The sequence below is a fragment of the Nitrospira tepida genome (assembly GCF_947241125.1).
Classification (GTDB): domain Bacteria; phylum Nitrospirota; class Nitrospiria; order Nitrospirales; family Nitrospiraceae; genus Nitrospira_G; species Nitrospira_G tepida.
This window is the reverse complement of the sequence record NZ_OX365700.1, coordinates 1-57671: the sequence shown is the minus strand read 5'-3', so window position 1 is coordinate 57671 and position 57671 is coordinate 1. Positions and strand designations below refer to the sequence as shown.

The 57671-nt window shown below is 61.4% G+C and carries 47 protein-coding genes and 1 pseudogene (1 of these 48 running past the window's edge); 11 read left to right on the top strand and 37 right to left on the bottom strand.

The genetic code is table 11. The features are described 5' to 3' along the window. The 5 genes from QWI75_RS00245 to QWI75_RS00225 form a co-directional block, all read right to left on the bottom strand. On the bottom strand, positions 1–837 hold the 5' portion of the coding sequence (locus tag QWI75_RS00245; RefSeq protein WP_289266670.1) for an MBL fold metallo-hydrolase. Its footprint begins 99 nt before the window's first position; 837 of the gene's 936 nt are visible here — the first part of the coding sequence; it begins with the start codon at positions 835–837; its stop codon lies beyond the left edge, outside the window. 169 nt (positions 838–1006) lie between these two features. Next, positions 1007–4243 carry a multidrug efflux RND transporter permease subunit gene (locus QWI75_RS00240; protein ID WP_289266669.1) on the bottom strand — a complete coding sequence of 1079 codons (3237 nt, stop codon included), beginning with the start codon at positions 4241–4243 and terminating at the stop codon, positions 1007–1009. Between the two features lie 8 nt (positions 4244–4251). Further along, the gene (locus QWI75_RS00235) at positions 4252–5451 is read right to left on the bottom strand and encodes an efflux RND transporter periplasmic adaptor subunit (RefSeq protein ID WP_289266668.1); all 1200 of its coding nucleotides are present in this window, start codon (positions 5449–5451) and stop codon (positions 4252–4254) included. Positions 5452–5468: 17 nt separating this feature from the next. Beyond that, positions 5469–5699 (bottom strand): hypothetical protein, encoded by a 231-nt coding sequence (locus QWI75_RS00230; RefSeq protein ID WP_289266667.1) that lies wholly within the window; start codon positions 5697–5699, stop codon positions 5469–5471. Between the two features lie 112 nt (positions 5700–5811). Beyond that, positions 5812–6066, bottom strand: coding sequence for a hypothetical protein (locus tag QWI75_RS00225; protein WP_289266666.1), 255 nt, complete (start codon positions 6064–6066; stop codon positions 5812–5814). 707 nt (positions 6067–6773) lie between these two features. Between QWI75_RS00225 and QWI75_RS00220 the strand changes: the two genes are divergently transcribed. Further along, positions 6774–7163 (top strand): hypothetical protein, encoded by a 390-nt coding sequence (locus QWI75_RS00220; RefSeq protein WP_289266665.1) that lies wholly within the window; start codon positions 6774–6776, stop codon positions 7161–7163. Here the strand turns inward: QWI75_RS00220 and QWI75_RS00215 are convergent. The 5 genes from QWI75_RS00215 to QWI75_RS00195 form a co-directional block, all read right to left on the bottom strand. Continuing rightward, on the bottom strand, positions 7160–7537 hold the full coding sequence (locus QWI75_RS00215) for a cation:proton antiporter domain-containing protein (protein WP_289266664.1): 378 nt from the start codon (positions 7535–7537) through the stop codon (positions 7160–7162). The genes QWI75_RS00220 and QWI75_RS00215 overlap by 4 nt on opposite strands. Positions 7538–7582: 45 nt before the next feature. Continuing rightward, positions 7583–7969, bottom strand: coding sequence for a rhodanese-like domain-containing protein (locus tag QWI75_RS00210; RefSeq protein ID WP_289266663.1), 387 nt, complete (start codon positions 7967–7969; stop codon positions 7583–7585). Positions 7970–8004: 35 nt separating this feature from the next. Further along, positions 8005–8715, bottom strand: coding sequence for an HAD family hydrolase (locus tag QWI75_RS00205; RefSeq protein WP_289266662.1), 711 nt, complete (start codon positions 8713–8715; stop codon positions 8005–8007). 73 nt (positions 8716–8788) lie between these two features. Continuing rightward, entirely contained in the window at positions 8789–9214 is a 426-nt protein-coding gene (locus tag QWI75_RS00200) for an OsmC family protein (protein WP_289266661.1), read from the bottom strand. An 11-nt stretch (positions 9215–9225) separates the two neighbouring features. Further along, positions 9226–10245 carry an alcohol dehydrogenase gene (locus tag QWI75_RS00195; RefSeq protein WP_289266660.1) on the bottom strand — a complete coding sequence of 340 codons (1020 nt, stop codon included), beginning with the start codon at positions 10243–10245 and terminating at the stop codon, positions 9226–9228. 916 nt (positions 10246–11161) lie between these two features. Here QWI75_RS00195 and QWI75_RS00190 point away from each other — a divergent pair. The 7 genes and pseudogenes from QWI75_RS00190 (at position 11162) to QWI75_RS00155 (ending at position 28075) form a co-directional block, all read left to right on the top strand. Beyond that, a complete protein-coding gene (locus QWI75_RS00190) occupies positions 11162–11500 on the top strand; it encodes a hypothetical protein (RefSeq protein ID WP_289266659.1) in 339 nt (112 codons plus the stop codon). Positions 11501–11525: 25 nt separating this feature from the next. Further along, positions 11526–13696 (top strand): annotated as a pseudogene (locus QWI75_RS22545) (type I secretion system permease/ATPase). Beyond that, positions 13693–15099 (top strand): HlyD family type I secretion periplasmic adaptor subunit, encoded by a 1407-nt coding sequence (locus QWI75_RS00175; protein ID WP_289266656.1) that lies wholly within the window; start codon positions 13693–13695, stop codon positions 15097–15099. Before QWI75_RS22545 ends, QWI75_RS00175 begins: the two are co-directional and overlap by 4 nt. Positions 15100–15196: 97 nt before the next feature. After that, a complete protein-coding gene (locus tag QWI75_RS00170; RefSeq protein ID WP_289266655.1) occupies positions 15197–16261 on the top strand; it encodes an SGNH/GDSL hydrolase family protein in 1065 nt (354 codons plus the stop codon). A gap of 132 nt (positions 16262–16393) precedes the next feature. Next, on the top strand, positions 16394–17269 hold the full coding sequence (locus tag QWI75_RS00165; RefSeq protein WP_289266654.1) for a hypothetical protein: 876 nt from the start codon (positions 16394–16396) through the stop codon (positions 17267–17269). Then, positions 17266–27024 (top strand): calcium-binding protein, encoded by a 9759-nt coding sequence (locus QWI75_RS00160; protein ID WP_306417577.1) that lies wholly within the window; start codon positions 17266–17268, stop codon positions 27022–27024. The genes QWI75_RS00165 and QWI75_RS00160 overlap by 4 nt, the downstream gene beginning before the upstream one ends. A gap of 16 nt (positions 27025–27040) precedes the next feature. Further along, positions 27041–28075: a M23 family metallopeptidase gene (locus QWI75_RS00155; RefSeq protein WP_289266653.1), complete on the top strand. Its 1035-nt coding sequence runs from the start codon at positions 27041–27043 to the stop codon at positions 28073–28075. Between the two features lie 163 nt (positions 28076–28238). Here QWI75_RS00155 and QWI75_RS00150 read toward each other — a convergent pair whose 3' ends face one another. From QWI75_RS00150 to QWI75_RS00055, 20 genes are all read right to left on the bottom strand, one after another. After that, positions 28239–28880 (bottom strand): NAD(P)-dependent oxidoreductase, encoded by a 642-nt coding sequence (locus QWI75_RS00150; protein WP_289266652.1) that lies wholly within the window; start codon positions 28878–28880, stop codon positions 28239–28241. Positions 28881–28953: 73 nt separating this feature from the next. Beyond that, on the bottom strand, positions 28954–29538 hold the full coding sequence (locus tag QWI75_RS00145) for a sugar O-acetyltransferase (RefSeq protein ID WP_289266651.1): 585 nt from the start codon (positions 29536–29538) through the stop codon (positions 28954–28956). Between the two features lie 58 nt (positions 29539–29596). Next, on the bottom strand, positions 29597–31633 hold the full coding sequence (locus QWI75_RS00140; protein WP_289266650.1) for an FAD-dependent oxidoreductase: 2037 nt from the start codon (positions 31631–31633) through the stop codon (positions 29597–29599). A gap of 12 nt (positions 31634–31645) precedes the next feature. Further along, on the bottom strand, positions 31646–33715 hold the full coding sequence (tkt, locus tag QWI75_RS00135) for a transketolase (RefSeq protein ID WP_370693604.1): 2070 nt from the start codon (positions 33713–33715) through the stop codon (positions 31646–31648). An 81-nt stretch (positions 33716–33796) separates the two neighbouring features. Further along, positions 33797–34585 (bottom strand): ROK family protein, encoded by a 789-nt coding sequence (locus QWI75_RS00130; RefSeq protein ID WP_289266648.1) that lies wholly within the window; start codon positions 34583–34585, stop codon positions 33797–33799. 115 nt (positions 34586–34700) lie between these two features. Then, positions 34701–35258, bottom strand: coding sequence for a c-type cytochrome (locus QWI75_RS00125; protein ID WP_289266647.1), 558 nt, complete (start codon positions 35256–35258; stop codon positions 34701–34703). Beyond that, the gene (gene soxC / locus QWI75_RS00120; protein WP_289266646.1) at positions 35251–36594 is read right to left on the bottom strand and encodes a sulfite dehydrogenase; all 1344 of its coding nucleotides are present in this window, start codon (positions 36592–36594) and stop codon (positions 35251–35253) included. Before soxC ends, QWI75_RS00125 begins: the two co-directional genes overlap by 8 nt. A 9-nt stretch (positions 36595–36603) precedes the next feature. Next, on the bottom strand, positions 36604–36990 hold the full coding sequence (locus tag QWI75_RS00115) for a DoxX family protein (RefSeq protein ID WP_289266645.1): 387 nt from the start codon (positions 36988–36990) through the stop codon (positions 36604–36606). A 117-nt stretch (positions 36991–37107) separates the two neighbouring features. After that, entirely contained in the window at positions 37108–37404 is a 297-nt protein-coding gene (locus QWI75_RS00110; RefSeq protein ID WP_289266644.1) for an antibiotic biosynthesis monooxygenase family protein, read from the bottom strand. 185 nt (positions 37405–37589) lie between these two features. Next, positions 37590–37928 carry a hypothetical protein gene (locus QWI75_RS00105; RefSeq protein ID WP_289266643.1) on the bottom strand — a complete coding sequence of 113 codons (339 nt, stop codon included), beginning with the start codon at positions 37926–37928 and terminating at the stop codon, positions 37590–37592. 350 nt (positions 37929–38278) lie between these two features. Beyond that, a complete protein-coding gene (locus QWI75_RS00100) occupies positions 38279–38725 on the bottom strand; it encodes a VOC family protein (RefSeq protein WP_289266642.1) in 447 nt (148 codons plus the stop codon). Between the two features lie 170 nt (positions 38726–38895). Further along, entirely contained in the window at positions 38896–39330 is a 435-nt protein-coding gene (locus QWI75_RS00095; RefSeq protein WP_289266641.1) for a hypothetical protein, read from the bottom strand. 15 nt (positions 39331–39345) lie between these two features. Further along, on the bottom strand, positions 39346–40053 hold the full coding sequence (locus tag QWI75_RS00090) for an SDR family oxidoreductase (protein ID WP_289266640.1): 708 nt from the start codon (positions 40051–40053) through the stop codon (positions 39346–39348). A 44-nt stretch (positions 40054–40097) separates the two neighbouring features. Continuing rightward, complete coding sequence (locus QWI75_RS00085) at positions 40098–40469, bottom strand: ester cyclase (protein ID WP_289266639.1); 372 nt, start codon at positions 40467–40469, stop codon at positions 40098–40100. Further along, on the bottom strand, positions 40466–40906 hold the full coding sequence (locus QWI75_RS00080; protein WP_289266638.1) for a VOC family protein: 441 nt from the start codon (positions 40904–40906) through the stop codon (positions 40466–40468). The genes QWI75_RS00085 and QWI75_RS00080 overlap by 4 nt, the downstream gene beginning before the upstream one ends. Before the next feature lie 23 nt (positions 40907–40929). Next, on the bottom strand, positions 40930–41592 hold the full coding sequence (locus tag QWI75_RS00075; RefSeq protein WP_289266637.1) for a DsbA family oxidoreductase: 663 nt from the start codon (positions 41590–41592) through the stop codon (positions 40930–40932). Positions 41593–41627: 35 nt separating this feature from the next. Beyond that, positions 41628–42509: a pirin family protein gene (locus tag QWI75_RS00070; protein WP_289266636.1), complete on the bottom strand. Its 882-nt coding sequence runs from the start codon at positions 42507–42509 to the stop codon at positions 41628–41630. Continuing rightward, positions 42506–42919, bottom strand: coding sequence for a thioredoxin (gene trxA / locus QWI75_RS00065; protein WP_289271623.1), 414 nt, complete (start codon positions 42917–42919; stop codon positions 42506–42508). The genes QWI75_RS00070 and trxA overlap by 4 nt, the downstream gene beginning before the upstream one ends. Further along, positions 42909–43655 (bottom strand): pirin family protein, encoded by a 747-nt coding sequence (locus tag QWI75_RS00060; RefSeq protein ID WP_289266635.1) that lies wholly within the window; start codon positions 43653–43655, stop codon positions 42909–42911. The genes trxA and QWI75_RS00060 overlap by 11 nt, the downstream gene beginning before the upstream one ends. 238 nt (positions 43656–43893) lie before the next feature. After that, a complete protein-coding gene (locus tag QWI75_RS00055) occupies positions 43894–44949 on the bottom strand; it encodes a S1C family serine protease (protein WP_289266634.1) in 1056 nt (351 codons plus the stop codon). A 713-nt stretch (positions 44950–45662) separates the two neighbouring features. Between QWI75_RS00055 and QWI75_RS00050 the strand changes: the two genes are divergently transcribed. Together QWI75_RS00050 and QWI75_RS00045 are read left to right on the top strand one after the other, a co-directional pair. Next, positions 45663–46082: an ester cyclase gene (locus tag QWI75_RS00050; protein WP_289266633.1), complete on the top strand. Its 420-nt coding sequence runs from the start codon at positions 45663–45665 to the stop codon at positions 46080–46082. Between the two features lie 463 nt (positions 46083–46545). After that, on the top strand, positions 46546–47067 hold the full coding sequence (locus QWI75_RS00045; RefSeq protein WP_289266632.1) for a hypothetical protein: 522 nt from the start codon (positions 46546–46548) through the stop codon (positions 47065–47067). Here the strand turns inward: QWI75_RS00045 and QWI75_RS00040 are convergent. Beyond that, positions 47049–48212: a DNA-methyltransferase gene (locus QWI75_RS00040; RefSeq protein ID WP_289266631.1), complete on the bottom strand. Its 1164-nt coding sequence runs from the start codon at positions 48210–48212 to the stop codon at positions 47049–47051. The genes QWI75_RS00045 and QWI75_RS00040 overlap by 19 nt on opposite strands. Before the next feature lie 93 nt (positions 48213–48305). Further along, positions 48306–48791, bottom strand: coding sequence for an SsrA-binding protein SmpB (gene smpB, locus QWI75_RS00035; protein WP_289266630.1), 486 nt, complete (start codon positions 48789–48791; stop codon positions 48306–48308). An 83-nt stretch (positions 48792–48874) separates the two neighbouring features. Here smpB and QWI75_RS00030 point away from each other — a divergent pair, with 83 nt between their 5' ends. Continuing rightward, entirely contained in the window at positions 48875–49372 is a 498-nt protein-coding gene (locus tag QWI75_RS00030; RefSeq protein WP_289266629.1) for a DciA family protein, read from the top strand. Here the strand turns inward: QWI75_RS00030 and QWI75_RS00025 are convergent. The 5 genes from QWI75_RS00025 to dnaA all read right to left on the bottom strand — a co-directional run bounded on the left by QWI75_RS00025 (position 49311) and on the right by dnaA (position 57671). Beyond that, on the bottom strand, positions 49311–49961 hold the full coding sequence (locus QWI75_RS00025; protein ID WP_289266628.1) for a hypothetical protein: 651 nt from the start codon (positions 49959–49961) through the stop codon (positions 49311–49313). The genes QWI75_RS00030 and QWI75_RS00025 overlap by 62 nt on opposite strands. Positions 49962–50005: 44 nt before the next feature. Beyond that, positions 50006–52480 (bottom strand): DNA gyrase subunit A, encoded by a 2475-nt coding sequence (gene gyrA, locus QWI75_RS00020; RefSeq protein WP_289266627.1) that lies wholly within the window; start codon positions 52478–52480, stop codon positions 50006–50008. Between the two features lie 101 nt (positions 52481–52581). Then, the gene (gyrB, locus tag QWI75_RS00015) at positions 52582–55059 is read right to left on the bottom strand and encodes a DNA topoisomerase (ATP-hydrolyzing) subunit B (protein ID WP_289266626.1); all 2478 of its coding nucleotides are present in this window, start codon (positions 55057–55059) and stop codon (positions 52582–52584) included. A 120-nt stretch (positions 55060–55179) separates the two neighbouring features. Further along, on the bottom strand, positions 55180–56304 hold the full coding sequence (gene dnaN / locus QWI75_RS00010) for a DNA polymerase III subunit beta (RefSeq protein WP_289266625.1): 1125 nt from the start codon (positions 56302–56304) through the stop codon (positions 55180–55182). Positions 56305–56324: 20 nt separating this feature from the next. Beyond that, positions 56325–57671 carry a chromosomal replication initiator protein DnaA gene (gene dnaA / locus QWI75_RS00005; protein WP_289266624.1) on the bottom strand — a complete coding sequence of 449 codons (1347 nt, stop codon included), beginning with the start codon at positions 57669–57671 and terminating at the stop codon, positions 56325–56327.

The following is a 57671-nucleotide window of genomic DNA, read 5'->3' as shown; positions in this document are numbered from 1 at the left end:
AAGACGGACGGTCTTCTTCGCCTCCTCCAGGCTCGCGCCCTTCTGCACCTGCTCCTGCACGGCGGCGCGAAGATCTTCCAGATAGCCGCGAAAGAGGCGCGCATGCTCCTTCTTGCCGACCTTGCCATGGCCCGGCACGAGCGTCTCGAAGTCCAGTTGCTCGACTTTCTTCAGCGACTCGATCCAGTCATCGGGATAACCGTCCGGCAGAGCCCGGTAGGCGACGGTTTCAATCGGAATAAAGTCCACCGCGAAGAGCAGTTTGTTCTGGGGAAGCAGCACCACCAGGCTGTTGTCCGAGTGGTTCCGGCCGGTGTAGATCAGCTCGACCCGCTTGCCGCCGAGATCGATGAACAGCCGATCGGTAAAGGTGAGATCCGGGACCGGAATCTTCGCATCCGCTTCTTCCAGAATTTTCGGTCTGGCCGCGGCATGGCTGACGAAGACGGCCGTGTCGGCGAAGACGCTCCCCCCGGTGATGTGGTCGTTGTGATCGTGGCTATAAACCACATACCGCACCGGCTGGTCGGTGAGCTTCTTGATTTCGCCCTTCAGCCAGGTCGCGGCCTCCAGGCTGATCGGATCGGTGACGATCACGCCTTTGGGCGTGGTAATGAAGATGGACTGGTGGAAGCGGTGCCGAAACAGATAGACGTCATCGGCCAGCTTCGTGATCTCATCGTCGGGACGGGACGATTGAGCCGCCGCTTCAGATGATTGGCCCGAGAGCCATCCGGCCAGGAGCAGCAGGAGTCCCCACAGGGCAAGATGGCCCCGCGGTCTTGTTTCGGTTTTGATCGCGCAAGAACGGCTCACTGTGCGGTCTCCGCTTGCCATGTCCCTCCTCCTGTCCAATCGCCGTGATCATTTCCTATGGCTCGCATTGCGTCCCCCTCTCACACGGCCTGTTGCCGAGCACCCATTGCATTCGCAAAGCGCAATGGGTCCCGGAGCAACGGGCACCCCGGAGAGGAGACGGTGAGGGGAGACAGCTCACCACCCAGGGTCACCCGCGGAGCGGAACATTTTCTGTCGCATGTATCGGTCGGCTTTCCGCACTCCGCAAGCGGGACTCGCCGTCTCCCTGCGGCTGCGCGGGCGGCGAGGGGGATGCCGAGGGTCCTCCCGGTCGCGCAGCGCTGCGCGGGGTGAGTTTCCGAACGAGCACGAACAGCAACGGCACAAAGACAACGGCCAGAAACGTGGCCGCGATCATGCCGCCCATCACCCCGGTTCCGATCGAATGCCGGCTGGCTGCGCCCGCCCCGCTTGCGATCACCAGCGGAACCACGCCGAGAATGAAGGCCATCGAGGTCATCACGATCGGACGGAACCGCAGCCGTGCCGCTTCCATCGCCGCGTCGCGCAGCGGCATGCCATGCTCATAACGCTGGTTGGCGAACTCCACGATCAGGATCGCGTTCTTGGCCGAGAGGCCGATTAGCGTCACCAAGCCGATCTGAAAGTAAATGTCGTTCGACATGCCCGAGAGCCACACCGCCGACAGGGCGCCGAACACCCCGAACGGGACGGCCAGGATCACCGCGAACGGCACGGTCCAACTTTCATATTGCGCGGCCAGCACGAGAAACACCATGAGGAGCCCGAACCCGAAGGCCAGCACCGATTCGGCGCCGGCCTTGCGCTCCTGGTAGGAGATGCCGCTCCAATCAAGGTCGAACCCTTGCGGAATCAGGACGTCCTGCGCGGCCCGCTCCAAGGCGTCCAAGGCTTGGCCGGAACTGTAGCCCGGCGCCGCAGCGCCCAGCACGAGCGCGGTATTGAAGCCGTTGAAGTGCGTCACCGGGTCGGGGCCGCTGTTGTAAGTCGTCGTCACCACCGTGTCGAGCGGGATCATGCTCGGTCCTTGCCCGTTCAGCGCGCGCACGTAAATCTTGCTGATGTCGGCGGGAGTGGTCCGGTATTGCGGTTCCGCCTCGGTCTGCACGCGGTAGACGCGGCCGAACTTCACGAAATCGTTGATGTAGAAGTTGCCGAAAAAGGCCTGGAGCGTGTCGAAGACTTCCGAAATCGGCACGCCCAGCGCCTTGGCCCGCTCGCGGTTGATCTTGGCCTGCACCCGTGGCGCGCTGACCCGGAAGCTCGAACTGATGGCGCCGATCGCCGGATCCTGCCTGGCCTTCGCGACAAACTGCTCGGCCGCCGCGGCAAACTTCTTGAAGTCCCCGCCGCTCGGGTCCTGCACCTGCGCCGAAAACCCGCCTGTGGCGCCCAATCCTCTGATGGACGGGGCGTTAAAGGCCAGGATCAGCGCCTCCGGAATCTTGGCAAATTCCCGGAACGCCCCGGCGATCAGGGTCTTAATATGGTGCTCCTTGCCCGTTCGCTCATCCCAATGTTTGAGGGGCGTGAACATGGTCGCGGTATTGGTGCCTCGCGTGTTGAAGACGAAGTTCTGTCCCGACAGGCCTTGCGTGCCGTAGACCGCCGGCAAGCCGAGGTAGTACGCCTCGATCTTGTCGAGGACCGCATCAGTCCGCTTCTTCGAGGCGCCGTCCGGCAACTGCACGATCGTAATGAAGTACCCTTGATCCTCTTCCGGCAGGAAGGCCATCGGGATGGTCCTGAACAGGAGGACGGCGAGCGCGATCACCGTGGCGAACAGGGCCAGCGAGAGCAGGCTGTGCCGCAGCGTCAGGCCCACGACCGTGCCATAGCGAACCTGGACCCAATCGAACAGCCGGTTGAAGAGTCCGAAGAAGCCCTTCGGTTGGCTATGACCCGGCTTCAGCACCAGAGCGCAGAGGGCGGGGCTGAGCGTCAAGGCCACGAAGCCCGAGATCATGACGGAGAGCGCGATCGTGATCGCGAATTGCTTGTACAGTTGGCCGGTGATGCCGCCCAGGAATCCCACCGGCACGAAGACCGCGCAGAGCACCAGCACGATCGCGATCACCGGTCCGGTCACCTCACCCATGGCTTTCTTCGCCGCCTCCTTCGGCGAGAGCCCGTTCGCCATGTGGCGTTCCACGTTCTCGACGACCACGATGGCGTCATCGACGACGATCCCGATGGCCAGGACCAGGCCGAAGAGCGTCAGCGTGTTGATCGAAAACCCGAGCGCCGCCATGCCGGCAAAGGTGCCGATCAAGGACACCGGGACCGCCGCGGCGGGAATCACGGTCGCGCGCCAGCTCTGAAGGAAGAGGTAGACGACCAGCAGCACCAGGATCATGGCATCCCGTAACGTGGCCACGACCTCTCGGATGGAGACCTCCACAAAGCGCGTCGTGTCGTAGGGGATGTCGTAGGTCACGCCGGGCGGAAAGACCTTGGCGAGCCGGTCCATTTCTTCCCGAATCCGCTTCACCGTATCGAGGGCATTGGCGCCGGGCGAGAGAAACGTGAGGAGCAGGGCGGTCGGCTTTCGTTTGTAGCGGCCTTCGAGCACATAGGACTGCGCGCCCAGCTCGATCCGCGCCACGTCCTTGAGCCGGACGATCGAGCCGTTCGGCAGCGCGCGGACAATCATCTCCTCGAACTCGCCGACCTCCGACATCCGGCCGTCCGTGATGAGCGGGAGGGTCAGCTCGGTGCCGCCCGGGATGGGCTCCCGCCCGACCGTCCCGGACGGGAAATCCCGGTTCTGCTCCCGCACCACCGTGATGATGTCCGTCGGCGTCAAGTTCAATTGCGCCATGCGCACGGGGTTGAGGATCAGCCGCATGCTGTAGTTCTGCTGGCCATAGACCAGCGCATCGCCGACGCCGGGCAATCGCTTGATGTTGTCGATGATGCGCAGGATGGCGAAATTGGCCAGGGTGAAGGCGTCCTGTTGCGGGTCGGCGGATTGCAGGACCATGACCGCCAGCAGGTCGGGAGACATCTTCTTGACGGAGATCCCCTGGCGGATCACTTCCGGCGGCAATTGCGGCTCGGCCAGCTTCTGGCGATTTTGCGTCTGGACCTGGGCGATATCGACGTTGGTGCCGATCTCGAAGGTCAGCCGGATCGTCACGTGCCCGTCGTTCGTGCTCGTCGAATCGAAGTACAGGAGGTTGTCGATGCCTGGCAGTTGCAGCTCGATCGGCCGCGCCACGGACTCGGCCGCCACCTCGGCGCTGGCGCCGGGGTAATCGGCTTCGATCTGGACCATCGGGGGCGTGATCGGCGGGAATTGGGAGACGGGCAGGACCTGCATCGCCACCAGTCCCACCACGACGATGACGATCGACAGGACCGACGAGAAGATCGGCCGGTCGATGAAGAAGGTCGGACTCATGGCGCGTCCTATTGAGAACCGTGGGGACCGGGCGGTAGCGGTGCTGTCCCTTCCGCCGGGGCCTTCGGCGCCGTCGTCGTTTGCACGGGCTTGACCTGAGCGCCCGGGATCACCTTCTGGAATCCATCCACCACGACCCGCTCGCCCTCGCGCAACCCATCTTCAATGAGCCATTCCTTGTCCCGCCAGACGGAGGCCTTGACGTCGCGGAGCTCCACCTTGTCTCCCTCGCCGACCACATAGACCACCGGCCCCTTGGCGCCCTGTTGCACGGCCCGTTGCGGAACCAGGATGGCATTGGGCTTGGAGACCCCGTGGAACTTCACCGTCACGAATTGCCCGGGCATCAGCACGCGATCGGGGTTGGGGAAGACGACCCGCGCCTGCCGCGATCCCGTTTCCGCGCGCAGGCCAACATCGGCAAAATCCAGAATGCCCTGGTGCGGGTAGACCGTGCCGTCCACGAACGTGATCACGCCCGTCAGTTGGTAGATCCCCGGATGCTGGATGCGCTTGGCGATGATGTCGCGCCGGCGCTTGAGCAGGAAACTCTCGGGCGCGCTGACGATGACGTACATGGGGTCCATCTGATGAATCACGGTCAGCAGGTCCGTCTGGGCCGTGACCAGCCGGCCTTCGTAATAGCGGGTCCGTTCGATCAAGCCGTCGATGGGTGCGACGATCAGCGTATTGTCGAGGTCGAACTTGGCCTTCACCACGTCGCCCCTCGCCGCTTCGAGCGCCGCCTTGGCCGCCAGTTCTTCGGCCACCGCGTCGTCAAGATCTTTTTGACTCACGGCCTGCTCGGCCAAAAGCGGCTTGACGCGGGCCAGGTTTTGACGGGCCTGCACCAGCCTGGCTTGAGATTGGGACACCCGCGCCTTCGCACTGAGATAGGCGGCTTGAAAGGGGACCGGATCGATGCGATAGAGCGGATCGCCTTTACGGACATCGCGCCCTTCGGTGAAGAAGCGCTCCTTCATGATCCCCGTCACCTGCGAACGGATCTCGACGATCCGGGAGGCCTCCGCCTGCCCGATGAACTCCGGTTCATCCGGAACCGTTTGGTACGAAACCGGGAGGACCTGCACTTCAGGAACGGGGCGGGGAGCAGATGAGGCTGGCTCTTGCTTGCACCCGAGGAAGCCGGCGATCAGGAACGACAGGGCAAACCATATCGTGAGACTCGTAGCGGCCTTGCTGATCATACGTGATTATCCTGTGATCATTCGCGCGACAAGAAAGCCGATTCGACATTCCATCTCTTCGCTGTTCGTTCGATGCTTTGCCGCACGGCTAAATGCCGACGATGCACCGGGTCGATGGTCTCGACGGACACCCGCGGATGTCGCTTCAATTCGTCCTCCACCAGCGCGGCCGCCATGCCCGTATAGTTGCCGGGACGCACACTGCCCTTGAGGATCACCAGACGAATCCTGTCGGATGAGCGTTCCATCGGTCCCCGATCTTAGCCCTTCGTTGTTCCAATGATCAACGGACGCTTGCTCGCAGCGAAGGGCCGTCTCGCCTGAAACCCTCTGGAATTTGGTTCCATCATTGACGGTCCGTCAAGGCCTCTCCTCGACCCGTTGCTCGCCCAAGCCGAGGCGGAGCGCCTCGATGTCCAGCTCCTGTTCCAGGCGATGGAGCACCTCGTCGCTGATCGTGCCCTCGTCGCGGAGCCGGATCAGGGCCAGCCGTTCGGCGGTGAGGGTCTCCTGCCGCAGCCGGAGAAAGGCCTTGTTCGTCTCCTTTTTGCACTCGGGGGCCACGTCGGCAGAGGGCGCGAACCGTTGCCGGCGGCGGCCATAGTGGAGGCGCAACCGTTCCAGGTGATCGCGCTTCGGCCAGTCCCGATGATCCCGGTCGGTTGCCCGGATGCGCCAGGGCGCAACCGTTCCAGGTGATCGCGCTTCGGCCAGTCTTCCTCTGTCAGCTCGCTCAAGCGGGACAGCGCCGCGCCGGCCGCCCGCGCACCCGCGTAGAAAAGTAGAATGTCCCGCTTTACACCCATGCCGGGACACCGGGATAGGCTGACCAGATTTGCAGTGTTTGTCGGGCTCCGGAAGGCTGAGAGATTTCTTGCTAAGTACCAAAAAAGATTATTAGAATTGGCCGAAAGCAAGAGGCTGGTTGGCCGGGACAGGCTGACCAATCTACTTAATAGTTAGGGCGCCACTCGCAAGATTTGCAGTCGATCGGGGCCGCCGGTTACAATACACATTGGGCGAAAAGGAAACGTCGCCAAAACAAACGGGCCAATAGAGAGCGGCACATAAGACGCTAAATCAGGCGCAACAAATCCGCCAACCGAGAGCGGTAGATAAGACGCCACCAAAAGCGCAGCCAACCCCGCCAAAAAGAGAGCCCTCCTCAAGCGCGACTCCAAGTAAAGCCCAATTCGTTGCAACAGGCACCTGGGCTCATTCGTCGTTCGAGCGCAATTCCCATTCTCCTGCTGTCATCGTGACGACTGGCCGGAGGGGAACGCGTTCTTCACTTGGGCAATCGCAATCTGAGGAGGTCGTTTATGCGACAGAAATTTGTCATCGATGGGCGCATGTACTACTATCACGACTCCAACTGGTACGATGAGAAAACTCAAATCCAGATCCCGGTCATCGAAGCCAACAAGGTCAATGCTCTCGTCCGGGAATATCCTGAGCTACTCGCAGCAATCGCTGCCGAAGAGCGAAAGGAGCAGGTCGAACGGCATGAGTTGCGCCTGAAGGACCTGGGTGGGGGGTACAGGGGATCGGGACCTTCTACTCGATGGTCACATCGATGGGCGCACTGCTGGGCCTGTCACCACCCATTGGACAGCGCTGTGGATCCTGAGTGTTCCGTTTGCCATTGGATCTTGTGCCGTTGTGGCGCATGTGGCTGCGGCTATTGCTATTATGGATGGCATGCGGCCTAACCAGGCGTTGGAGCCGACGCTGCGCTTGGTGTTATCGTTCCTAGCGCGGCGCGGCTCAACGCCAATCGGTTAGATTTGGGGTCAGTCATGGGTATTGACTTTAACGCCAGCAGCGAGATCGGGCGGAGGTTGTCGCGAAAGTCGCGCAGGGAGGTGAAGTAGGCGGCCGCCCAGAGGATGGGCGGCAGGAACACCAGGAAGACCAGGTCCGGGTTGAGCGCGACGGTGGGCACCCCCGGGATGACGGCCAAGAGGAGCCCACCGATCACCAGCAAAATCGGGTAGGGGATCAGAATTCTTTGCGCGACCGTCGTCAGGGCCAGGACGACGGCCAGCAGCAGGATCACGATCTCAAGCTGATGCAGACTGTCCATTCGCCTGCCGCCGCCGAACGCCGTCACGACGCAAGACGCGTCGGCTCATTTTTCGATGTCGAACCCGTCGTTCTTCCACCAGCGCCAGCCGCCGTCCAGCTCCATCACGGGATAGCCTTGCTTGGCGAACTCCACCGCCGCCGTCGCCGCCAGGTGGCACACCTGGGAATAGCAATACAGGACATTGATCTTCTTTTTGTCGAGCTTGGCCTTGACCAGCTTGGCATTGTCCCATTCCGTCTTGGGCAGGTTGACGGCTCCTGGAATGTGGCCTTCCGCATAGTCCTCGGCGGCCCGCACATCGACGATGTGCACCGGCTGGCCCTGCTTCACCCATCGCTCCAATTCGACCGGCCCGGTCGTGAAGGCCATCTTGTCCTGAAAATACTTCTTCGCTTTCGCTGCGCTGGGAATCTTGACTGTCGTGGCCATGGTTCTCCCCCTGTCATGCGGTGACGGTGATTTGATTATGATGATGCCGTTGACGCGCTGATTCGCAACCCCACTTCATCGAGGTGCTGGAGCAATTCACCCGGGTCCTGGTAGACCCGGTAGGCGCCGGCCCGTTCCAGCTCTTCCCGCCCGTACCCGCCGGAGAGCAGACCCACCGACAGTGCAAAGGCCCGCCGGGCTGCCAAGAGGTCCCAGACGCTGTCCCCGACGATGACACATCGATTCATCGGGACGCGGAGGCGCTTCGCGGCCGCGAGAAACAGGTCGGGATCGGGCTTGGCGAACCGGACATCGTCGCGCGTGATGATCGGCACGTCCGTGCTTAGCTTCAACAACCTCAGCGCGTGCCGCGCGCTCTGGAGCCGCCCGCTGGTCGCGATGGCGTGAGGAACCCGATGGGTCCTCAACGCATCCAGCAGTTCCAGCGCGCCCGGCAGGACGCGGAGCGACGGGGCCTGTTTGGCGTAGACCTCGGCATGCACGCCCTGGATGCGCTCGACATCCTGCTTCGAGAGGGATCGTCCGGTTTCCCGCGATAGCGCCGCCAACATCAGGCCGCCGCTCATCCCGATCTGCCGGTGAATCCTCCAGACGGGCAGCTCGATGCCTGCAGCTTGCGTCGCCTCCCTCCAGGCTAGGACATGCTGGTAGACACTGTCCACCAATGTTCCATCGAGGTCGAACAGAAAGGCGAGGCCTCTGTTGCGGCGAAGCGCCCGCTCCATCACCTCACCTCCCGCCTGATCAGGGATCCAGCGCGTCCTGTTGGTGAAACCTTGCGATCGATGGTTCTCATGGTCATGCTTCCAGCTTCGCGTCCATCGTGATCGTCGTATTGAGCAGCCGCGAGATCGGGCAGCCGGCCTTGGCGGCGCTCGTAGCCTTCTCCCAGGCCGCCGCATCGGCCTTCGGAACCTTGCCCTTCACATCCAGATGAATCTGGGTCACCGTCCAGCCCGCGTCCAGCTTTTCAAACGTGAGCGTTGCCGTCGTTTCCAGTTTCTCCGCCACCAATCCCGCGTTCCCCAACTGCCCGGACAGGGCCATGGTGAAACAGCCGGCGTGCGCGGCTGCGATCAGTTCTTCAGGATTTGTGCCAGGACCGTTCTCGAACCTGGTGCCGAAGGAATACTGCGTCTTCGACAGGACGCCGCTCTCGCTGGATACCGTGCCCTTGCCGGTTTTCAGATCACCCTGCCAGATGGCTGATGCGTGTCGTTTCATTGTGAACTCCCTTAGGGGTTGAAGGTTAATACCGCGCGGAACCGCGCCTTGCCGCTGATCATCTGCTGATAAGCCTCGTTCGCCCTCGCCAACGGATAGCGTTCGATCATGGGGCGGACTCCCGCCAGCACGCTGAAGCGCAACGTGTCTTCCGAATCCGTTGCCGTGCCGGAGGGCCAGCCTCGAACAGCCGCGCGTTTCCCAATCAGCGTGACGGCATTGACCATGACCGGTTGGCCCGGTGCCGCCAGGATGAGCAAGGTCCCGTTCGCCCCGAGTCCATCCACCATCGATGCGATGGCCTGGCTGTCCGGTGCCGTCGCGAGGATCACCTGCGCGCCGCCCAGTCGTTGCAATTCTTCGGCCGAGTTCGCGGCCGCCGCATCGATGTAATGGACGGCGCCGAGTGCTTTCGCCAGTGCTTCCTTGTCCTTTCCCCGGCCGACTGCGACAGTGGTAAAACCCATCTTGGACGCATACTGGATTCCCAGGTGACCCAATCCGCCGATGCCCTGCACGGCGACGAGATCCCCCGCCCTCGCCCCGCTGTTCCGGAGGCTGTTGAAGGTCGTGATGCCGGCACAGAGCAGCGGGGCTGCTTCTTCGGCCGGCAGCTCATTCGGCAGCGCAGCAACCGCTTCGGCCGGCACGACCAGATACTCAGCCCAGCCGCCGTCATAGCTGAAGCCGCAGATCTTGGCCGATCGACACATCCGGAAGTCGCCGCGGCGACAGGACTCACAGTGGCCGCAATGACCGCCATGCCATCCCACTCCCACACGCTGGCCTTTCTTCCAGGCGGTGACGGCTGAGCCGACCCCGTCGATCCGTCCGGCGACCTCATGGCCCGGGATACGCGGGTATTGAAGGCCTGGCCAGAGGCCCTCTTTCACGAACATGTCGCTATGACAGATGCCGCAGGCCTCGACTTTGATCCGGACCTGCCCGGGCCCCGGCTCCGGAATCCCTCGCTCGACGAGTTCCCAGTCAGTTCCCGGTCCGCTCGATTGGACGGCTTTCATCCGAGCCATGACAAGCCTCCTTTGTACTGATGAACCTCACCTTGCTGTCAGCATTCATTCTTGCCCAGACACTAGCGACAACCGGGCAGATCATTCTCTCCCACCCAGACAGTCGCCTTCTCACAATCCTCTCCGCTTGGCGGCCGAGGGTCTGGAACCTTCCGGTCAACCGGCGGCAGCGTTCGTATGTACGCGACCAAGGACCGAACATCTTCCTCATCCCACTTCGACGCATGGTCCCAGATCATGCCTTGCCAATGCAGCGCTCGACCGTTCGCGGAGACTCCGCTCCGAATGGCCCGAGCAATGGCTGCATCGGACCAGGCGCCGATCCCGTTCGTCTGATGGGAGGAAAGGTTGCGCGACCAACGTGCCCCCGCCCGGAGCCCAACCGGTTTTTTGGGCCCCTGCTCCGTTGCCCTGATGGCACATGGCGCAGAGGGCAATGGTGAAGAGATACTTCTCTCGTGTCACCACGGCGGCATGTCGGCGCCGTGAACTTGGAAGACTTCTCATGGCAGCCCAGCTTCCCTCACGAACCACTATCCCGGAAAGAACATTTTGAGGCCTGTTCAAGCGGTGTGCAAACATGAACTGCAGCGACCGTTGAACCATACACATTCTTCTTGCCTATCACACATACAAATCAAATCGGAATGACTCGGCGCCGACTCACGATGAGCCCGTCAATATGGTGGGCACCAACCTTAGGGTTAAACCATCGCTCAAGAACCTGCTCTGGCATTGCAATTGCTTCGGCATCCTCCAAGACATGTTCAAAGAAGGAAGGAATGATGGTTTGATCGGATTCCCGGCTTCAAGTTCGAACGTGAACGATCCGATAGAAAGGCTTATCTGGAAGGGCGTGGTTGGCGCGGTAACCCAATTTCATAGACTCATACCGGACATGTGAAGGAGGATGGGAATGACCGAAGAGAACAATTCCAAACCGAATGGAACTCAGAGCGTCACGTTGAAGGTCCGACTCAAATCGAACGGTCATGGAGATCAACCGATCCTCGCAAATTACAGTACCATCGGGGTTGCGCAGGGCCTTGCCCATGTGGACTTTGGGTTTATCGAGCCTCCGGTCATCGCTGCGGTGATGCGTCGAGCGCAGACGGGTGGGGCACTGCCAAAGCATCTGGAAGGAAAACTCGCGACCCGAGTTGCGTTGCCACTCGACGCGGTGCTTCGCCTGCAGCAGCAACTGACACAGGTTCTGACCGGTCTCCGACAGAGCCGGATCTCGAAGAAGTCGTAACGAATGTCGTGATCGCTCTCCCAGCATGAATACCGCCTGCGTCGCCCCCGGGACTCCTCAGACTGCCTCGTCAGACTCCGACACGGGGTTGCACTGTCTTCTCTTAATGGCCCGATTCCACGGGGTGCCGGCCGACGGCGCGCAACTCCGGCTTCAGTTTGGCGAAACCGGCCAGGTCCTCTCGGACGCGAATCTCCTGCGGGCCGCCAAGCATCTCGGCCTCAAAGCGGCACATATCCGCAGCCGCTGGGCGGAACTGGGAAGCATCCCCTTGCCGGCCATGGCCAAACAATCGGATGGCCGCTACGTGGTCGTCGCCAAAGCCGAGGCCGAGAAGATTCTGGTGCAGGATCCGCTCGGCGAGCGGCCGACTATCCTCACCAAGCCCGATTTCGAAGCGACGTGGTCGGCCGAGCTGCTCCTGATTACCAAGCGAGCGGGCCTTCGCCAACAGGATCTTACGTTCGACTTCACCTGGTTCATCCCGGCGATCGTCAAATATCGGCGTCTCCTGGGCGAAGTGTTGCTAGCCTCGTTTGTTCTGCAACTCTTTGCCCTGCTGACCCCGCTGTTTACGCAAGTGGTGATCGATAAGGTCCTCGTCCACAAGGGCTTCACGACCCTGCATGTCCTCGCGATCGGCATGGTCGCGCTCGCGCTGTTCGACGCCCTGTTGGGCGGCCTGCGCACCTATCTATTCGCCCATACCACGAACCGCATCGATGTGGGATTGGGCGCACACCTGTTCCGGCATGTCCTCTCGCTGCCGCTCGCCTATTTCGAAGCCCGCCGGGTGGGCGACACCGTCGCCCGCGTGCGGGAGTTGGAACATATCCGCCAGTTTCTGACCAGCAACTCCGTCACCGTGGTCCTGGACGTGGTCTTCACCGTCGTGTTTCTCGTCGTCATGTGGTGCTACAGCGCTTCCCTGACGTTGATCGTTCTGGGCTCCCTGCCCCTCTACGCCATCCTCTCGCTTGTCATCACGCCGATCATCCGGACCCGGCTCAATGAGAAATTCACCCGTGGCGCGGACAATCAGGCGTTTCTGGTCGAAGCCGTCAGCGGCATTCAAACCGTGAAGGCCCTGGCAGTCGAGCCGCCGCTCCAACGCCGCTGGGACGAGCAACTCGCCGGCTATGTGCGCGCGAGTTTCCGCGCCACGAGCCTTACACGATCGCCGGCCAAGTGGCGGGGTTCATTCAAAAAGCGACCACCATCGCCATTCTTTGGACCGGCGCCTATCTTGTGATCGGGAGCGACCTCAGTATCGGCCAATTGATTGCGTTCACGATGCTCGCGGGCCAGGTGACCGGCCCCTTGTTGCGGCTCGTGAACCTCTGGCAAGAGTTTCAGCAGGTCGGGATCTCGCTGCAACGGCTCGGGGATGTCCTGAACACCAGGCCCGAACCCTCCTACAATCCCAATCGCACCACCTTGCCGCAGATCGCCGGGCAGATCACCTTCGAGGACGTGACATTCCGCTATCGCCCGGATGGCCCGGCCGTGCTCCAACAGGTGTCCATGGCGATTCAGCCAGGACGGGTAATTGGCATCGTGGGCCGGTCAGGATCGGGCAAGAGTACCATCGCGAAATTGCTGCAGCGACTCTATGTGCCGGAGCGAGGCCGAGTGCTGGTGGATGGGGTGGATCTCGCGCAAGTGGACCCGGCCTGGCTGAGACGTCAGGTCGGGGTCGTGCTGCAGGAGAATTTTCTATTCAACCGCTCCGTGCGGGATAACATCGCCTTGACCGACCCGGGGCTCTCCATGGACCGCGTCATACAGGCGGCCACACTCGCCGGCGCCCATGAGTTCATCCTCGAGTTGCCGGAAGGCTACGACACGCTCGTCGGAGAACAGGGCTGTTCGCTCTCGGGCGGCCAACGACAACGGATCGCCATCGCCCGCGCATTGGTGGCCAATCCGCGCATCCTCATCTTTGACGAAGCGACCAGCGCGCTCGATTATGAGTCGGAAGCCATCATCCAACAGAATATGCACCAGATCTGTAAAGGCCGGACGGTCATCATCATTGCGCATCGGTTGAGCACGGTGCGGCCAGCGCACAGAATTTTTGTTCTCGACAAAGGGACCATCGCGGAACAGGGCTCGCATGAGGAACTCCTCATGCGAAACGGCATGTACCGCCGCCTACATCGACATCAGGAGGGGCGCTCCGCCGTAGCCGCATGACTCTTATCCAGACCCTCTCCCGCCATCTGTCAGTCTGGCGCGCGGCGTGGCAGTTCGAAACGGCCAAACCTCTTGCCGCCGTTCCTCAGGGCAAGGCGGTGGAATTTCTGCCAGCCGTGTTGGAGATCCAAGAAGCTCCGCCCTCCCCCATCGGACGGGCGATCCTCTGGACGATCCTGTTCGTCTTCACCGCGGCCGTGACGTGGGCCTGCCTCGGCTGGATCGATATCGTCGCCACGGCCCAAGGCAAGATCATCCCCAGCGGCCACTCCAAGGTCATCCAGCCGGTCATCCAGCAGTTCGAGACCGGCATCGTGCGATCGATCCACGTGCAAGATGGACAGGTGGTGAAGAAGGGCGACCTGTTGATCGAGCTCGATCCGACGCAGAACCGGGCCGACCGCGACCGAGCCGCCAACGAGTATCGGGCTGCAACGGTCGAGGCGGCGCGACTGCGGGCGTTGATCGCGGGGCAGCCCGCCTTTGACGCCCCGCCGGACGGCGATCCCCAGTACATCCGGCTCCAGCAGCAACTCTTGCGGGACCAGTTGGCCGAATATCAGGCTCGGGTCGAGGCGGCCCGGCATCTGATCGATCAGCGCAGAGCCGCGCTGGAGGCCACCAAGGAGAACATCCGGCGATTGGAAGCGACCGTCCCGATCGAGGCCGAACGGGCCGCGGCCTACAAGCAACTGCTCGCGAACCAGTTTGTCTCCAGGATGGATTATCTCCAGTTTGAGCAACAACGCATCGACAAGGCCCAGGAACTGGCGGGACAGAGGAGCAAGCTGCGGCAAGATCGGGCGGCCCTGGCAGAAGCGGAGAAGAGCTATCGGGCGCTCGTGTCGGAGTTTCTCCAAACCAAACAGGCCGAACTGTCCGCGACGGAAACGAAAGCCAGGTCCCTCGCCCAGGAAGTGGTCAAGACGGAACAGCGCACGGACCTGCAACGTCTCATCTCCCCAATCGACGGGGTGGTGCAGCAACTTGCGGTGCATACGCTAGGCGGCGTCGTGACGCCGGCTCAACCCTTGATGATGGTCGTCCCCCAGGACCATCCGGTGGAAGTCGAGGCGCAGGTGGAAAACAAGGATGTCGGCTTCGTCAAAGAAGGCCAACCGGTGGAGATCAAAGTCGAGACCTTTCCCTTCACCCTCTACGGGACGATCCCAGGCAACGTGCTCAGTGTCTCCGACGACGCCGCACCGGTCGAGAAAGTCGGCCTGGTGTACCCGACCCGCGTCAGCCTGGATCGCGCGACGATCCAGGTGGAAGGGAAGCTCGTGAATCTGTCCCCCGGCATGGCGGTCACGGTGGAGATCAAGACCGGGCAACGCCGGGTGATCGAGTATCTGCTGAGTCCGCTGTTGAAGTCGGTGCAGGAGAGCTTGCGGGAACGGTGAAGCAGGAGGACCACGAGGAAATCTGATGCGTGGCAGAGAAAAACAGGGACAGTTACTGTCCCCTTTTGATTCCCCTGGCGTGAGAGGGAGCGGCTGCGTGCGGAGGGCGTGGCTCGCGCTCCTCACCGTCGCCCTGTCGACCGGCATGGCGCTCGGCGCCTCGGAGTTCGCGGTCAGGCTCCTGGCCCCGCAGCCGACGAAGGTCACGGTACCCGTCATCATGGACGAGGAGTTGATCTACCGCCTTCCTGCCGGCACGCGCGGGACGGACGTGAAGGACGAGTTCGCGGTCAGCATCGGCACCAACGCCCACGGCCTGCGCGACCGAGACTACGCGCCAACCAAGCCGCCGGGGATCCTGGAGCGCCTGCTGGTGATCGGGGATTCCATGACCTTCGCGGAGGGGGTGGAAGCGGAGCAGACCTATCCCAAGGTGCTGGAGCGCGCACTTGACGGCCGGTACGAGGTCATCAACGCGGCGATCCGCGGGTACGGGACGGACCAGGAGATGATCTGGTTGGAGCGGCTGGTGCCCCTCTACCGTCCCGACGCGGTCGTGCTGGCGTTCTTTGCCGTGAACGATGTCGACGACGTGCTCTACGCCGGGCTCTTCGAGGTGGTCGACGGCCGGCTGGTCCGCCGGCGCGTGTCCGCCGAGACGTCGCCAAAATACAAGTACTACGAGCAGCAGTCGTTCATCCAGACGTTCCCCGGGTACCGGTTCCTCATCGAGCATTCCCACCTGGTGAATTGGGCCCGGCAGCGCTGGGCGAGGCGGGAGTACGACCGGTTGTTCCCGTCGTCCGGGGCGGTGGATGCGGAACATGAGGAGCGGGCTTGGGCCGTGATCAGCCGGCTGCTGGGCTCGTGGGACGAGTGGATGCGGCGTGAGGGCATCCGGCCGCTGATCCTCCTCATTCCTTCCTGGGCGCAGGTGCACCAGGGGGGCGACGCGCTCGTCGACGCCAGGACTGAACGGGTCCTCCAGTGGGGGCGCGAGCGGAGCGTGTCCGTGCTGGACCCACGGCTCGCCCTGCGTACGGCCTGGGAGAGGGGGGTGCAGACGTATTACCCGCGTGATCGCCACATGACGGCCCAGGGGCACGCGGTCGTGGCCGCCTATCTCAAGAGCGGGCTGGAATCGCTGGGCATCGTGCACTGATTGCCGGCCGCGCGGAGCCGGGTAGGCGGACGAACATGACGGAGAAAGCGGCAACGGTCATGATAGCTTGAGAGAGGAATCCCCTGAAGCACTGGTCCGAAGTGGCGCGTTACCCGGGAGGTGGTTATGAGAATGAGACTATTGATTCTTGCGGGGCTGTGTCTCATGGCGACCGGCGGTGTCGCATGGGCGGGGGAGACTGCAAAGGAACCAGCCGTCACGAAAAAGTATCCACCCTATCCGGAGGTGTGGGGATATGAGTTACCGTGGCCAGAAAAGAACAGTCGTCACTCGGGAATCATGATCTTCAAAAAGGATGACGGCGACTATGTGGCCATGTACATCGAGCGAATCCGGAAACAACGACGCAAAAACGGGTCCTGTTGCGATCTCAAATATGAGCACGCAGGGCAATCGTTTTTCTCTGGGAAGAAGTGGGATGGGAAGGAAGTGGGCGACTTTACGGAGCAGCATCGCGAGGACCGAGTGCCCCAGGAGTTTGGCAAGCCTCATCCATGGATTCTCACAGATGGAAGCGAGGTACAAGAGGCAACAAAAGGGGCAAGCCGATGCCTTAATTACCTGGATTGGTACCTCAGGTTGTTGGATCCTGACAAGAAGGTCATAGTCGAGAAGCACCTGATTTACCTGCTCGAAAGGCCGATCAAGGAACCAGTGTGTTACCCCAGCGAGCGAAACGAGAATCTCATCGGAAAGCAAAAAGCTGTCACTATGCGGGTGCAGGGAGTGTACCCATACATTATTCCGCTGGAGGATGGAACATTTCTCCTCTACGACCAGTACGGCAATATCATCATGCGCTTCGATCGCAAATTCAACACGAAGAGTGAGTTGTTGAATCGTAAAGTATTCGTGGTTGACCGACAGGCTCTGGAAACCTTTGTTCTGGAACGTGTGAAGCAACGGAATCAGGACTATAACGACCAGACGCTCAATGACGCAGTGTATGAATATGTCACCAATCTCAACAAGGCAGGTGCGAAATGAAGCCAGTGCGTTTCACGGGCGGCGATAACCTTACCGGCTTTGCCGTTTCTGTTCACCGGGTCTTGATTCAGAATGAACTTCCGGCGAACACAGCCAAAGCCTATGAGTTAAGCAATGCGGGAGGCCGAAGCGGTTATAGTTTTGGGCCGCTCCAGTGGGATCTCAAGGCAAATCATGAAATTGATGACACACCTGGGAACACCCTTACTGCACGGCAATTATTTCTCAATATTCTTACTAATGCACAAACAGGTGGAGTTGCTATCTTCACGTCCCAAGAAATTACTCGCATTTTCAACATAGTGACGACGCAGCGAACCGGCTTAACACAAAATGATATTAGCAAGATCAACGATGCCCTGCAGAGTTCGTACGGAGTCCAGCAAATAGACGCCGCCTATCCTCGGGACATCGACACACAGATTCGAAAGATTGACGGCATCATTCAGCAATTCACTTCTGGCGCGGATCAAGCATTTCTTCAATCAGACTTCGGACGTCTTTTCTTGATCGATTACAACAACCAATTCGGCATTGAGACGAGTGGGCCAAATGCCAAGTTGGTGCAGTTCCTCCAACGGCAACCGGTGACCCTAGGTGTACCTCGACCTGTGAGCATTCAGGGTGATCTGGGGGTTGAGGACTTGCTCAGGTTTTATTTCAGCACGACCCAAGGACAAAACAGTCCCGATGGTCAAATGCGGCGGTTCAGCAACGTGCTGGAGGTTGCGAGCGGAACGTTTGGGATTACCGAAGAGGACTCTCGTTTCATTCTTGGAGGCTTGCGCAATCTCCTGGGCAGTAAAGTCTATGACCAAGTGGTCATAGCGGACCTTAGCCTGAAGGGAAACAGACTCGGTAATGATGGAATCAGAGATCTTATCCAGAGAGCTACGGAACATCTGATCAATAACTTCGTCCCGCCCTCAATAGTCGTCCAACATGCATTCGTCGCCGGAGAGGCTCCGGGAGATCCAATCATTGGCTCCGAGGAGAATGATCTCTTGTTGGGTGATATCGGCCACGACATCCTCATCGGGGATCACGGCGATGACGTCCTGCGCGGCGAAGAGGGCAAAGACCTCTACATCTACAACTCGGGCGATGGAGCGGATCTCATCGTCGACAACCCTACGGATGGCGGCGATGGCCAAGGCGTGGTGGTCTATGACGAGCGGCTCCTTCGAGGCGGGGTGAAGAAGGCGGGGGAGGCGGTCTATACGAGTCTGGACGGGCAGGTCACCTATGCCTGGGACGGGATCGCAGGCCATGATCTCACGATCACCGGCGCCGGCGGGATGGTGACGGTCAAAGGGTTCACGAATGGCCAACTTGGCATTCTGCTGAAGGAGCCACCCCCCGCCAACGGCCTGCCTACCCGCACCGAGTTCACGCAGGAGATCCCTGATCCGAACAATCCCGGCCAGACGATCACTGTGCCCCTCTTTGACGACACCAGCAACAGCTACACGATTACCGGGGAGACCAACAATGTCGTCCATGCCCTCGGGGGAAACGACGTGGTAGTGAGCGGCGTCGGCAACGATGAGCTGTACGGCGAGGCCGGGAATGACAGCCTGCAGGCCGGGACCGGGCATGATGTGCTGTTTGGCGGAGAAGGGACTGACACGCTGCATGGGCAACAGGGGGATGATGTCCTCCATGGAGAGGCCGGCGACGATACGCTGATGGCGGATGGGCCGAACAGTGCGGGGAGCTCCTATGACACGGCGGGGGACGGGCAGGATTGGATCGATGGGGGAGGCGGTCAGGACATCCTCTACGGTGGCGGCGGGAGCGATGTGCTGGTGGGTGGCGCGGACAACGACTCGCTCTGGGGCGACTACAGTGAGACGGCCTTCGATGGCATCAGCGCCAACGACACCCTGGACGGCGGCGAGGGGGATGATGGCCTCGCCGGTGGGGGCGGACACGATGTGCTCGCGGGCGGCAACGGCAGCGATCTGCTTTTCGGCGATTCCCCGGTGGTCGGCAATACGGTCGTCGGGGGCAACGACTTGCTGTACGGGGGTGCGGGGGTCGATGACCTGCTCGGTCAGGGTGGCGATGATGTGCTCTTTGGCGGTGATGGGGATGACGCTCTCTGGGGAGACAATCAAGGGGCAGCCTTTCTCGGCACGGCCAACGATTTTCTGGACGGCGGGGCCGGCGACGATCAACTGCACGGAGAGGATGGCGATGACATCCTTGCCGGAGGGACGGGGAACGATCGGCTGTTTGGTGAAAGCGCGCTCACCAATGCCAACGGTGGCAATGATCGGCTGGATGGTGAATCGGGTGATGATGATCTCCAAGGCGGCGTCGGGGCCGATGTGTTGATCGGCGGGATTGGCCACGATCAACTGGTGGGAGACGACCAGGTGCTCGATGGGGTATTTACTGCCAATCCGACTGCCGGGGCGGACGAATTGGACGGCGGCGACGGCGACGATCGCCTTTATGGCAGCGGCGGAAATGACCTCCTCGCCGGAGGCGCCGGCCAGGACCTGCTGGTGGGGGACGATTTTATTTTCAGCGCACCTCCTCTCGGCGATACCTCTCTATTCAATGATTTCTTCCGTTACTCGACCGTGAGCGGCAACGACACGTTGGACGGCGGGGAAGGAGACGATCAACTGTACGGCGGGGCCGGTGCCGATACGCTCACGGGAGGCGAGGGGAATGATCTCTTGTATGGAGACCGCCGGGCGATTCGCGGCGTTGATGTCAACGACACCTTGATCGGCGGCAACGATACGCTGGACGGCGGGGAGGGCGACGATGTCCTCGATGCGGGCGTCGGCGATGATCTGCTCATTGGGGGTGTCGGCCATGACAGCCTGTCCGGTGGGGATGGAAATGACCGGCTCGAAGGCGAGGACGGGAACGATGTCTTGCATGGTGATGGAGGATCTGGTGTTGGGGTGGGCGATGACATCCTCATCGGCGGCGAGGGAAACGACCAACTCTTCGGGGGCGACGGGACGAACGTGCTGGATGGGGGCGGTGGCAATGATCTCTTGGACGGCACAGCTGGGAACAATACCTATGTCTTCGGTCGGGGGTATGGACAGGATCGGGTGAGCTATGGCTTCCCGTACGATCTGGGATTCAGCAGTACGGTGCAAATGACCAGCGACCTCGAGCCGAATGAAGTGCATGTGGTCCGCGATGGTGACCAGCTCATTTTCACGATTGACGGCACAACCGACCGCCTCACCCTCGAAGGCATCTTCGGCGCCGACTTCACCCGCGCGGTCACCGTGCAGTTTGCCGATGGCACCGTCTGGGATCTGAACACCATCCAAGATCGAGTGCTCAGCGGGACGGGAGAAGACGGCCGCTTGGAGGGCTTCTCGGATCGCAATGACCTGATTCAAGGCGCGGCCGCCGATGAGATTCTCGTCGGCCTGACCGGTGATGACGTGCTGGATGGGGGAGCCGGCCATGATGTCCTCTACGGCGGAGGCGGGAACGACACATACATGTTCGACCGGGGATCCGGTCGCGATACCGCGTTTGACGCGAATCCCGGCGAAGGCAGCTCGCCCGAGCCGTCTTTCACGTTCTCCACGACCGATCTGGATAGGGTCCAGGTGGGTGCCGGTCTTGTCCCCAATGATGTTCTGGTCATGCGCAGCGGAGAACATCTGCTCCTGAGCGTCCCTGAGACGGGCGATCGGCTCACGCTGTCCTACTTCTACGCCGATCCTGCCTTTCAAGTGGAGGAGGTCGCGTTTTCGGATGGGACGATTTGGAACGCCGCGATGCTCCAGGCTCGTGCCGAGGAAGTGATCGCCGGAACCGATGAGGCGGAGACGCTCGTGGGGTCCGGCGCCGATGATGTGCTGGCCGGATTGGACGGTGACGATGTGGTGGATGGTGGTGCAGGCGTGGATAGGCTCATCGGCGGAGCGGGCAACGACGTATACCAAGTGGACAATCAAGCAGATGTGGTTGTGGAAGGGGCGGAGGAGAGCATCGATACGGTTCAGAGCACGGTCAGCTATACCCTGAGTGCGAACGTCGAGAATCTGACCCTCATGGGCTCGGCCAATGTGAATGGCACGGGCAACGTCCTGGATAACGTGTTGACCGGCAACAGCGGCGCCAATGTGTTCACGGGCGGAGCAGGCAACGACACCTACGTCATCGGCGCGGGCGATGTCGTCGTCGAGTCGGCCGGTGAGGGGACGGATACCGTCGAGACCGGGCAGACGTACGTGCTTGGGGCGAATCTCGAAAACCTGACGTTGACCGGCAGCGCTGATATCCAGGGCGCGGGGAATGAGCTGGATAACGTCTTGGTCGGCAATGCCGGGGCCAATATTCTGACAGGCGGCTTGGGGAACGATACCTATGTCGCCGGCGCCGGGGATACGATCGTGGAACTGCCGGGCGGGGGCATCGATACGGTTCAGAGCTCAGAAAGCCATACACTCGGGGCTAACCTGGAGAACTTGATGTTGACCGGGACCGCGCCGATCAACGGAACCGGCAACGAATTGAACAATGTGCTGACCGGCAACAGCGGCGCGAACGTGCTCACCGGCGGGATGGGCGACGACACCTATGTGATTGGGGCTGGCGACATGGTGGTGGAGCAGGCGGGCGAGGGGATTGATACCGTCGTGACAGACCAGAGCCACACGCTCGGTGCCCATGTCGAGAACCTGACGTTGGCGGGCACGGCGGCACTCAACGGCACAGGCAATGCCTTGGACAATGTGCTGACGGGTAACAGCGGCGCCAACGTGCTGGATGGCGGCTTGGGGACCGATACCCTGTCCGGTGGTGCGGGAGATGATACCTACGTGATCGACCAAGTGGGCGACACCGTGACCGAGGCCGCCGGTGAAGGGACGGACACGGTCCAGAGTACGGTCAGCTCTACCCTGAGCATGAACGTCGAGAATCTGGCGCTCACGGGTGCGGCAAACCTGGATGGCACGGGCAACGTCCTGGACAACGTACTGACCGGCAACAGCGGCGTGAACGTGCTCACCGGCGGGATGGGTGACGACACCTATGTGATCGGCGCGGGCGACACAGTGGTGGAGCAGGCGGGCGAGGGGATTGATACGGTCGTGACGGACCAGAGCTACCTGCTCGGCGCCACCGTCGAGAACCTGACGTTGACGGGCGCGGCGGCGATCAACGGCACAGGCAACGAATTGGACAATGTGCTGACGGGTAACAGCGGCGCCAACGTGCTGACGGGCGGAGCCGGTAACGACACCTATGTCTTTGGACGGACGTCGGGGAGTGACACGGTCATCGATACAGATGCCACCGCCGACAATGTCGATACGATCCAGTTCGGGGACGATGTGACGCCGTCGGACCTGACGGTCTCACGCAACGGCGATGATCTGGTGCTGAGCATCAACGGGACCACGGCTCAGCTCACGATCCAATCCTTCTTTCTCGGGGGAGCCAATCAAGTGGAAACCTTTGTCCTTGCCGATGGCACCCTGTGGGACGTGGCGGCGGTCACGGATCGGATACCGAAGACCCTCACCGGTACGGCCGGGGACGAGACGTTGTACGGTGGCGGTGGAGCGGACGTGCTCACCGGCGGGGCCGGGAACGATCGACTCTACGGCTATGACGGGAACGACACCTATCACTTCGGACTCGGGTCCGGACAGGATGTGTTGTTGGATTTCGATACGGTGGCCGGCAACGTCGATACGGTTCAGATGGGGGCCGGTGTGACACCGAGCACCGTGACCGTGAGCCGCAGCCACACCGATTTGGTCCTGCGCATCAACAGCACCGCCGACCAATTGACCATTCAGTCCTTCTTCGATGATGCGGCCTACGCGGTTGAGCAGGTGCGATTTGCTGATGGGACAATCTGGAATGCCGAGACCCTGAAAGACCAGACCCGCGTCTTGGTCCAAGGGACCGCCGGCAATGACTTCATACAGCCGCATGTTCTATACAAGACCAATCCGGATCACCTGATTGACGGTGGTGCGGGGGACGACACATTGATCGGCGATGAGTCGGACGATAACCTTCTTGACAATGCGCAGGTGTACATCTTTGCTGGTCGCGACAAGCTTATTGGCGGAGATGGACAAGATCGCCTCTATGGCGGCGGCCGAAATGACATTCTCGACGGCGGGAGCGGCGACGACCGTCTGTACGGGGACGCCCTGTTCGATTCCTTCTTCTTCGATAGCGCGCGTCCGTCTCTGTTGCCTGGCCATGACAGACTGGACGGCGGAGACGGCAACGATCTGCTGGATGGGGGAGGTGGAAACGATCTCCTGGAGGGCGGGGCCGGACATGATTCGCTCAATGGCGGAGAGGGGCATGATCAACTCTTCGGGGGCCTGGGCGACGATACGTTGAACGGGGATGTGTTCGGATCAGCAGGCGGGGATGATCTCCTCGACGGCGGCGCGGGAGCGGATCAATTGCAGGGCGGATTTGGGAGCGATACATACGTGTTTGGGAGAGGCTACGGTCAGGACATCATCTATGAGGAGGGTCAATTTGGCGACGTGAATGTCATTCAGTTAGCCCCGGACATCCTGCCGCACGATGTCACCATCTCCCGCAATAGCGCGGGAGGCTTACAGCTTTCCATTAACGGCACGACCGATCGCCTCACGGTGGCGGGCACATTTTTTAACGGCACGTCCCAGAATCCCATTCAGCAGGTGCGGTTTGCCGATGGCACGATCTGGGATGAAGAGATGCTGAAAGCTCTGACCTCGTCAATCACAGGTACCGCCGATCAGGATTTTCTCTTCGGGGCCGATCCTAACGAGACGATCAGCGGTCTCGACGGCGATGATTTCCTCGACGGCCGGGCGGGGGCGGATACGTTAATTGGCGGAGCCGGTGATGATGTCTATCTGGTGGATAACGAGTTAGACTCGATCATCGAGGAAGCCTCAGCGGGGATCGACAGCGTGACAAGCACGGCGAACTTTGTGCTACCGGCGCACGTTGAAAATTTAACCTTGCAAATTTCCGGCGAGTTTGTTGTCCCGGAACGAGATGCGATCCTTGGAATTGGGAATGCGCTCGATAATACCCTCACCGGCAATGAGAACGACAATGTTCTCGATGGGAAGGACGGAGATGATGTCCTTTCCGGTGGAGACGGTGAGCAAGGAGAAGGCGGATTCATTCCATCCGGAAACGATGTCTTAATCGGTGGAAGCGGCAATGATACCTACCTCGTGAACGAGTTTGGTGGAATCGATACGATTATCGATCGCGCGACTGTTGGTGAAGGGAATGTCGTCAGCTTCGGCGAAGGCATCTTTGTCGGCTCTCTTGCGCTTGGTGTGGCTGATGGACGACTTCTGATTCACTACGGAGAGGAAGGAGATCTTCTCCGGCTCTCGAACTTTTCCGCTGATGATCCGTATGGGTCGCATGCCGTCGAGACATTCCGCTTCGCCGACGGGACCGTGTTGAGCTACCAACAGGTGATCGATCGTGGGTTTGATCTCGTCGGCACCTCCGATGACGATACGATCACGGGGACGAACGTGGTGGACCGCATCGTCGGCCTTGAGGGCGACGATGTGCTGCAGGGTCGCGCAGGCAACGATGTCCTGACCGGAGGTGCCGGTAATGACACCCTCCGTGGCGGGACGGGGGATGATCGTTATATTTTCAACCTTGGCGACGGGGTGGACACGATTGAGGACATGGCGGTGTCGGGGGAGGGCAACCGCATCCAGTTTGGAGCCGGGATTGCCCTAGCCGACCTCACTCTGGTTCAGGGTCAGAACACCCTCACGATTCAGGTCGGCACGGGTGGGGATGCGATTCATCTCACCAACTTTGACCCGACTGGCGTGAATGGATCGCTGGTGGTGGAGACGTTGGTGTTTGCCGATAACAGCGAGGTGAGCCTGGCAAGTCTGCTCACTCCCACCATCACGGGGACGGAAGGTGACGATGTCCTTTACGGTACGAACGATGCCGAGATCATCGACGCATTGGGCGGGAATGATTATGCCGAAGGCCGTGGTGGCAACGACCAGGTGATCGGCGGGGACGGCCACGATCAGTTGTTCGGCAACTCGGGCAACGACACGCTGATGGGGGGCGCGGGGAACGATCGCCTCTACGGGGAGTATGCCTACGACATCGGCGACACGCCGGGCAATGATGTGTTGGATGGGGGTACGGGGGATGATTACCTGCAGGGCGATGCGGGGAACGACACGCTACTGGGTGGCGAGGGCAATGATGGGCTAGCCGGTGGCGACGGCGACGATGTGCTGACAGGCGGGGCAGGCAACGACAGTCTCAACGGCGGGGCTGGAGCAGACAGTCTGGATGGCGGCGAGGGTGACGACGTATTAACGATCGATAGTGCAGATACGAGCGTAGGCGGCGGAGCCGGCCGCGACGTGCTGTTTGTGCAAGGAGCCGGCGGGGTGACGGTGGATCTGTCGACATTCGAAGAGGTCTACGGCGGGGCGGGCAATGATGTCTTCACGAACAGTACGCCGGCGACGACCGCCGCCCTGTATGTGGAAGGGCGGGGAGGCAACGACCAGATCACGGGTGGAGACTCCCCGGATCAATTGTTCGGAAATTCAGGCGATGACGCACTGATAGGCGGGGCGGGCAATGATCGGCTCTATGGCGAGTATGCGTATGACATCGGGGACACACCGGGCCATGATGTGCTGGACGGGGGCGACGGCGACGATTACCTGCAGGGCGATGCGGGGAACGACACGTTGCTCGGTGGGGCGGGGAACGATGGCCTGGTGGGCGGCGACGGCGCCGATACAATAATTGGAGGCGCCGGGAACGACACGCTGGTGGGCGGGGCGGGGGCGGACGCCTTAGATGCCGGTGACGGGGACGACATCCTACACGTCGACAGCGCGGACACGAGTATCCTGGCCGGGGCTGGAGCGGACACGCTGTGGGTGCAGGGCACCACGGGCGTGACCCTGGACATCGGCGTGGCGAGCGTGGAGACGGTCTATGGCAGCACAGGAGACGAGGTCTTCACGAACGGTACGCCGGCGACGACGGCGGCGCTCTATGTAGAGGGCCGCGGGGGGAACGACACGATTGTCGGGGGTGACGCGGTTGACTGGCTCGATGGCGGGGAGGGGAATGACAACCTGACGGGCAATGGGGGCAATGACCGGCTCTATGGGTATGCAGGCCACGACACGTTAAGCGGCGGATTGGGGGCCGACTACCTGAATGGCGACGTGGGAAACGATACCCTCACGGGCGGTGAGGGTGATGACGGGTTGGATGCGGGCGACGGCGATGACACGCTGGCCGGAGGCGCCGGGAACGACACCTTAGTCGGGGGCGCCGGAGCCGATACGCTCACAGGAGGAGCGGACAACGACTCGTTGAGCGGCGGCGCAGGGAATGATCTATATCAGTTCAACCGGACCGACGGACAGGACCTACTTCAGGATACCGAAGGGGCGAGCGATAGCCTGCTCTTTGGTTCGAACATCAACCCGCTGGATCTCGTACTCAGCCGGCAGGCGGACGATTTGCGGCTGTCCATTCATGGGACTTCGGATCAGATGACGATCCAGAACTGGTATGTCAACAGCGCCAATCAGGTCGAAACCCTGCAAGCCGGAAATGGACAGACATTGGTGAATTCACAGGTGGATCAGTTGATCCAAGCCATGGCCGCCTTCACCCAGCAGACGGGGCTGACATGGGATCAGGCGATCGACCAACGGCCGCAGGATGTGCAGAATATCCTGGCTGCGAATTGGCAGTAGGGTCTCTGGTTCGCGCGTGACACGCTACGCATTCCTTTGGGTCATTCCGCTGTTCGTGATCGGATCCGGTCCTGCCGCGGGCGAGGCCGGGCCGGATTCCGATCCTGTTCTGTCTCCACGCGAGCTTGCTCTCTCCCTGCCACTGGATTGTCGGCTCACTGAAACCTGTTGGGTCGCCAATTATGTCGACGTGAATCCTGGCGCACAGGCGCAGGATTTCCACTGTCAACCTCGAACCTATGATGGGCATGACGGTGTTGATTTTGCGATTCGTGATCTCGATCAGATGCATCGAGGGGTTTCTGTGATCGCTGCGGTATCAGGCACGGTCCGCGCCATCCGCAATGACATGGAGGATGTCCTACTCGAACACGATGCTGCTGGTCGCTCGATCACTGGACGTGAATGTGGCAACGGGGTGGTGATGGATCACGATGGAGGATGGCAAACGCAGTATTGTCATTTGCGACGTGACAGCGTTCGGGTGCGCGTAGGAGAGAGAGTCGCTCGTGGAAGCGAGTTGGGCTTGGTTGGCATATCCGGCAAGACCACATTTCCGCACCTGCATTTGACTGTTCGGCACAACGGGAAGATTGTCGACCCCTTTACGGGTCTGGGCCTTGGCGCGGGATGCCGCTCACAGGGTCGTTCGCTGTGGGCCGAACCCCAGAGCATTCCGTATGAAGAGGTGGCCCTCTATAACCTTGGGCTTTCTGATGAACCTCCGCGCATTGCCGACATTCGTCGTGGTCAAGCTCGTCAGCCCGGCTTGGACCGTACGGCACAGAGACTCGTCTTGTGGGTGGATCTATTTGGAGTACAGAAGGGCGATCGAGTCAGATTGCGTATCACGGGTCCCCATGATCAATCCCTGCTTGATTATGAACAGGTTATTGATCGAACGCGGGCTCGCCAATTTCTCTTCGCTGGCAGATCTCGTACGGCACCAGAATGGGTCGAGGGACTGTACAACGGAGAGGTCATTCTCCGCCGAACTCACCCGGAGAAGGTCTTCACAACCAGAGCCACGACTTCCATGTTTCTCAAATAACAGGTTTGAATCAGGACGCGCCCTGTAACGGCAAGCCATTGTCATTCGTGCCTCACGAAGCGCGGCGTTCCCTTTCACTCTGCCGGATACAGCCTTTGTCGTGAATGGCCCCCCTCACCTTTATCCTCTCCCCCACCGGGGAGAGGCGGGGTGAGGTCTCGATTCAATACCCCACCGTAAACCGCTGCCGGATGTGGGCCGGGCGCTCAACTTCGTCGAGCATCGCCGCCGCATAGTCTTCGACCGAGATCCGGCTCTGTCCCTCCGCATCCTTCAACATCTGATCCGTGCCGAGCCGGAACTTTCCCGTCCGTTGGCCCGGGGCCAGGTCGGCTGAAGGGGAGAGGAAAGACCATTCCAATCCCGACTCCTTCCGCAGCAAATTCAGGGCCTCGCGTGTCGCCAGCGCGCCCTGCTTATATTCGGCTGGGAATCCCGGCAGGTCCAGCGCTTGGACGCCAGGCTTGACCTCCAAGCTCCCGGCCCCGCCGACGAACAGCAATCGCATGATGCCGGCCTTCTTCACGCCATCGATAATGGCCTGCGCACCCTTGACCTGAAGGTGATAGATGTCGGGGTTGCCCCATCCGGGGTTGAACGCGCTGATGACGGCCTCCTGCCCCGTGACCAGCCGAGCCAGCTCGTCCTCGTTGTAGACGTCCCCCTTCTGCGGGTGGAGTTTCGGGTGGGGTTGTAACTTCTCCGGATGCCGCACGATGGCCGTGACTTCATGGCCCCGATCCAAGGCTTCCTTCACGATGGCTGACCCGACGAACCCCGTGGCGCCGATCACTGCGATCTTCATTTATGAACCTCCTTGCGAGTCATCGGATCACATGAAACGTGATCATGGAAGGCCCTCCCGGCCTCCGGCGGTTCTACGCGTCATGATCCCCGCCGCCATCAAGGGTGCGAACCACGCGGGCCGGATTGCCGACGACGACGCGGCCCGGCGGGACATCGCGAACCACGACGCTGCCCGCGCCGACCACGCTCCCGTCGCCGATCGTCACCCCTGCAAGGATGATCGCGCCGCCTCCGATCCAGACATCATCGCCGATGCGGATCGGACGAGCATATTCGAGACCAGATCGCCGCCTCTCCGCCTCAAGCGGATGCTCGGCGGTGTACAGTTGCACGGCCGGTCCCATCTGCAGATTATCCCCGACCTCGATGGGCGCGCAGTCGAGGAAGACACAGTGATAGTTGATGAAGGCATTCCGTCCGAGCCGGATGTTATAGCCATAGTCGCAGGCAAAGACCGGTTTGATCACGGCGCCGTCGCCGCATGAGCCCAAGAGGTCACCCAAGAGCGCCGCCCGCTTGTCCGTCTCCTCCTCCAACGTCGCGTTGTACTGCGCCAACAGCCGCTGCGCCCGCCGGATGTCCGCGGCGAGTTCGGGATCGGCGGAGCGATAGAGCTCACCGGCCAGCATCTTCGCCTTTTCCGTCTTGATGCCCATCGAATCCCCTCGATTGAAGCGGTGGCGCCGCCGCCTCCGACTCTCCCGACCCATCTCTTCAGTTGGACGCAGGCCCGCCGGTCAGATGCGAGACCAGATGCCGGAGCATCCGCTCGGAGCGGATGACGCCGACCAAGCGCCGCGAGCCCTTGTCCTCGACGACCGGCAGCCAGTCGAGATCATGCCGGTTCATCTCATCGCCTCCCATCAAGCTCGGCTCATTCGGCGTGACGACCACGGGATCGGCCTTCATGAAGTCCCGGACCTTCGTGGCTGCGGTTTTCCCCTGCGCAAAGGCTTCGAACAATTCGTTTCTGGTGATGACACCTTGCAAGCGCCCGTCCTGATCCAGCACGCAGAGGAACTCGAGGCCGTGTTCATCAAACAACCGGACGGCATCCTCAAACGTGTCGTCGGGAGCAAGGCGATGCTCCGGGACCGCCTCCATGAAGGTGGACAGGGGCCGGCGTTCGAGCACACCCCAGGCTTGGGTCAGTCGCGGATTCAACCGAGGACGCCGCCATCGCAAGGCTTGGGCCACCAGGTTGCGGAAAGGCGTGAGGGCGCCGGAAATTTGCGAGAAGACCTCTTTCCCCATGACAAGCACCTCGACCTCCGTGCGCGCCCGGACGCTTCCGATGCGCAGGGTGCCGTCGAGGAGGGCGATCTCGCCGAAAAATTCTCCCGGTCCAAATACCGCCATGATCTTCGGCTGTCCCGTGGCGTCTCGCCGCATGGCTTCGACCTCGCCCTGTTCGATCACGTAGAAATTCACCGCCGGCTCCCCCTCGACGAAGATGTAATCGCCGGGGCGATAGTGCGCCCGCGCGATCCGTTCCGTTTGATCGACCCGGGGATAGGCCAGATCCCGCGGAAACAGCAGTTCCCAGGTCCAATCGAAGGCCACCTTGATCCGGCGGGACCAGGACGGCGATTTCAGCAGATACACGGTCCGCCAGAGCCACCAGGCCGGAAACCCAGATAGCCGCACGCCCAGAATCTCCGCCACCGCGTTCCGTTCGCCGATCCCGCAGAGTTGGCCCAAAGGCCTGTAGGAAAACGGCCTGGTGGGCTCCTTCCGGAGGACGCGGATGATGTTCTCGGCGACCTGCCTGCCTTGTCGTTCGGCAAACTGGCCGGTCGTGGGAGAGACCTGGCCGTCGTAGGCATTGAGGACAGAGGCGCAGTCGCCGATGGCCCAGACGTTCGACGTCCCGCGCAGCCGCATGTCGGGATCGGTCAGCAACCGGCCGTGCTCCTTCGGCGCGTCCAGCCGCTGCACCAGTTGCGGCAGGGTCGTGCCGATCGTGCAGACCACCGTCGCGCCGCGAAGCATTCGACCGTCGTGCAGCTCCACCCCCTCGGCTGTCGCCAGCACCGCGCGGGCATTCAACACCATCCGGATGCCGGCCTGTTCCATGTTCATTCGGGCAAACTCGCGGAGGGTCGGGCTCACTTCCGGAAGAATCTGATCCCTGGCATGCACCAGCGTGACGCTGATCTCCTCTGCCGTAAAATTGCCGTAGAAGCGCAGGCTGGCTCGCACCAGATCGTTGATCTCCCCCGCCACCTCCACCCCGCTGAACCCGCCGCCGACGATGATGAACGACAGATACCAGCGCCGCCGCTCCGGGTCGTCGCAGACCTCCGCCTTTTCCAATTGCTCCGTCACATGGAACCGGAGCGCGATGGCGTCGCCCACCGACTTCAGCGGAAACGCGTGGTCCACCATGCCCGGGACGAGCGTGAGGTTGACGGCCGTCCCACAGGCCAGCACGGCATGGTCGAACCGCATGCGGCTCACGCGACCATCGTATCCTTCATATTCAACCTCGGACACGGGCAGGTCGATCTGCCTCACCTCCTCCGTCCGGCACCGTACGCCGGGCAGCATCTGGCGCAAGGGGACCGTGACCGCGCCGGGGTTGATCGCGGCGCCGGCCACCTCGGCCAGCAACGGGTAAAAGACCATGTTATTCTCCCGGCTGAACAGCACGATCTCGCAGGATTGCGGCGGCAATTGCTTGCGGAGGATTCCCGCGCATTTCACGCCGGCGAAGCCCCCGCCGATGATGACGATTCTCGTGGGGTCCATGTCGTCAGGCGTTCAACCCCCGCGGGCATGCGCCCGCGCTCGGGCCACCTGCGCCTTGGCGGCGGCCGTGATCTGCTCGGGCGTAAATCCGAATTTGCGCTGCAATGCTTTCAACGGCGCCGAGGCGCCGAAGGTCTTCATGCCGATGACGGCCCCCTCGCGTCCGGTGTACTGCGTCCAGCCGAACGTCGAGGCCTGTTCTACGGCGACGCGCGCGGTGACCTCCGGCGGGAGCACGCTGTCGCGGTAGTCCTGGCTCTGCCGCTCGAACAGCTCCCAGGACGGCATGCTCACCACGCGGGCCTTGATGCCGTCGGCCTTCAACTGATCGGCGGCCGCGAGGCAGAGCGAGACCTCGCTCCCGCTCGCCAACAGCAACAGGTCCGGCGTGCCGCCCGGATCGGCGAGCACATAGGCCCCCTTGGCCAGGTCGGAGGCCGGCGCGTACTTCGTGCGATCCAGCGTCGGCAAGGCCTGCCGCGACAGGACCAACAGGGCCGGCTCGTGCCGCAACTGCATGACGACCCGCCAGGCCTCGACCACTTCGTTGGCATCGGCCGGCCGAAGCACGATCAGGTTGGGGACGGCCCGGAGCGACGCGAGCTGTTCGACCGGTTGATGGGTCGGGCCGTCCTCGCCCAGCCCGATCGAATCATGGGTAAAGATGTAGATGACCGGAATCTCCATGAGCGCGGAGAGGCGGATCGCCGGCCTGGCGTAATCGCTGAAGATCAGGAAGCTGGACCCGTAGGGCCGCACCTTGGACAGCGAGAGCCCGTTGAGTACGGCGCCCATCGCATGTTCGCGGATGCCGAAGTGGAAATTCCGCCCGCCATACGAGCCGGCTTCGAAGTCTCCTGCTCCGTCGAACGTGATCCTCGTCTTGGTCGAGGGGGCCAGGTCCGCAGAGCCGCCGATCAACCAGGGAACATTCTTAGCAATGGCGTTCAGCACCTTGCCGGAGGAATCACGCGAGGCGAGCCCCTTGGCGTCTGCGGGAAACGGCGGCAGGTCCTTGTCCCACCCGTCCGGCAGGCGCCGGTGCTGCATCCGATCAAGCTGATCGGCGAGATCCGGATATCGCCGCTTATAGTCGCCGAACTGCGCCATCCAGGCCTCGCGCGCCTGATGCCCGCGCCGGCCCATCATCGCCTGGAAATGTTCTCGGACTCCCTCCGGCACCAGAAACTTGGCGTCCTCCGGCCAGCCGTAGTTGCGCTTGGTCAGCTTGATCTCGTCCTCTCCCAACGGCTCGCCGTGCGCCGCATGGGTGTCCTGCTTGTTGGGCGAGCCGTAGGCGATGTGGCTGTCCACGATGATGAGGGTCGGACGGTCGCCGGTGCTCTTGAACGTATGGAACGCTCGTTCGAGCATCTCCAGATCGTTCGCGTCGCCGACCCGCGTCACGTTCCATCCATACCCGATGAAGCGCGTGGCGACATCCTCGCTGAAGGCCCAGTCGGTGTGGCCTTCGATCGTGATCCGGTTGTTGTCGTAGATCCAGCAGAGGTTGGAGAGCTTCAGATGGCCGGCCAACGAGGCGGCTTCTCCGGCGACCCCTTCCATCAAGCAGCCGTCGCCACAGACGGCGTACACGTCGTATCCAAACATCGCGAAGTCCGGTCGGTTGAAATACTCCGCCATCCAGCGGCTCGCGATCGCCATCCCGACGCTGGTCGCGACCCCTTGGCCCAACGGCCCCGTGGTCGTCTCGACGCCGGAGGTCCAGCGATACTCCGGATGGCCCGCGCACTTGCTGTCGAGCTGGCGGAATTGTTTGATGTCGTCGAGCGTGACCGAGAGTCGCCCGAGCGTTTCGTACTGGGGATTGACCGCCTTGACGCCGCAGAGGTGCAACAAGGAATACAGCAACATCGACGCATGGCCGTTCGAGAGTACAAACCGGTCGCGATTCGGCCAGATCGGATCGTCCGGGTCGAACCGCAAGAACTTCTGCCACAGACAGTAGGCCACCGGCGCCAGCGCCATCGGCGTGCCGGGGTGGCCGGAGTTGGCGGCCTGCACGGCATCCATCGAGAGGGTGCGGATGGTGTTGATGCAGAGCCTATCGATGGATTGCATGGACTGCGCCCGGCTCGTGACTGACTTGTCCTGTTGCATCGCGGCCTCCAATGGTTGCTCCGCCCATTTTCGTTCCAACAATCATCCGCTCTTCTGGATGCGCGTTCGCCTTCTCCGCTCCGCCCCCGTCCCGGTTCGCTGCACCACGCAGGCGGGGCGCTCGTCCTTCCAGGATTCTTCCCACAGCCGAAACCCGCCGGTGAACGCGTGGTTGTTGTTGCCCAATCGCGCCCATTCAGGCAGCTTCATGAGCCGTTTCGCGTTGCCGCCGCCGAGGACCACATAGTCGGCTTGCAGCGCCCGGTGGAGCGCTGCCACGACATCGTCCACGTACCGGCGCCATTTCTTCTTGCCGTACCGCTTGATCCCGCGCAGGCCGACGTAGTCCTCATAGGTGCGGCCTTTTCGATAGCGCAGATGCGCCAGCTCCATCGGCACCAGGACGCCGTCGGTGATCAGCGCGGACCCAAGGCCGGTGCCGAGCCCCAAGAACAGCATGCGCCCGCCTTCGTAACTCCCGAGGGCCTGCATCGCCGCATCATTGGTCACCTTGACCGGACAGCCGAACGCCTTCTCGAAATCAAAGCCCACCCAGCCGGCCGCAAGGTTCTTGGGTTCCACAGCCGGCCGCCCGTTCGAGACGGCCCCGGGATAGCCGAGCGAGATGACCTCATAGGACCAGTCGGCTGCAAGTTGCTTGACCGCCGCCACCATGGCCTTGGCCGTCATGGCCGGACCGGACGCGACCTTGCGCGGCGTTCGTTTCCCGGTCGCGAGGATCTTGACATTGGTTCCCCCCACGTCAACGACCAGCACCTTCGGTGAGCGGCGGGTGGTCCTCTCGCCGATCTTCCCTTGCTGAGTTGCCATTCCCACGCTCCTGTCTCTACCCGTTTCAACAGATAGTACGATGAACGTCTGCCGGCTCTCCGCAGTTCAGCTTGAAGACAGTCTTGTTCACGCGCGCCATCGGCTTAGCCAGGCATCATCGGCGCGGCACATCCGGGCGCGGGTCTTGGATGAAGCCATCGCGGTTCGGCATCCGGATCTGCGGCAAGGTGCGCGCGTCCAGCACCACGTCTTCGGGAACGATCCCGTTCTGATGCAGGAGCCAGGCGACCACCGAGTACACCTCGTCCGGCGAGAGCGACTGCGGGGCATCAAACGGCATGGCCCGCCGGACGTAATCGTAGAGGGTCGTCGCATAGGGCCAATAACTCCCGACGGTCTTGACCGGATGAGCGGACGCGAGCGTATTGCGCCCACCGACCAACCGATCTTGCGGACCTTCCCTGCCAGTCGCACCATGGCAGGCGGCGCACTTGAGCACATAGACCTGCGCCCCCTGCTTCACCGTGCCCTGTCCCGGGGGCAATCCTTCTCCGGTGGGAGCGACATCAATGTCCCAGGCTCGGATCTCTGCATCCGACGCCGGTCTTCCCAACCCATAGGCTCCGGGCGGCTCTTCGGCGGACGAGCCCGGCAGAGTGCCGCCCAAGGCTGCGACGACCAAGACAAGACCCGTCGCGAGACACCTACACATGGACGTTCCGGACCTTCCCATCTCGTTCGACTTTCCAACTGTGAACGGCGTTGTAGTGATAGATCGAATGGGTGCCGCGCACCTTGATGAGGTCCTCTCGCGACGGCTGAACATAGCCGGTCTCGTCGTGACATCGGCTCTGCAGGATCGCCTCCTGTCCCTGCCAGCGCCAGGGGAAGCGGAACCGGCTGTGGCATTTCGGCAGGACCGGCTCCTGGAGCCGCGCCTCCTGCCACGTGCGGCCGCCATCCACGCTTACCTCCACCTTCGTCACGCGCCCACGGCCGCTCCAGGCCAGCCCGCGAATCTCGCGAAAGCCTGGGTGAATCTGTTGCCGGCCCGACGGAGCGGTGATCACTGACTTGGCCTCCATGACCAGGCTGAATTGATAGGCCTTGCCGTCCGGCATCAGGTCCGTGTATTTCGCCGTTTCCCACCGCGTCATGAACGGCGCCGTTCCCAGCTTGAGCCGCCGGAGCCACTTCACGTTGATGTTGCCTTCGAAGCCGGGCACGAGGAGCCGCAAGGGATAGCCCTGCTCTGGCCGGAGGGCTTCTCCGTTCTGGCCGTAGCAGATCAGGGCCTCGTTCAAGACTTCGTCAGTGAGCGGGACACTGCGGTCGAGTCCGGCCGCATCGCTGCCTTCCGCCAACATCCACGTGGCGTCGCGCCGAGCCCCCACCGCGTCCAGCAGGGTTGAGAGTTTCACGCCCGTCCACTCGCTCGTGCTGGTCAACCCATGAGTATCCTGCACGGTCAGGTCCTGCGCGTCCTGCCAGCCCAGCCATGTATTGCCTGAACATTCGATGAACGTCAGGCGCGAGACGGACGGCAGCCGCTTTAACTCTTCGACCGTGAAGATCAGGGGCCGGTCAACGAGCCCATGAATCACCAGGCGATGGCGCGCGGGATCGATGGCGGGCACGCCGTTATGGTGCCGCTCGAAGTGGAGGGAGGACGGCGTCACGACCCCGTGCAGGTCCTGGAGCGGCGTGAGCGAGATGAAGGGATCCGCAACCGTGACGTCCTTTCCGTGGGAGGAGCTTGGTTCGGTTCGTCCCTTTCGCGCCTGTTTCTCAAACGGCGACCGCTCGCCGTAGGGGCGGGGAGGGGCTCCCGGGACCCGCATCGGGTCGGTCGTCTTTTCGGAGTCCGCCGCGCCGGCCGTTCGATACAAGAATGCCGTTGTCCCGAACGTCGCCAGCGAGACCCCGCGGGCGAGAAAGGATCGCCGATCAAGCTCCCTCCGTTCCGGGGCCGACCCTTTGGGCAAGTCACCGCCTTGGCCGCCGGTGCCGGACCTCCCATCGGATTGACCGGATTCGCGAGGCTTCATGCCGAGACCTTATAGGCTTTTACGGGCTTCATCCACGCTCCAAATCCCTGAGCCCTGCGCCGAGATATAGAGAAAGACGAAGCAATAGAGTGCCGCGAGTTCGCCGCCGTTTTCAATCGGAAACAGGCCGTGGGTCCCATGGACCATCCAGTAAGCGAAGGCCATGAGCCCGCTGCACAGAAAGGCGGCCCATCCGGCGAAAAGTCCCAGCATGACGAGCAATCCGCCGACCAGCTCAATTGGTCCGGCAATGGCGATGACGAACGGCGGCACGTTGGGCGCGGCGCCGGGAAAGCCGAACAGCTTCTGGGTGCCGTGCCAGAGAAACAGCAGGCCGGCCATGATGCGCAGCAACGCGTAGGCCTGCGGCTGGAACGATCGCATGAATGTCGGCATGTCGTGACCTCCTGGGTTGGATGGATGTGCTGCGAGGGTGACGCCTGTTGAAATCACCCGTTATCCTCGACTGCCGCGTTTCAGTTCGGTGAGCCTCAATTACCGGTCTATCCTGAATCAATACTCGAAAGCGACGTGATAGAGGGCCGGGGTCATCTCCACGCCCAACTGCTCCAGCTTTGCCTTCATGGGCGTGACGCTCTTGTCATACGCTTTCCAGTACACGTCTTCATTGTCCCAGATCGCCACGTTGATGAAGTTGAATCTGCTGCCCGGCTTGATGCTTCGATGAAACTTCCCGCTGATAAACCCCGGTTGCTTGGTAATATCGGCCTTCACGTCCTGCCACCACTTCACGAACTCGTCTTCCTTGTCCTTCGGAACGACGAACACGTTAATCAAGGTTACCGGCATAGCACACCCTCCTTTCTTGGCTCTTCCAGAAATGACGCGGGTGAGAGGGCGCCTCCGATAGCGGCGGTTGACGTCCGACCCGTTGCCTCAAGCTCCGAGCCCACGATCGGCTGAAGAAGCCGGACCGCTGAATCTGCTTGGTTCAGATGGCGGCGGAGCGGCCGCAGCCGCCCCGCCGACGCCCCTCACTGCACCTCCACCGTGATAGTGTCGCTTGCGGCAAGGTGATCGTGGTCATGGGTCGCGGCTTGCACTTTGATTTCGTGCTTGCCCTTGCTTAAACCCTTGAAGGTTCCAGGGAATTTTTTCTGGGGTTCGCCGTCGAGATAGACATGCCCGTGCGCAGCCTTAGAACCTTTGCTGAGTTCATATTTCAGCTCGAACGTATCGCCGACCTGAGCGCCGTTCTTCGGTGACGTGATCGTGATCTTCGATCCATCGTCCTCGTCGGCAAAGGCGGGCCCGATTGAGATACCCAGGCACAGGGTGAAGAGCGCAAGACCTGCAATCAGTATTCGCTGCATGATGACCCCCTTTCTGATGGCGGCCTGGACCACCGCGATCCAGACTTGTTATGGTGAAATCACCGACGGCCTGCAGGCAAGGCATGAACCGTTCCACGCGCTCGCACCGCGGAATCAGCGTAGATGCCAGCGAAACCAGTGACATTGATCTGACTCGATCACGTCACAGTTAATTGTGACGAAAGAAGCGTGCCGATATGACGGCACGCTGACGAAAAGCCGGCACAAGATGAGAGGAGGAACCTTGATCTCTCGTAAGGAGGATAAGTTCCTTTTGCGGCAGGACGAAACTCAGAACGATTCCCAGCGAGCGCCCTCTGACGCGCCGGCTCAGCCTGGTCAAAGCTGCTCTACAAGCGCAACGGCTTGATCGGCGACACGACGGCCTCGGGGTTATTCTTCCAGATCGCTTCGTCCGCATCGACGTAGAGTTCCACCTCGTTGCCGTCCGGATCGCGCAGATAGAGGCTCTGGCTCACCGTATGGTCGCTCATGCCGTCGATGGAAATGCCCGCTTCTTCCAACTCGCGCTTGGCCTGACGCAGCTCGTCCAGACTGTCGCCGACCTTGATCCCGATGTGATAGAGGCCACGGCGTCGGCCCTGAAGCGGTCCGGGCGCATCGCCGACCTGGATCAGCAATAGCTCGTGATGCGTCCGTCCCGAGGTGAGCGCGGCGGCCTGCCCGTGAAAAATCCTGCCCACTTCCTTGAAGCCCAGCAGGTCACGATAGAACGCCAACGACCGCTGAAGATCCTTCACATAGAAGACCACATGTCCCAGATATTGAGCCTTCATTGCGTTCACTCCTAGGAGCCTGTCCGACATTGACCTTTCTACTGCGTCGAACGATCTGCAGCCATCTGCGTCGTTCTCGGCCCAAAATAATTCTCAATGTATTCCAGCGAATACACCTCGGATTTTTTCGGGCCTGCGGCCTCGCATCTTGCCGCACCTCCTTCGCCTCGTCACGAACGGTAATGTCGGACAGGCTCCTTGTTGAGCGAGGGAGACCGGAGCAACGTTCTGACCGCCGCATGCGCCAGTACCACGTCCGGTTCCCGTTGAAGCGCATCGTAATAGTGACGGCCGAAGCCATCGCCCTCTTCCGACGGCGTCAGGAGAGTCCGCAGTGTCGCAAGCAGGGCCGCGATTTCTTCGCCTGTCGAGGCCTCCTCCTCTTCGGCCAGCTCACCGAGCCTGACCATCAATTGAGACAGGGGACGCAACCAGGCGAACCAGCCATCCCCCAACACAAGCTGAAGGAACTGACCATTGGATGGAATCCGCCCATGCAGCCGTTCATAGGTCTGCCGTTCGCCATCCAGCAACGCCTTGTGGAGACGAAGCAGCGCGCGGGACAGGTCGTCCAATTGCGCACGTGCCTGATTCTGAGCCGGCATGATTCGCCTCCTCACCTATAGCTTTGCGGCCGGCTTCGCCCCGCCTCCTGTGCCGATCGGAACGGCGGCTCCGTTGATCTGGGCGGCCTCGTCGGAGGCGAGAAAGAGCAGCGTCTCCGCGATCGATTCCGGTCTGGTCCAGGTCGCGGGATCGGCCTCCGGCATGCTGGCCCGGTTGGCGGGCGTGTCGATCGTCGTGGGCAGCACTGCGTTGACGGTCACCCCGGAACCTTTCAGCTCAAGCGCCAGCACGTTGATCAACGCAAGCAGTCCCGACTTGGCGACGATATAGGCCGCAGCTCCGGGGAAGGGCTCGACCGCCGCCCAGGCTGCGACATGCAGTATGCGGCCGGTCCCGCCTGTCACCATCTGCCGTAGCACGGCCTTGGAAAGCAGGAAGGCCGCGGTCAGGTTCGTCGTCAACATCCGCTGCCAGAGGGCCACATCCGTGTCCTCCACACGACCCGAGGCAAACCCTCCCACCAGGTTGACCAGCACATCGACGCGGCCGAGCCTCCGGATGACCTCATCCACAAGACGGTGGACATCGGCTTCATCTGTGACATCGGCTTTCAGTGCCAGGCGCTCGTCGCTGTGATCGGTGGATGGATTCCGGTCGGCGGTGACGACACGGCCCCCCGCCGCCAGGAAGGCCGGGACAATCGTACGCCCCAAGGCTCCGGACCCTCCGGCGATCAACACCACTTTGCCTTCGACGCTCATCCTGCTCCTCCCGCTCCTCTAAGGTGAGTGACCGTCAGAGCCACTCAGGCCTTCTTCCCGGTATCGTAGTAGAACCGCTCATGCACGACCTTGCCGTTGTTCCACTTCGCCACGGACACCTGCTCCATATGCACCGGCTGGCCATTGGTGGCGATGAAGTCCATCGTGCATTCATAGAACGTCACGTTGTCGCCGGCCGCGCTGGCCTTCACGTTGAATCCCTTCCACTCCTTGACCCCGTTCAGAAACTGCTTCTCCCGCTCGATATTGGCGGCCAGCCCCTTGGTCGGGGGGTTGGCATTGTCCTGCATGACGGTATCACGATCGTAAAACTCATTCATGGCCTCGATGATCTTGCCGGTGCGAATGTGGTCGAGCAGGCCTTGAAGCCGTTGCTGAAGATTGGTTGTGCTCATCGTTTCTTCTCCTTTCCTGCTGTTCGGTTTGACGTGAAGGTAATCCCCAGATCCTGCACTTCCCGGTAGGGGAGGAGCCAGACCAGCGATTCGTCGGAGAGGTCGCCGACCTGAATCCGGTTCCCCCAGGGATCGCGGAAGTCGCAACGAAAATCGGGATGCAGCGTGATCTTGTATTTGTTCACGAGCTTCTGCCTGACATCCTCGATCTGTCCCTCATCCCGCACCATCAGGCCGAAGTGCTTGACGCGATCAGGCCTGAGTTCCGGCACTTCGAAGATCGCGAGAAACTGATGCTCCCCGAGCTTGCACCAGACCGCGCCTTCGCCGCCGCGCAGCATCTCCAGGCCGAAGACATCGGCATAGAATTCGGCGGCCTTCTTCGCGTCATCCACTTCGATGGCGATGTGATTGACGCCATAGACATGAACGGCCATGGCGGTGCCTCCTTTCCCAACCGTTACCGCACTGCTGCCTTCGCCAACCCGTCGCGCAGCCAGGCGGCCAGCGTCGGGGGTGGATGGGCGCCCGAGAGACCAGGCCCGCCGGCGATGAAAAAATGCGGCACGGCGCGAATGCCTAAACGAAGACCGCGCTGCTCCTCCTCGCGGACCGCCTTCTCGCTCGCTTCACTCTCCAGACAGCGCCGGCACTCCTCCCGATCCAAGCCGGCCTTCGCCGCCAGATCAAACAACACGTTCCGGTTACTCAAGTCCGCTCCTTCCTCGAAATAGCCCTTGAACAGCGACTCCACGACCGCGTCCTGCAAGCCCTGTTCTCCGGCCAACCAGATCAGCCGGTGCGCGTCGAAGGTGTTCGGCGTGCGCGGGATGCGGTCGAACGCGAAGGCGATGCCCGATTGGCGCCCGGCCTCCCGCACGTGCTCCAGCATGGACTCCACCGCCTGTGGACTTCCGAACTTGGCCTCCAGATAGGTCGTGCGATCCATCCCCCGGCCTGGCATCGTCGGGTTCAACTCGAACGGGCGCCACCGCACTCGGACGGTGGCCTGAAGGCCGGCCAGCTCCAGCGCGGCCTCCAGGCGCCGCTTCCCGACATAGCACCAGGGACAGACCACGTCCGAGTAGATCTCGACGGTATGAACGGCTGTCTGCTGCTCCACGTGAGAATTCCTTTCAGATCCGGTAGAAAATAGGGTCATGACAGATGCCCCATCCTTCCCGTCCGATAATCGTCCACGGCCTGGACCAGTTCCGCCTGCGTATTCATGACAAAGGGCCCGTAGCGCGCGATCGGTTCATCGATCGGTTCTCCGCTCAGCACCAAGATGGTCGCGTCCGTTTTGGCGTCGAGCAGCACCCGCTCTCCCTTTCGGCCGAACAGGGCAATCTCGACTTCACGCACCGATTGCGACCCGTTCACCAGCACCTCCCCGTGCAGCACGAAGAGCGCCGTGTTGAACCCCTCAGGCAGCGGCAGCTCAACCTGATGCCCTGCCGCGAGCCGCAGATCGTACAAATGGACCGGGCTGAACGTCTTGGCCGGTCCCTTGACGCCGCGGAACTCTCCGGCGATCACGCGAAGCCGGCTTGTTCCTCCTCCAAGGTCCACCGAGGGAATGTCGTCGCTCACCAGCGTCTGATATCCCGGTTTCGACATCTTGAAGGCCTTCGGCAGATTCACCCAGAGCTGAATACCCTCCAGCAGCCCTCCGCGTTTGGCAAATTCCTTCTCGTGCAATTCCTCATGCACGATCCCCGAGGCGGCGGTCATCCACTGCACATCGCCGGGGCCGATGACGCCCCCGCTCCCGGTCGAATCACGATGCGCGACCTTCCCCTGATACATGATCGTGACCGTTTCGAATCCCCGGTGTGGATGTTCGCCCACGCCGAGCTGCCGGTCGGTCGGCGGAAACTGATGCGGACCCATGTAGTCCAGAAGTAAAAATGGGGACAGTTGCTCGTCCACGCCGGCGCCCGGAATCATGTTGCGCACCGGGAAGCCGTCCCCGACCATATGCCTCGACCCAGGTTGATAGACTCCGAGCACCTCTTTCTCCACCGTCTTGATCGTCATGATGACACCTCCGTGACCGACACCTGCGCCGTCAGGCTCGTGTTTACGGTTTGCCCGATCCGCTCTTTGATTCTGGATTTTGGCAGAGCGCCCACGAACCGGTCCCTGATCTGTCCCTGGTCGAACAGGATCATGGTCGGGATCGATTGAATCCCGAATCGCTGCGCCAGGTCAGGCTGCTCGTCCACGTTCACTTTCGCGACCGTGACGGCGCCGTTCCATTCGCGCGCCAACTCGTCCAGAATCGGCGCGACCATTCGGCAGGGTCCGCACCAGACTGCCCAAAAGTCCACCAGCACTGGCACGGGGGAGCGCAGAACCTCCTGCTCGAACGTCGCACCGGTCACGGTCTTGGTTGCCTGTCTCTCCATTGCTTGCTCTCCTTTCGTCGTTTGCCGGTCAGAATCGATCCGATCCGTCCGTCTCCCAGATCAGCACTTCCGCGCCCGTTCCCGCATCGGCGGTCAGCGTCCTTGCTCCTGCTCCGGTGAGTCGCACCGCGTCTCCGGTTTCCAACCGTCCGGCTCCTTCCAGCAGCACGGCGCCGGCGGCAACATAGAGATGCACGTACCGGTTGTCCGGCACTGTGACGGTGCCGCCTGGCTTCAGCCGTCCTCCCCACAGGACCGCTCCCTTTTGACGAATCGAGATCGCGGCCTGGTGCCCCCTTCCGGAGGCAATCGGGACCAGCCCGCCTTTGTCGAGCTGGCCATTGATATCGAGCTGCTCATAGCCCGGAGTGATCCGTTCCGTATCCGGCACGACCCACATCTGGATGAAGTGCACATCCTTGCTGGCATGCGGGTTCATCTCAGAATGCCAAATGCCCGTCCCGGCGCTCATGCGTTGGGCCAATCCCGGATAGATGATGCCGTGGTGGCCTTCCGAATCCTTATGTTCCAGCTCGCCCTCCAGCACCCAGGTCACGATTTCCATGTCCCGATGCGGATGGGTGCGGAACCCGCTGCCGGCCTTCACCCGATCGTCGTTGCTCACCAGCAACAATCCATGATGGGTGTTCGAGGGGTCGTAGTGGTTCGAAAAGCTGAAGCTGTGCCACGAATCGAGCCACCCGATCTGCGTGTGAAACCGATCGGCTGCGCGACGGATGTCGATCGCCGGGGTCGTGCTGCGTCCCGTCTCCATGATCAGGCCTCCTTTTAGCCCGCATTATTCACGAGAATTCGTGACGAAACCGCGGAGATGCCACGCGTTGGACCCATTGCACGGAGAAGAGCAATGGGTACCCCCGCGCGGAGCTGCGAGAGCCTGAGGCATACTTGTGACAGTATGTCGAGGGAGCGAGCGGCGAGCCCGCCCGGCTGGCCGTCCTTCGGGCACGGCCAGCCTTGTCGCAGCGGCATATCGGCGGTTGCAGTAGAAGTCATCGTGAATAATGCGGGCTAGACTCTTCCGCGATGATCGTGCGCACGAGCCTTTCGCCGCGGCGCAGGAACGTCAATGGCGTCCGTTGACCGACCTTTTCTTCCACCAGCAAACGGTGCAGCCCATCCACGTCGCGGACCGGCTGATCCCCATAGGCGAGGATCACATCGCCTTCGACGAGGCCGGCCCGCTCGGCGGGGCTGTTCCGCTCGACCGAGACGACCAGAATGCCGCTCTCCACCAACAGTCCATGGAATCGCACGACGCGCCGAGGCAACGGGACGTTCTGGCCCACCACGCCGATATAGCCGCGCCGGATTCTTCCGTCCTTGATCAGCCGGGCCGCTACGAACTTCGCCGTGTTGATCCCGATTGCAAAGCAGAGCCCCTGCGCCGGGCGGATCACCGCCGTGTTTACGCCGATCACATCCCCGCGCGAGTCGACGAGCGGGCCGCCGGAGTTGCCGGGGTTCAGCGCCGCGTCGGTCTGGATCACGTTGTCGATCAGGCGCCCGGAGGCCCCGCGCAAGGTGCGGCCGAGCGCGCTCACGACGCCGGCGGTGATCGAATATTGAAACCCGTAGGGATTGCCGGCGGCGATCGCCACTTGGCCGACTCGAATCTTCTGCGAATCGCCGAGCTCCGCCGGCACGAGGCCCGGCGCATCTATCCGGAGCACCGCCAAGTCCGTATCGGGATCATCGCCGATCAGGTCGGCCTGGACCCGCCGGCCGTCCGGCAACGTCGTCTGAACCTCGGCCGCCCCGTGAACGACGTGGCTGTTTGTCAACGTAAAGCCGTCCGGAGTAAAGACGAAGCCGGAGCCGCTGCCATGGAGGCCGCCCGGGCCGCGCCTTTCAGGTGTCCACCGACCCGTTTGTTCTTTGCTCACCTCGATATTGACGACCGATGGGCTGATCCGTTCGGCCGCCTGGATGACGGCTTGCGAATAGGCATCCAACAGGCCCTCATCAGAACCGGCAAACCGGTTCCGTTGCGCCTGGTCTCGATCCCATGATCGCTCGTTTTCTATGAGGGTCAGGCTCGGTGCCATCGCCCATCTCCTTCGCACTCGCTTACGAAAGTCCTATCAATGCCGGCCTGAACCATCACCGGTCTTGTTTGGTGGTGGTCATGCCATTGCAAAGGCCTCGCGACCCCCTCGCGGTTTCCAGCCTGGCCCAGAACATTCGCCTAATCAATAGCCAATCGAGGCCGTCTGAGGCACCCCAGTATAATAGTTCTAGTTAGAACAGAGTCAAGGGGGTAATCTGAACGGAGTGTTTTGACCAAGCAGACTGCAAGGATGCGACGATGGCGATGGTCTCCAAGTAGTTTGAGAAATTAGTGTGAGATCTGTGGATAGGTGTCTAGCGGCAGGGTTGGCGTGAGGAATGAAGGATGATCAAAAGGCGCCTCGCAGCCGCGTCTGTAGAGACCTTAATGAGGTATTTAAGGAGGATTAAACCCGGGAGAAATTTTCAAACTGCTTCTTCGCACAAGATCCCGCCGTTTCCCGAGATTCGCAAATTACTTGGCCTGCCGGCCCGCATCCAATTACACTTACAATCATTTGATTTCCTAGTACTTCCATTCATTCCCGCTTCATCTCGGAATTCTCAAGGCACTTCCTGGTAGGCACATGGCCGAGACGGCCGCTGCCTCACCTGGATCTCGTCATGATCCGTCCGTCGCTCCGACAGACTCTTCTTCTGATCTTTCGTCGTCGCCTGGAGGGCTCCTTCCTCGTGAAAGGAGATCGTTGACATGAACGCCGTCGAACTCAACAAGACCGTCATGCAACGGTACTTCGACGAGGGATGGAACCGGGGCCGGCTGGAGGTCTTCGATGAGATCATCGATCCGCAATACGTCGATCGCATTCCCATCCTGCCGAATCTCGGCACAGGACCCGGCAGCGTGAAGCCGTTGGTCGTGATGCTCCGCCGGGCCTTTCCCGATTTGAAGATCGTCATCGAAGATCGCGTGGTAACCGAGCACAAGGCGGCCACCCGGTATACGCTCTACGGCACGCATCAGGGCGACTTCTTCGGGTTCCCTCCGACAGGCAAGCGCGTCGCCGTCAAACATTTCCAGATCGACCGGTTCGTCAACGGAAAGGTCGTCGAGCAGTGGCACTTGTCGGACGGCCTGGGACTGCTGCGCCAGCTTGGCAAGCTGATCTGAACCCTCTCTCCCATATCGCCCTATCGCCTTTTAGTGAACCTGTAGCCTACCCTTGTCCTTGATGGGCCTCTCATCTATGATTTCGCGGTTAAGTTCGGGAGAGAGTACTGCTCTTCTCGCGGCGAGGTATGCGATGAAGCGGCTTGTGACGTGGCGAGTGATCTAGGTGTGGGCATTGCTCCGCGGAGCGATCGGCTGTACCACGATGTCTATCGTGACGAAGGGGCAGGATTAACCCTGCGCGCGGGCAGCGAGTGCAGGGACTAGAGAACATGCGAGAGGGCCTTGGAATCAAGGCGGGTATTTGCCGGTCATTTGACGAGTCCCCTCACCAGAGTTAGACTGCGGCGCCGCGCGACCTGCGAATCTATCTCCTATGCCCATCACCCGCAATCACGTCGATTCCACGCGATTCAATACCCAAGCCACGTTACCATTCGAACTCCGCCTCAAAGATTTTGAGATGGCCATGCAGGATGTCTACGATTTCTTTTACGACATCAATCGTGGGCTGGTGGACAGAGGTCTCCTGCGACTTGATGATATGCTGCGTCCTGCCATCATGTCTGGGCTCCTATCGGACATGCTGACCGCCAGTCTCGCCAAACATTCACGGACCCTTACTCCAAATCTCTATCACAATGGGCATCCCGACTTAATCGTCAATGGTATCTACCCGGACAACAGGGTGAAGGCTGGAACGGAGGGGGTAGAGGTCAAGACGACTCGGAAGTCAGGAGGCGCCGTGGATACACATGGGGCGCGAACCCAATGGATGTGCGTCTTTGTTTATGAAACGGACGGGGTAACCCAGCCTGCTAGAGATCGCAAGCCGATGACATTCACGGAGATCTATCTCGGAAAAGTGGACCTGAAGGATTTCAGGAAGAACCCCCGCAGCGAACTCGGAACCCGTACCGCAACCTTGCACCGGCAGGGCATTGAGAAGCTACGGAAGAATTGGGTTTACAAGTTGAGGGAATAGTGCGTTCCGTTCTTGAAGCCAGCCAGCTTGGGCAACGCCCGCCGTGCCATCTCGAAGTAATGGGGGTCTTTCTCAATTCCGATGCTCTGATAACCCACGGCTTCGGCGGCCGCTAGCGTTGAACCAGCCCCGCAAAATGGATCCAGCACGATTCCCTTTCCCAGCGGGAGCACGCCACGGACCACGATCCTCAGAAACTGCTGGGGCTTGAGGCTGGGGTGCGGCGCCAGCATCCGTTCGGATTTATGGGTCGGCGCTGACGGGATCACGTCTCCAAACGGTTTGTCCTGGGAAGGTCTTCGAAATCCTCCTGTGCCCCACTTGCGAAGATTATCCTGCACACGCCCTTCGAGCGGCCTTCGGAACAGCAACCATGGTTCCCACATCGAACGAGGCATGACGCTGACTCCCGAAAACTCCTCATGTGCCGCCTTCGGCCTGTCGCCGCCGCGCATGGTCATCACTAGACGCACGATTTCCCCGCGCCGTTCGAGGCCGGCCCTCGCGAGCGCACCGGACACGACGTAGGAAAGAAGCGGATTAGACGCGACCACCACGTTCGCTCCCGGCACCAATGCCGGCATCAGCAGTCGAGCCCATTCGTAAAAGAATCCTTCCAGCGCCCGAAGGTCTTGGGTGGACAGTATCGTAAAGCGTGGAAGCGGGGAACGGCGCGTGCCGTCAAACGAAGGGGGAATGCGCCAGACTCCCCCTTTTCCGCTCCGCAGCTTCTCCTGCTGCTCCGAGGAGTACTCGAATAGGCCGTAGGGCGGGTCGGTGACGACGGCATGGATGCTATTCGATGCTTGAGCCCGAAGCCAATCCAGACAATCGGCTTCGAGCAGGTGGGAGCCTCCGTAAGAAAAACTGCGCCAATATTCTGGGCGGGTCTCGGCAACCCGCTCGGTACTCCTCCCCTCTGCGGTTGTCCGTAACCCATAGTGCCCCCTGGATGTGCGCACAAACAGGGACGGTGTGTTGAGTCGCAGGTAGGAACGGACGCTGGAGCGGGCCGCGCTTCCGATCAAATTCGCGACGTGCCGTTCGATCTGATGAACAGAAGCGCCGTGGGTTGTCGAAGAAAGAACCGAAATGATGGCGTCTCTGACTTCTCCGGGCCGTCGTTTCGCGTTCGTCACCGACATAGGGATGATGAGGTGAGAGGAAGACTATGACGTCTAGACGTCTTCTGTCAAGGTGAGGCAACCGAGAGACTTCCTCGTAGGATCATAGACCGCTCACCGCCTTTCCTTCATCGCCCTCGCCACTTCGCGTCCAGCCTCCCGTGACTTGATCGATTCCCGCCGGTCGTAGTGCTTCTTGCCCTTGGCCAGAGCGATTTCCACCTTCGCCTGCCCGCGCTTGCTGAAATAGATCTTGAGCGGCACGATCGTGAGGCCCTTCTGTTGGGTCCGCCCCATGAGCTTGTTGATTTCCTTCCGATGCAGCAGCAGCTTGCGCGAGCGCGTCGGGTCGTGGTTCATGATGTTGCCGTGGCTGTAGGGGCTGATGTGGCAGTTGTGCAGGAAGACCTCGCCGTCCTTGATCGCGGCGAAACTGTCTTGGAGGTTGACGCGCCCTTCCCGGATCGACTTCACTTCCGTGCCGCGGAGCACGATGCCGGCCTCGAAGGTTTCTTCGACGGCGTAATCGTGATAGGCCTTGCGGTTGGTCGCGGCGATCTTGTAGCGCTCGCTGTCCTTCTCTTTGTCGCCTTTGGCCATGGGACCCGCACTCTACCATGCCCGTTCGAGGGCCGAAAGATGAGGTTGACCCGTCTGCGGGGGCTGATTAAGATGCCCCCACGATGGCGCCTCCGAAAGGGTTTGATTCCTTCAGCACGATTCTCGACGCCGTGGCGGAACGTCTCGGCATCAGGGCCAAGCTCCTCGAACAGCGGCTCCGCCGCGATTGGGTGGAGATTGTGGGCGAACAGGTGGCGGCCCATACGAGGCCCGAACAGATCCGCTACCGTAAGCTGTCCGTTCTGGTCGACCACTCGGTCTGGATGCAGCAACTGGCGTTTCTCAAGCCGGATCTCTTGCGGCAGATCCGCGTATCGGTCGGGGAGGATCTCGTGCAGGATCTGCTCTTTCGCATCGGCGACCTGTCGCGCATTCCGTTGCCGGCTTCCGATTCGGCGGAATCCCTCGTTGAGCCGTACCCCGAGCCTTCCCCACAGATCGTGCAGGAAGTTGCCGGCCGGACCGGCCGGATCTTGGACCCCGAGCTGCGCGCCAGATTCACAGCGGTGATAGCGAAGGCGCTCGTGACGGCTCAGCCGACGCGGGAAGGGGATCGGTGACGGACCCTTTGAACAACTCGCGCGAGTAGGCCGCGGTCGCCGCGCTGCCGCCGTCCTTCAGCAACGGCCCGATGCGGCCTTCTTCCTGGTCGCCCTGCAACGAATAGTACCCCCGCACCGCGTTCTCGAACGACTTGCGAAAGTCCCGTTCCGCCGGTTCCGCCGAATCGGCCGCGGCCAGGTAGCGGTGGAGCATCTGGGGCTCCGCCCAAGCGTCATGCGGGAAGATGTACAGCGTGATGGTCTGATACCGCCCCTCGGGATCGTTCGGCGTGGTCGGCTGGATCTTCATCGCGCCGAAGTTCCGCGTCTCGTGCGCGACCTTGCGAAACCGCCGGATCAAGGTTTCGATTTCCGGATCGCTCGTCCAGGGCGGCACGTGCACGGCCACGGCCGTCCCTTCCTGCGACCCGATGCTGTAGGGGGGGATACTCCGGTCGGGCCTGCTCAGGTACATGCCGCCCCAGATCAGGAGGAACGATCCGACAAACACGCTCAAGCCCAGCTTCACAACCGTATCGAGCCGGGACCACCATCCGAACGGCCAGGTCGAGCTGGAAGCGTTGCGACGGGGAGCCGGCTGGTTCATCGGATAGGACGCGACCGGTGGGGATGACCTGGTGAGGGATCGACTTACGCGTTGCCGCCGGCGTCCTCGCCCTCTTCCTCGCGATCGACGACTTCGGCCAGCCGCGCGACGCTGGCGACGCGGTCATCGCCGCCTTCCAAATCCAAGAGGCGCACACCCTGCGTGTTCCGGCCGATTTCGCGGATATCGTCCACCTTGCAACGCAACACCTTGCCATGCGCGGTCATCACCATCACCTCGTCGCCGTCCCGAACTTGAAGGAACCCGACGGCGAGCCCATTTCGCTCGGTCGTCTTGATGCTGATGATGCCCTTGCCGCCGCGGCCCTGGATGCGATACTCCGTCACCGGCGTCCGTTTCCCGTACCCGCCTTCCGTGACGGTCATAATCGCGGTGGTGGAATCCGGCGTGATGGTTTCCATGCCGATCACTTCGTCGCCTTCTTCCAACGTGATGCCCTTGACCCCGTAGGCCGTCCGGCCCATCGGGCGGACGTCCTCCTCCTTGAACCGGATGGTGATGCCCCGGCGCGTGCCGATCAGGATCTCGCGCTGGCCGTCGGTGATGTCCACGGCGATCAACCGGTCGCCCTTTTCCAACCCCAGCGCGATGATGCCGCCCTGGCGCGGATTGCTGAAGGCCGACAGCTCCGTTTTCTTGACGACGCCCTGCCTCGTGGCCATCACGACGAATCGGTCGTCCCGGAATTCCTTCACGGCCACCGTCGCCGTCACCTTCTCGTCGGCCGCGAGCGCCAGCAGATTCACCAACGCCTTGCCTTTGGAGGCCCGACCCGCCTCCGGAACCTCATGCACCTTGAGCCAGTAGACCTTGCCCGCGTCGGTGAAGAACAGCAGGTACTCGTGGGTGGAGGCCGTGAACAGGGTTTCGACGAAGTCCTCCTCCTTCACGCCCATCCCGATCTTGCCCTTGCCGCCGCGGCGCTGCGCGCGATAGAGCGACACAGGGTTGCGCTTGATGTAGCCGGCATGCGTGATCGTGACGGCGACCTCTTCCTCCGCGATCAAGTCCTCGACGTTGATCTCCGCGGCCTCCGCCACGATCTGCGTCCGCCGCTGGTCCTGATATTCCTCTTTGAGCTCGGTCAGCTCGTCCTTGATGATCTTCCGGACCAGGGCCTCGCTGGCCAGTACGGATTTCAAATACTCGATGCGCTTGAGCGTCTCGGTGTATTCCTCGATGAGCTTGTCCCGCTCCAACTGCGTGAGCCGTTGCAGGCGCATCTCCAGGATCGCGGTGGCCTGGATTTCCGACAGGTTGAAGCTCCGCATCAACCCGCCGCGGGCCTCGTCCGGCGAGGCGGCCCGGCGGATCAACGTGATGACCGCGTCCAGATGGTCCAGCGCGATCTTGAGCCCTTCCAGAATGTGAGCCCGTTCCTCGGCCTTGCGCAGCTCGTAGGTCGTGCGACGCACCACGACTTCCCGCCGGTGCTCGACGAAGTGTTCGAGGATCTGCTTGAGGTTGAGGACCTCGGGGCGGTTTCTCACCAGCGCCAGCATGATCACGCCGAACGTGGTCTGCATCTGCGTGTGTTTATAGAGGTTGTTCAGCACGACCAGCGGAATCTCGTTCCGCTTCAACTCGATCACGATCCGGTATCCGTCCCGGTCCGATTCGTCGCGCAGGTCCGAAATGCCCTCAATCCGCTTTTCCTGGATCAGCTCTGCGATCTTTTCGATGAGCTTCGCTTTGTTGACCTGAAAGGGAATCTCCGTGACGATGATGCGCTCGCGCTCGGTCCGTTCGTCGGTCTCGATGACCGCCTTGGCGCGCAGGGTCAGCAGGCCTCGTCCGGTATGGTAGGCATCCTTGATCCCCTGCTTGCCGTAGATGAAGCCGGCGGTGGGGAAATCCGGCCCGGGGATTTTCTTCATCAACTGGTCGATGGTGACCGTCGAGTCTTCCAACAACAGCAGCAGGCCGTCGATAATCTCGCCCAGATTGTGCGTCGGAATGTTCGTCGCATAGCCGACGGCGATGCCGCCCGCGCCGTTGATGAGCAAGTTGGGCATCTTCGCCGGCAGGACCTTCGGCTCCACGCGCGATTCATCATAGTTGGGGCTGAAGTCGACCGTTTCCTTGTCGATATCGACCAGCATCTCCTCGGCCAGCTTGGTGAGCCGCGCCTCGGTGTAGCGCATGGCCGCCGGCGGATCGCCGTCCACCGAGCCGTAGTTGCCCTGGCCGTCCACCAGCGTGTAGCGCATGTTGAAGTCCTGCGCCATCCGGACGAGCGTGTCATAGATCGCCGCGTCGCCGTGTGGGTGGTAATTCCCCATGATCTCGCCGACGATCTTGGCGGACTTGCGGTAGGGCCGGTTGTGCGCCAACCCCATCTCGTTCATGCCGAACAGGATGCGGCGATGCACCGGCTTGAGCCCGTCCCGGACATCGGGCAGGGCGCGACCGACGATCACGCTCATCGCGTAATCGAGATAGGACGAGCGCATCTCGTCTTCGATGTTGATCTGGCCTAAGCGCTCATCAATCGGCATGCTGGCTCCTGATTATTCGTCAATCGTCATCCGTCAATCGTGTACCCAAGCGGGCTCTGCACTTCGCTTGACGGTTGACGCTTGACGACTGACGGTCACTCCTACACATCCAAATTGCGCACTTCGAGCGCGTGCTGCTGGATGAAATCCCGTCGCGGCTCGACTTCATCGCCCATCAGGATCGTGAAGATCTCGTCCACGCCCGTCACGTCCTCCAGCTTCACCTGGAGCAGCGTGCGGGTCTCTGGGTTCATCGTGGTCTCCCAGAGCTGGCTGGGATTCATTTCGCCCAAGCCCTTGTAGCGCTGGATGTTGAGGCCCTTCTTGCCCTGTTCGAGGATCGCGTGCAGCAATTCGGCCGTGCCGGGATATTCGGTCTGGGCTCCTTCGGCCTTCACCTTGTAGGGCGGCCGCCCGAGCCCGATCGCCGAGGGCGCGAGCTTCTGCAATTCCCGGAAATCCGCAGAGCCGACCAGGTCGTGCGTGAGTTCCAGCGACCGCATCACGCCGCTGGTCTGGACGCGGCAGAGGACTCGATTGGACTGGTGCTCGTCGTCCGGCAGGATCTCGAACGATGGCACGGCCTTGGGATAGAAGACGGCGAGGGTTTGCGTCACGCTCCTCACCAGGTTCTCAAGCGCCGCTCGGTCCTTGAGCAGCTCCCGGTCCAGCCCCGGTTCGTCCACGAAGGCTCGGACCAGCGAGGTATCCTGCTGCTTGCGGTTGTAGCGCGCGATCAAGCCTTCGAACGAGATCAGCTTCTTCAGGATCGGCAGCAGGCGGCGGCCTGTCACAAAATCCTGCCCGCTCTCGACGTAGACTTCCACGCCTTCGACCGCCAGGTCGGAGAGGTAATCGTTGAGCGCCGGCTCGTCCTTCAAATACCGCTCGGTCTTGCCCTTCTTCACCTTGAACAGCGGCGGCTGGGCGATATAGATGAAGCCGCGCTCAATAAGCTCGGGCATCTGCCGGAAGAAGAACGTCAGGAGCAGCGTGCGGATGTGGCTGCCGTCCACGTCCGCGTCGGTCATGAGGATGATCTTGTGGTAGCGCGCCCGCGCGATGTCGAAGGCTTCCTTGTCGTCCTTGGCCTTCTCCGAGTCTTCCTTCTTCTGCCCGATTCCGGTGCCGAGCGCCATGATGAGCGTCCGGATCTCCTCGCTCGCCAACATCTTGTCGAACCGGGCCTTCTCGACGTTGAGGATCTTGCCCTTGAGCGGCAGGATCGCCTGGAACTTCCGGTCCCGGCCCTGTTTGGCTGACCCGCCGGCCGAATCGCCCTCCACGATGAACAGTTCGCTGTGAGCTGGATCTTTTTCGGAACAGTCCGCCAGCTTGCCGGGCAGGGAGCCCCCGTCCAGCGCGCTCTTGCGCCGGATGAGATCCTTGGCCTTCCGCGCCGCCTCGCGGGCCCTTGCCGCGTCCACGGCTTTGTTGACGATCTTGCGAGCAACCGGCGGATTCTCCTCGAAGTAGTTCCCGAGCGCCTCGTTGACCGCGGCCTCGACGATCCCCTTCATTTCGCTGTTGCCGAGCTTGGACTTCGTCTGGCCTTCGTACTGGGGATTCCGCAGCTTCACGCTGACCACGGCGGTGAGCCCTTCGCGGACATCGTCGCCGGTGAGCGAATCCACCTCCTTCTTCAGCAGGTCGTTCGCGTTGGCGTAGTTGTTAATCGTCCGGGTGAGGGCCGCCTTGAAGCCGACCAGATGGGTGCCTCCTTCACGGGTGTTGATGTTGTTGGCGAAGGAAAAGAGGTTTTCGGAGTAGCCGTCGTTGTATTGGACCGCCACCTCCAGCATGTGGTCCGGCTTCTGGACGGAAATGTAGATCGGCTTGTGCAGCGGCGTCTTGGCTTCGTTCAGGTGCTCGACGAACGAAACAATCCCGCCCTTGTAGTGGAATGTCTGTTCCTTCTCGCGCCGTTCATCGGCCAGCGTGATGGCCAATCCCTTGTTTAGGAAGGCCAATTCCCGCAGACGTTCGGCCAGCACATCGAAGCTGAAATCGAGCGTCTCGAAAATCTGCCCGTCCGGCTTGAACGTCACCTTGGTGCCGCGCTTCTTCGTTTTACCCGTGACCTTGAGAGGCGCCAGCGCCTTCCCCCGTTCGTAACGTTGCTCGAAGACCTGTTCGTTGCGCCAGATCTCCAGCTCCAGCCATTCCGAGAGCGCGTTCACGACCGAAATGCCGACGCCGTGCAGACCTCCGGACACCGTGTAGGCGCCCTGCTCGAACTTGCCGCCCGCGTGCAGGACCGTGAGCGCCACCTCCGCCGCCGACTTCTTCTGAGTCGGATGCATCTCGGTCGGGATGCCCCGGCCGTTGTCCACCACGGTCACGCTGCCGTCGATGTGAATGGTCACCTCGATCGACTCGCCGAAGCCCGCCATGTGCTCGTCGACGCTGTTGTCCACCACCTCATAGACCAGGTGATGGAGGCCGTCCGGGCCGGTGCTCCCGATGTACATGGCCGGGCGCTTCCGGACCGCATCGAGCCCTTCAAGCACCTTGATGGATTCGGCCCCGTAGGATTCGCCCGCGGACTGGCTTTGATCTTCGTGGTTGTGATCGGCCATTCGTCTCCTAGCAGCGAGGCGTCATTCGTCAACCGTCAATCGCGGGAAGGCCGAGAAATCGTGTGAATCGACTGACTGTGCGATTGACCACTGACGCATGACCATTGACGGTTGACGATCTCATATCTTGATCGGCATCACCACGCACCTGAACCCCGGGCTCTCGCGTTCCTGAATCAGGCAGGGGCTGAGCGGATTGTCCATCTGAAGCGAGATCTGCTGGCCGTCCATGACCCCGAACGCATCGAGCAGATACCGGGCGTTGAACCCGGTGGACAGGGTCTCGCCCTTGTACTCGGCCGGCAATTCTTCGGTGGCTTCGCCGTAATCGGGATTGTTGGCGTAGAGCGTGAGCGTGCCCCGCGCAAACGTCACCTTCACGGCGTTGGCCTTGTCTCGCGCCAGCACCGCCACCCGCCGGCAAGCCCCTTCAAGCTCGACCCGGTCGACGAGAATGCGCTTGTCGCTCTCCTTGGGAATGACCTGTTGGTAATTCGGATAGTTGCCCTCCATCAGGCTGGAGGTCAGCAAGAGGCCGCTCTTCCGGAAGATCATCAACTTCTTCGTGAAGCCGATCAGCGGTTCGCCGTCGCCGCCTTCCTCCAAGAGCCGGCGGATTTCGTGCGCCGCCTTCTTGGGGATAATCGCCTTGATTTCCTTCGGGGCTTCCTTGGATCCCGCGGCAACTTCCTGCTCCGCCACCGCCAGCCGATGCCCGTCCGTGCCGACGAGCCGCAACGTGGTCTTCTTGTCTCCGGTCACCAAGGTGACCAGGAGACCGTTCAGAATATAGCGGGCATCGTTATCGCCGGCGGCGAAGAGGGTCTTCCGGATGAGTTCCAAGAGGTTCGAACTGGTGAGCGGCGTAAGCCCCTCCTTGTCGATGGCCGGCAGGGCCGGGTAGTCGCCGGCCGGGAGACTCACGATCTTGAATTGGCTCTTGCCCGCCTGAATCGTCAGCCAGTTGTTCTCCGCGGTTGCCAACTCGATTTCGCCGTCCCGCAATTCCTTGATGATCTCGAACAGTTTGCGGGCCGACACGGTCAGCATTCCGGCTTCCGACACGGTGGCCTTGTAGAGGGCCCTCATGCCGATCTCCAGATCCGTTGCACTGACCTCGATGCCGTCCTGCTTTGCCTCCAAGAGGATGTTGGAGAGAATCGGCATGGTGTTGCGCTTTTCCACTACGCCCTGGACACGCTGCAGGGCCACCAGCAACTCATCGCGTGAAATCTTGACTTTCATCTCTCGCTCCCCGAACGCGGCTACCCGCGCGTGATGTGTTCCTTCAAGGTTTCCAGGGTCGCTCGCAACGTCGCGTCCGCCTCCAGCGCCTTCGCCACCTGCTTACAGGCATGCATGATCGTCGTATGGTCCTTGCCGCCGAAGTGCCGCCCGATCTCCGGAAAGGATGCATCCGTCAGTTCCCGGCAGAGGTACATGGCGATCTGCCTGGGCTGCACCAGCGTCTTGCTCCGGCGGCGCGACTTCAGGTCGGCGATCTTCACGTGGAACCGGGCGCTCACGGCCTCTTGGATGTCGTCGAGCGCGATGATCTTCTTCTTGTCGCCGATCACGTCCCGCAGCACCGTCTTGGCCATCTCCAACGTGATGGGCTGCGCGGTCAGCGATGAATAGGCCCCCAGCCGGACCAGCGACCCTTCCAACTCACGGATGTTGCTCTTCATGTTGTTGGCGAGGAACTGGACGACCTCCTCCGGCAAGGTCACCCCCTCGTCTTCGGATTTCTTGCGCAGGATCGCGATCCGCGTTTCGACATCCGGCGCCTGGAGATCCGCGATCAGGCCCCATTCAAATCGGGACCGCAGCCGCTCTTCGATGTCAGGCATCTCCTTCGGAAACCGGTCGCTCGTGACCACGATCTGCTTGTGGGCTTCATAGAGCGCGTTGAAGGTGTGGAAAAACTCTTCCTGTGTCCGCTCCTTCCCGGCCAAAAATTGAATATCGTCGATCAACAGCATATCCACGTTGCGGTACCGGCGGCGGAGGTCGATCATCTTGTCGTAGCGGATCGAATTGATGACCTCGTTTGTAAACTGCTCGGTCGTGACATAGGCGATCCGGAGGTCCGTCCGTTCCGCCACATGGTTTCCGATGGCGTTCAGCAGGTGCGTCTTTCCCAACCCAACCCCTCCGTAAATGAACAGGGGGTTGTAGGCTCTCGCCGGCTGTTCCGCCACCGCCATGCAGGCCGCGTGGGCGAATTGATTGCTGCCACCGACCACGAATGTTCCAAACGTGTACTTGGGATTCAGGTGAGCATGCTTCCGTCCCCTTGGAGCGACCGTTCCCTTGGGAACCGTGCCGACCACCTCGCCGGACTGTTCACTTTCTTCCAGTCTCGGCTTCTCGATGGTAAAACTGACATCGACCTTCGGCCCCCCTCTGACCCTGGCGATCGCATCTCCGAGAAGATCCCCATAGTGCTCGCCGAGCCAGTCTCCAAAGAACTTATTTGGGACCACGATTTTCGCTCCGCTATCCTCGAGAGCCTCCAAACGGATTGGGGCGAACCATGTTTCAAACACTTGTCTCGGGACGCGTTCGCGCACATAGGCCAATGTGTCGTCCCATAAGCTTGCGAGAGTCAT

Excerpts from the sequence above, each read along its gene's own strand:
- gyrB (WP_289266626.1), bottom strand. The coding sequence starts at position 55,059 with ATGGCCGATCACAACCACGAAGATCAAAGCCAGTCCGCGGGCGAATCC.
- QWI75_RS00230 (WP_289266667.1), bottom strand. The coding sequence starts at position 5,699 with ATGGAACGCTCATCCGACAGGATTCGTCTGGTGATCCTCAAGGGCAGT.
- QWI75_RS00160 (WP_306417577.1), top strand. The coding sequence starts at position 17,266 with ATGAAGCCAGTGCGTTTCACGGGCGGCGATAACCTTACCGGCTTTGCC.
- QWI75_RS00045 (WP_289266632.1), top strand. The coding sequence starts at position 46,546 with ATGGCCATGCAGGATGTCTACGATTTCTTTTACGACATCAATCGTGGG.
- dnaN (WP_289266625.1), bottom strand. The coding sequence starts at position 56,304 with ATGAAAGTCAAGATTTCACGCGATGAGTTGCTGGTGGCCCTGCAGCGT.
- QWI75_RS00050 (WP_289266633.1), top strand. The coding sequence starts at position 45,663 with ATGAACGCCGTCGAACTCAACAAGACCGTCATGCAACGGTACTTCGAC.
- QWI75_RS00055 (WP_289266634.1), bottom strand. The coding sequence starts at position 44,949 with ATGGCACCGAGCCTGACCCTCATAGAAAACGAGCGATCATGGGATCGA.
- QWI75_RS00190 (WP_289266659.1), top strand. The coding sequence starts at position 11,162 with ATGACCGAAGAGAACAATTCCAAACCGAATGGAACTCAGAGCGTCACG.
- QWI75_RS00060 (WP_289266635.1), bottom strand. The coding sequence starts at position 43,655 with ATGGAGACGGGACGCAGCACGACCCCGGCGATCGACATCCGTCGCGCA.
- QWI75_RS00145 (WP_289266651.1), bottom strand. The coding sequence starts at position 29,538 with ATGGGCATCAAGACGGAAAAGGCGAAGATGCTGGCCGGTGAGCTCTAT.
- QWI75_RS00210 (WP_289266663.1), bottom strand. The coding sequence starts at position 7,969 with ATGGCCACGACAGTCAAGATTCCCAGCGCAGCGAAAGCGAAGAAGTAT.
- soxC (WP_289266646.1), bottom strand. The coding sequence starts at position 36,594 with ATGAAGCCTCGCGAATCCGGTCAATCCGATGGGAGGTCCGGCACCGGC.
- QWI75_RS00025 (WP_289266628.1), bottom strand. The coding sequence starts at position 49,961 with ATGAACCAGCCGGCTCCCCGTCGCAACGCTTCCAGCTCGACCTGGCCG.
- QWI75_RS00150 (WP_289266652.1), bottom strand. The coding sequence starts at position 28,880 with ATGAAGATCGCAGTGATCGGCGCCACGGGGTTCGTCGGGTCAGCCATC.
- QWI75_RS00140 (WP_289266650.1), bottom strand. The coding sequence starts at position 31,633 with ATGGACCCCACGAGAATCGTCATCATCGGCGGGGGCTTCGCCGGCGTG.
- tkt (WP_370693604.1), bottom strand. The coding sequence starts at position 33,715 with ATGCAATCCATCGATAGGCTCTGCATCAACACCATCCGCACCCTCTCG.
- QWI75_RS00205 (WP_289266662.1), bottom strand. The coding sequence starts at position 8,715 with ATGGAGCGGGCGCTTCGCCGCAACAGAGGCCTCGCCTTTCTGTTCGAC.
- QWI75_RS00235 (WP_289266668.1), bottom strand. The coding sequence starts at position 5,451 with ATGATCAGCAAGGCCGCTACGAGTCTCACGATATGGTTTGCCCTGTCG.
- QWI75_RS00195 (WP_289266660.1), bottom strand. The coding sequence starts at position 10,245 with ATGGCTCGGATGAAAGCCGTCCAATCGAGCGGACCGGGAACTGACTGG.
- QWI75_RS00175 (WP_289266656.1), top strand. The coding sequence starts at position 13,693 with ATGACTCTTATCCAGACCCTCTCCCGCCATCTGTCAGTCTGGCGCGCG.
- QWI75_RS00085 (WP_289266639.1), bottom strand. The coding sequence starts at position 40,469 with ATGAGCACAACCAATCTTCAGCAACGGCTTCAAGGCCTGCTCGACCAC.
- QWI75_RS00040 (WP_289266631.1), bottom strand. The coding sequence starts at position 48,212 with ATGTCGGTGACGAACGCGAAACGACGGCCCGGAGAAGTCAGAGACGCC.
- QWI75_RS00090 (WP_289266640.1), bottom strand. The coding sequence starts at position 40,053 with ATGAGCGTCGAAGGCAAAGTGGTGTTGATCGCCGGAGGGTCCGGAGCC.
- QWI75_RS00220 (WP_289266665.1), top strand. The coding sequence starts at position 6,774 with ATGCGACAGAAATTTGTCATCGATGGGCGCATGTACTACTATCACGAC.
- QWI75_RS00115 (WP_289266645.1), bottom strand. The coding sequence starts at position 36,990 with ATGCCGACATTCATGCGATCGTTCCAGCCGCAGGCCTACGCGTTGCTG.
- QWI75_RS00070 (WP_289266636.1), bottom strand. The coding sequence starts at position 42,509 with ATGACGATCAAGACGGTGGAGAAAGAGGTGCTCGGAGTCTATCAACCT.
- QWI75_RS00080 (WP_289266638.1), bottom strand. The coding sequence starts at position 40,906 with ATGGCCGTTCATGTCTATGGCGTCAATCACATCGCCATCGAAGTGGAT.
- QWI75_RS00200 (WP_289266661.1), bottom strand. The coding sequence starts at position 9,214 with ATGAAACGACACGCATCAGCCATCTGGCAGGGTGATCTGAAAACCGGC.
- QWI75_RS00215 (WP_289266664.1), bottom strand. The coding sequence starts at position 7,537 with ATGGACAGTCTGCATCAGCTTGAGATCGTGATCCTGCTGCTGGCCGTC.
- QWI75_RS00095 (WP_289266641.1), bottom strand. The coding sequence starts at position 39,330 with ATGCCGGCTCAGAATCAGGCACGTGCGCAATTGGACGACCTGTCCCGC.
- QWI75_RS00125 (WP_289266647.1), bottom strand. The coding sequence starts at position 35,258 with ATGTGTAGGTGTCTCGCGACGGGTCTTGTCTTGGTCGTCGCAGCCTTG.
- smpB (WP_289266630.1), bottom strand. The coding sequence starts at position 48,791 with ATGGCCAAAGGCGACAAAGAGAAGGACAGCGAGCGCTACAAGATCGCC.
- QWI75_RS00100 (WP_289266642.1), bottom strand. The coding sequence starts at position 38,725 with ATGAAGGCTCAATATCTGGGACATGTGGTCTTCTATGTGAAGGATCTT.
- QWI75_RS00105 (WP_289266643.1), bottom strand. The coding sequence starts at position 37,928 with ATGCAGCGAATACTGATTGCAGGTCTTGCGCTCTTCACCCTGTGCCTG.
- dnaA (WP_289266624.1), bottom strand. The coding sequence starts at position 57,671 with ATGACTCTCGCAAGCTTATGGGACGACACATTGGCCTATGTGCGCGAA.
- QWI75_RS00110 (WP_289266644.1), bottom strand. The coding sequence starts at position 37,404 with ATGCCGGTAACCTTGATTAACGTGTTCGTCGTTCCGAAGGACAAGGAA.
- QWI75_RS00030 (WP_289266629.1), top strand. The coding sequence starts at position 48,875 with ATGGCGCCTCCGAAAGGGTTTGATTCCTTCAGCACGATTCTCGACGCC.
- QWI75_RS00130 (WP_289266648.1), bottom strand. The coding sequence starts at position 34,585 with ATGGCAACTCAGCAAGGGAAGATCGGCGAGAGGACCACCCGCCGCTCA.
- gyrA (WP_289266627.1), bottom strand. The coding sequence starts at position 52,480 with ATGCCGATTGATGAGCGCTTAGGCCAGATCAACATCGAAGACGAGATG.
- QWI75_RS00240 (WP_289266669.1), bottom strand. The coding sequence starts at position 4,243 with ATGAGTCCGACCTTCTTCATCGACCGGCCGATCTTCTCGTCGGTCCTG.
- QWI75_RS00165 (WP_289266654.1), top strand. The coding sequence starts at position 16,394 with ATGAGACTATTGATTCTTGCGGGGCTGTGTCTCATGGCGACCGGCGGT.